Annotated in this window: 63 protein-coding genes; 45 read left to right on the forward strand and 18 right to left on the reverse strand. The window is 67.3% G+C overall.

The genetic code is table 11. From position 1 onward, the window contains the following. Positions 1-233 precede the first annotated feature (233 nt). The gene (locus tag OHA25_RS60140; RefSeq protein ID WP_327591307.1) at positions 234-710 is read right to left on the reverse strand and encodes a hypothetical protein; all 477 of its coding nucleotides are present in this window, start codon (positions 708-710) and stop codon (positions 234-236) included. A gap of 680 nt (positions 711-1390) precedes the next feature. Between OHA25_RS60140 and OHA25_RS60145 the strand changes: the two genes are divergently transcribed. The 3 genes from OHA25_RS60145 to OHA25_RS60155 all read left to right on the forward strand — a co-directional run bounded on the left by OHA25_RS60145 (position 1391) and on the right by OHA25_RS60155 (position 3852). Beyond that, positions 1391-1534 carry a hypothetical protein gene (locus OHA25_RS60145; protein ID WP_327591308.1) on the forward strand — a complete coding sequence of 48 codons (144 nt, stop codon included), beginning with the start codon at positions 1391-1393 and terminating at the stop codon, positions 1532-1534. 357 nt (positions 1535-1891) lie between these two features. Further along, positions 1892-3160, forward strand: a complete 1269-nt coding sequence (locus OHA25_RS60150) for a helix-turn-helix domain-containing protein (protein WP_327591309.1) — start codon at positions 1892-1894, stop codon at positions 3158-3160. Positions 3161-3333: 173 nt separating this feature from the next. After that, a complete protein-coding gene (locus tag OHA25_RS60155; protein WP_327591310.1) occupies positions 3334-3852 on the forward strand; it encodes a hypothetical protein in 519 nt (172 codons plus the stop codon). Between the two features lie 391 nt (positions 3853-4243). Here the strand turns inward: OHA25_RS60155 and OHA25_RS60160 are convergent, their stop codons facing one another. Next, on the reverse strand, positions 4244-5227 hold the full coding sequence (locus OHA25_RS60160; RefSeq protein WP_327591311.1) for a hypothetical protein: 984 nt from the start codon (positions 5225-5227) through the stop codon (positions 4244-4246). 287 nt (positions 5228-5514) lie between these two features. On the opposite strand from OHA25_RS60160, the gene OHA25_RS60165 reads away from it, so the two are divergent. Together OHA25_RS60165 and OHA25_RS60170 are read left to right on the forward strand one after the other, a co-directional pair. Continuing rightward, entirely contained in the window at positions 5515-5724 is a 210-nt protein-coding gene (locus OHA25_RS60165; protein ID WP_327591312.1) for a hypothetical protein, read from the forward strand. A gap of 318 nt (positions 5725-6042) precedes the next feature. Continuing rightward, positions 6043-6276, forward strand: a complete 234-nt coding sequence (locus OHA25_RS60170) for a hypothetical protein (protein WP_327591313.1) — start codon at positions 6043-6045, stop codon at positions 6274-6276. Positions 6277-6309: 33 nt separating this feature from the next. Here the strand turns inward: OHA25_RS60170 and OHA25_RS60175 are convergent, their stop codons facing one another. Further along, positions 6310-7164 (reverse strand): hypothetical protein, encoded by an 855-nt coding sequence (locus OHA25_RS60175; RefSeq protein ID WP_327591314.1) that lies wholly within the window; start codon positions 7162-7164, stop codon positions 6310-6312. Positions 7165-7692: 528 nt separating this feature from the next. Here OHA25_RS60175 and OHA25_RS60180 point away from each other — a divergent pair. From OHA25_RS60180 to OHA25_RS60235, 12 genes are all read left to right on the forward strand, one after another. Then, positions 7693-8286: a hypothetical protein gene (locus OHA25_RS60180; protein WP_327591315.1), complete on the forward strand. Its 594-nt coding sequence runs from the start codon at positions 7693-7695 to the stop codon at positions 8284-8286. A gap of 236 nt (positions 8287-8522) precedes the next feature. Continuing rightward, entirely contained in the window at positions 8523-9035 is a 513-nt protein-coding gene (locus OHA25_RS60185; RefSeq protein ID WP_327591316.1) for a hypothetical protein, read from the forward strand. 5 nt (positions 9036-9040) lie between these two features. Next, positions 9041-9730 carry an SAF domain-containing protein gene (locus OHA25_RS60190; RefSeq protein WP_327591317.1) on the forward strand — a complete coding sequence of 230 codons (690 nt, stop codon included), beginning with the start codon at positions 9041-9043 and terminating at the stop codon, positions 9728-9730. Next, the gene (locus OHA25_RS60195; protein WP_327591318.1) at positions 9731-10516 is read left to right on the forward strand and encodes a hypothetical protein; all 786 of its coding nucleotides are present in this window, start codon (positions 9731-9733) and stop codon (positions 10514-10516) included. A gap of 32 nt (positions 10517-10548) precedes the next feature. After that, positions 10549-11970 carry a CpaF family protein gene (locus OHA25_RS60200; protein WP_327591319.1) on the forward strand — a complete coding sequence of 474 codons (1422 nt, stop codon included), beginning with the start codon at positions 10549-10551 and terminating at the stop codon, positions 11968-11970. Further along, positions 11967-12866 (forward strand): type II secretion system F family protein, encoded by a 900-nt coding sequence (locus tag OHA25_RS60205; RefSeq protein WP_327591320.1) that lies wholly within the window; start codon positions 11967-11969, stop codon positions 12864-12866. Before OHA25_RS60200 ends, OHA25_RS60205 begins: the two co-directional genes overlap by 4 nt. 5 nt (positions 12867-12871) lie before the next feature. Continuing rightward, positions 12872-13744, forward strand: a complete 873-nt coding sequence (locus OHA25_RS60210; protein WP_327591321.1) for a type II secretion system F family protein — start codon at positions 12872-12874, stop codon at positions 13742-13744. A 14-nt stretch (positions 13745-13758) separates the two neighbouring features. After that, on the forward strand, positions 13759-13989 hold the full coding sequence (locus OHA25_RS60215) for a hypothetical protein (RefSeq protein WP_327591322.1): 231 nt from the start codon (positions 13759-13761) through the stop codon (positions 13987-13989). An 8-nt stretch (positions 13990-13997) separates the two neighbouring features. Further along, a complete protein-coding gene (locus tag OHA25_RS60220; protein WP_327591323.1) occupies positions 13998-14423 on the forward strand; it encodes a TadE/TadG family type IV pilus assembly protein in 426 nt (141 codons plus the stop codon). Further along, a complete protein-coding gene (locus tag OHA25_RS60225; protein ID WP_327591324.1) occupies positions 14420-14845 on the forward strand; it encodes a TadE/TadG family type IV pilus assembly protein in 426 nt (141 codons plus the stop codon). The genes OHA25_RS60220 and OHA25_RS60225 overlap by 4 nt, the downstream gene beginning before the upstream one ends. Further along, positions 14846-15307: a pilus assembly protein TadG-related protein gene (locus OHA25_RS60230; protein WP_442942258.1), complete on the forward strand. Its 462-nt coding sequence runs from the start codon at positions 14846-14848 to the stop codon at positions 15305-15307. After that, the gene (locus tag OHA25_RS60235) at positions 15304-18147 is read left to right on the forward strand and encodes a BTAD domain-containing putative transcriptional regulator (RefSeq protein ID WP_327591325.1); all 2844 of its coding nucleotides are present in this window, start codon (positions 15304-15306) and stop codon (positions 18145-18147) included. Before OHA25_RS60230 ends, OHA25_RS60235 begins: the two co-directional genes overlap by 4 nt. Positions 18148-18180: 33 nt before the next feature. Here the strand turns inward: OHA25_RS60235 and OHA25_RS60240 are convergent, their stop codons facing one another. Next, entirely contained in the window at positions 18181-19062 is an 882-nt protein-coding gene (locus tag OHA25_RS60240) for a hypothetical protein (protein WP_327591326.1), read from the reverse strand. Between the two features lie 1054 nt (positions 19063-20116). Between OHA25_RS60240 and OHA25_RS60245 the strand changes: the two genes are divergently transcribed. The 4 genes from OHA25_RS60245 to OHA25_RS60260 all read left to right on the forward strand — a co-directional run bounded on the left by OHA25_RS60245 (position 20117) and on the right by OHA25_RS60260 (position 23263). Further along, the gene (locus OHA25_RS60245; RefSeq protein ID WP_327591327.1) at positions 20117-20251 is read left to right on the forward strand and encodes a hypothetical protein; all 135 of its coding nucleotides are present in this window, start codon (positions 20117-20119) and stop codon (positions 20249-20251) included. Beyond that, positions 20248-22278 carry a DNA sulfur modification protein DndD gene (dndD, locus tag OHA25_RS60250; protein WP_327591328.1) on the forward strand — a complete coding sequence of 677 codons (2031 nt, stop codon included), beginning with the start codon at positions 20248-20250 and terminating at the stop codon, positions 22276-22278. Before OHA25_RS60245 ends, dndD begins: the two co-directional genes overlap by 4 nt. Beyond that, the gene (dndE, locus tag OHA25_RS60255) at positions 22268-22666 is read left to right on the forward strand and encodes a DNA sulfur modification protein DndE (RefSeq protein WP_327591329.1); all 399 of its coding nucleotides are present in this window, start codon (positions 22268-22270) and stop codon (positions 22664-22666) included. Before dndD ends, dndE begins: the two co-directional genes overlap by 11 nt. Before the next feature lie 63 nt (positions 22667-22729). Next, positions 22730-23263: a DUF1643 domain-containing protein gene (locus OHA25_RS60260; RefSeq protein WP_327591330.1), complete on the forward strand. Its 534-nt coding sequence runs from the start codon at positions 22730-22732 to the stop codon at positions 23261-23263. 89 nt (positions 23264-23352) lie between these two features. On the opposite strand, the gene OHA25_RS60265 is transcribed toward OHA25_RS60260, so the two are convergent. Then, entirely contained in the window at positions 23353-23562 is a 210-nt protein-coding gene (locus tag OHA25_RS60265) for a BldC family transcriptional regulator (RefSeq protein WP_327591331.1), read from the reverse strand. A 406-nt stretch (positions 23563-23968) separates the two neighbouring features. Here OHA25_RS60265 and OHA25_RS60270 point away from each other — a divergent pair, with 406 nt between their 5' ends. The 3 genes from OHA25_RS60270 to OHA25_RS60280 all read left to right on the forward strand — a co-directional run bounded on the left by OHA25_RS60270 (position 23969) and on the right by OHA25_RS60280 (position 26732). Continuing rightward, on the forward strand, positions 23969-25108 hold the full coding sequence (locus OHA25_RS60270) for a ParB/RepB/Spo0J family partition protein (RefSeq protein WP_327591332.1): 1140 nt from the start codon (positions 23969-23971) through the stop codon (positions 25106-25108). A gap of 227 nt (positions 25109-25335) precedes the next feature. Beyond that, the gene (locus OHA25_RS60275) at positions 25336-26202 is read left to right on the forward strand and encodes a DUF4417 domain-containing protein (protein WP_327591333.1); all 867 of its coding nucleotides are present in this window, start codon (positions 25336-25338) and stop codon (positions 26200-26202) included. Further along, positions 26199-26732 carry a hypothetical protein gene (locus tag OHA25_RS60280; RefSeq protein WP_327591334.1) on the forward strand — a complete coding sequence of 178 codons (534 nt, stop codon included), beginning with the start codon at positions 26199-26201 and terminating at the stop codon, positions 26730-26732. Before OHA25_RS60275 ends, OHA25_RS60280 begins: the two co-directional genes overlap by 4 nt. A 30-nt stretch (positions 26733-26762) precedes the next feature. On the opposite strand, the gene OHA25_RS60285 is transcribed toward OHA25_RS60280, so the two are convergent. After that, a complete protein-coding gene (locus OHA25_RS60285; RefSeq protein WP_327591335.1) occupies positions 26763-27038 on the reverse strand; it encodes a hypothetical protein in 276 nt (91 codons plus the stop codon). A gap of 6 nt (positions 27039-27044) precedes the next feature. Here OHA25_RS60285 and OHA25_RS60290 point away from each other — a divergent pair, with 6 nt between their 5' ends. Next, positions 27045-28049, forward strand: coding sequence for an amidoligase family protein (locus OHA25_RS60290; RefSeq protein ID WP_327591336.1), 1005 nt, complete (start codon positions 27045-27047; stop codon positions 28047-28049). Positions 28050-28110: 61 nt separating this feature from the next. On the opposite strand, the gene OHA25_RS60295 is transcribed toward OHA25_RS60290, so the two are convergent. Together OHA25_RS60295 and OHA25_RS60300 are read right to left on the reverse strand one after the other, a co-directional pair. Further along, a complete protein-coding gene (locus tag OHA25_RS60295) occupies positions 28111-28419 on the reverse strand; it encodes a hypothetical protein (RefSeq protein WP_327591337.1) in 309 nt (102 codons plus the stop codon). Positions 28420-28547: 128 nt separating this feature from the next. Next, positions 28548-29201: a hypothetical protein gene (locus OHA25_RS60300; protein WP_327591338.1), complete on the reverse strand. Its 654-nt coding sequence runs from the start codon at positions 29199-29201 to the stop codon at positions 28548-28550. 150 nt (positions 29202-29351) lie between these two features. On the opposite strand from OHA25_RS60300, the gene OHA25_RS61770 reads away from it, so the two are divergent. Beyond that, positions 29352-29648 (forward strand): endonuclease domain-containing protein, encoded by a 297-nt coding sequence (locus tag OHA25_RS61770; protein WP_442942259.1) that lies wholly within the window; start codon positions 29352-29354, stop codon positions 29646-29648. Positions 29649-29731: 83 nt separating this feature from the next. On the opposite strand, the gene OHA25_RS60305 is transcribed toward OHA25_RS61770, so the two are convergent. Both OHA25_RS60305 and OHA25_RS60310 read right to left on the reverse strand, forming a co-directional pair. Further along, the gene (locus tag OHA25_RS60305; RefSeq protein WP_327591434.1) at positions 29732-30106 is read right to left on the reverse strand and encodes a hypothetical protein; all 375 of its coding nucleotides are present in this window, start codon (positions 30104-30106) and stop codon (positions 29732-29734) included. Positions 30107-30117: 11 nt separating this feature from the next. After that, positions 30118-31416, reverse strand: a complete 1299-nt coding sequence (locus OHA25_RS60310; protein ID WP_327591339.1) for a transcriptional regulator — start codon at positions 31414-31416, stop codon at positions 30118-30120. Between the two features lie 462 nt (positions 31417-31878). Between OHA25_RS60310 and OHA25_RS60315 the strand changes: the two genes are divergently transcribed. Beyond that, on the forward strand, positions 31879-32307 hold the full coding sequence (locus OHA25_RS60315; RefSeq protein WP_327591340.1) for an SsgA family sporulation/cell division regulator: 429 nt from the start codon (positions 31879-31881) through the stop codon (positions 32305-32307). A gap of 102 nt (positions 32308-32409) precedes the next feature. Here the strand turns inward: OHA25_RS60315 and OHA25_RS60320 are convergent, their stop codons facing one another. Both OHA25_RS60320 and OHA25_RS60325 read right to left on the reverse strand, forming a co-directional pair. Beyond that, positions 32410-35676 carry a DEAD/DEAH box helicase gene (locus OHA25_RS60320; RefSeq protein ID WP_327591341.1) on the reverse strand — a complete coding sequence of 1089 codons (3267 nt, stop codon included), beginning with the start codon at positions 35674-35676 and terminating at the stop codon, positions 32410-32412. Positions 35677-35712: 36 nt separating this feature from the next. After that, the gene (locus OHA25_RS60325) at positions 35713-36246 is read right to left on the reverse strand and encodes a hypothetical protein (RefSeq protein WP_327591342.1); all 534 of its coding nucleotides are present in this window, start codon (positions 36244-36246) and stop codon (positions 35713-35715) included. A gap of 219 nt (positions 36247-36465) precedes the next feature. On the opposite strand from OHA25_RS60325, the gene OHA25_RS60330 reads away from it, so the two are divergent. Then, positions 36466-37110 (forward strand): ATP-binding protein, encoded by a 645-nt coding sequence (locus OHA25_RS60330; protein ID WP_327591343.1) that lies wholly within the window; start codon positions 36466-36468, stop codon positions 37108-37110. Between the two features lie 48 nt (positions 37111-37158). Here the strand turns inward: OHA25_RS60330 and OHA25_RS60335 are convergent, their stop codons facing one another. Further along, complete coding sequence (locus tag OHA25_RS60335) at positions 37159-37422, reverse strand: hypothetical protein (protein ID WP_327591344.1); 264 nt, start codon at positions 37420-37422, stop codon at positions 37159-37161. A gap of 98 nt (positions 37423-37520) precedes the next feature. On the opposite strand from OHA25_RS60335, the gene OHA25_RS60340 reads away from it, so the two are divergent. The 3 genes from OHA25_RS60340 to OHA25_RS60350 all read left to right on the forward strand — a co-directional run bounded on the left by OHA25_RS60340 (position 37521) and on the right by OHA25_RS60350 (position 39641). Beyond that, entirely contained in the window at positions 37521-37766 is a 246-nt protein-coding gene (locus OHA25_RS60340; RefSeq protein WP_327591345.1) for a hypothetical protein, read from the forward strand. After that, positions 37763-38947: an N-6 DNA methylase gene (locus OHA25_RS60345; protein WP_327591346.1), complete on the forward strand. Its 1185-nt coding sequence runs from the start codon at positions 37763-37765 to the stop codon at positions 38945-38947. Before OHA25_RS60340 ends, OHA25_RS60345 begins: the two co-directional genes overlap by 4 nt. A gap of 178 nt (positions 38948-39125) precedes the next feature. Further along, on the forward strand, positions 39126-39641 hold the full coding sequence (locus OHA25_RS60350) for a WDGH domain-containing protein (RefSeq protein ID WP_327591347.1): 516 nt from the start codon (positions 39126-39128) through the stop codon (positions 39639-39641). A gap of 163 nt (positions 39642-39804) precedes the next feature. Here OHA25_RS60350 and OHA25_RS60355 read toward each other — a convergent pair whose 3' ends face one another. Continuing rightward, positions 39805-40116, reverse strand: coding sequence for a hypothetical protein (locus OHA25_RS60355; protein ID WP_327591348.1), 312 nt, complete (start codon positions 40114-40116; stop codon positions 39805-39807). Positions 40117-40487: 371 nt separating this feature from the next. Between OHA25_RS60355 and OHA25_RS60360 the strand changes: the two genes are divergently transcribed. The 5 genes from OHA25_RS60360 (at position 40488) to OHA25_RS60380 (ending at position 42777) form a co-directional block, all read left to right on the forward strand. Further along, entirely contained in the window at positions 40488-41282 is a 795-nt protein-coding gene (locus tag OHA25_RS60360) for an NUDIX hydrolase (RefSeq protein ID WP_327591349.1), read from the forward strand. Then, complete coding sequence (locus tag OHA25_RS60365; RefSeq protein WP_327591350.1) at positions 41279-41635, forward strand: hypothetical protein; 357 nt, start codon at positions 41279-41281, stop codon at positions 41633-41635. The genes OHA25_RS60360 and OHA25_RS60365 overlap by 4 nt, the downstream gene beginning before the upstream one ends. After that, positions 41632-42084 carry a hypothetical protein gene (locus OHA25_RS60370; RefSeq protein WP_327591351.1) on the forward strand — a complete coding sequence of 151 codons (453 nt, stop codon included), beginning with the start codon at positions 41632-41634 and terminating at the stop codon, positions 42082-42084. The genes OHA25_RS60365 and OHA25_RS60370 overlap by 4 nt, the downstream gene beginning before the upstream one ends. Further along, positions 42081-42215: a hypothetical protein gene (locus OHA25_RS60375; protein ID WP_327591352.1), complete on the forward strand. Its 135-nt coding sequence runs from the start codon at positions 42081-42083 to the stop codon at positions 42213-42215. The genes OHA25_RS60370 and OHA25_RS60375 overlap by 4 nt, the downstream gene beginning before the upstream one ends. A gap of 274 nt (positions 42216-42489) precedes the next feature. Continuing rightward, positions 42490-42777 carry a hypothetical protein gene (locus OHA25_RS60380; protein WP_327591353.1) on the forward strand — a complete coding sequence of 96 codons (288 nt, stop codon included), beginning with the start codon at positions 42490-42492 and terminating at the stop codon, positions 42775-42777. A gap of 357 nt (positions 42778-43134) precedes the next feature. Here OHA25_RS60380 and OHA25_RS60385 read toward each other — a convergent pair whose 3' ends face one another. Continuing rightward, a complete protein-coding gene (locus OHA25_RS60385; RefSeq protein ID WP_327591435.1) occupies positions 43135-44028 on the reverse strand; it encodes a phosphotransferase family protein in 894 nt (297 codons plus the stop codon). 2 nt (positions 44029-44030) lie between these two features. Then, positions 44031-45395, reverse strand: a complete 1365-nt coding sequence (locus OHA25_RS60390) for a hypothetical protein (RefSeq protein WP_327591354.1) — start codon at positions 45393-45395, stop codon at positions 44031-44033. Between the two features lie 163 nt (positions 45396-45558). Between OHA25_RS60390 and OHA25_RS60395 the strand changes: the two genes are divergently transcribed. The 4 genes from OHA25_RS60395 (at position 45559) to OHA25_RS60410 (ending at position 47963) form a co-directional block, all read left to right on the forward strand. Beyond that, a complete protein-coding gene (locus tag OHA25_RS60395) occupies positions 45559-45918 on the forward strand; it encodes a hypothetical protein (RefSeq protein WP_327591355.1) in 360 nt (119 codons plus the stop codon). Positions 45919-45933: 15 nt separating this feature from the next. After that, positions 45934-46281, forward strand: a complete 348-nt coding sequence (locus tag OHA25_RS60400; protein WP_327591356.1) for a hypothetical protein — start codon at positions 45934-45936, stop codon at positions 46279-46281. A gap of 259 nt (positions 46282-46540) precedes the next feature. Continuing rightward, entirely contained in the window at positions 46541-46819 is a 279-nt protein-coding gene (locus OHA25_RS60405) for a hypothetical protein (RefSeq protein ID WP_327591357.1), read from the forward strand. Positions 46820-47261: 442 nt separating this feature from the next. Next, positions 47262-47963, forward strand: a complete 702-nt coding sequence (locus tag OHA25_RS60410; protein WP_327591358.1) for a GNAT family N-acetyltransferase — start codon at positions 47262-47264, stop codon at positions 47961-47963. A gap of 61 nt (positions 47964-48024) precedes the next feature. Here OHA25_RS60410 and OHA25_RS60415 read toward each other — a convergent pair whose 3' ends face one another. Beyond that, positions 48025-48846: a phosphotransferase family protein gene (locus tag OHA25_RS60415; RefSeq protein WP_327591359.1), complete on the reverse strand. Its 822-nt coding sequence runs from the start codon at positions 48844-48846 to the stop codon at positions 48025-48027. A 383-nt stretch (positions 48847-49229) separates the two neighbouring features. Further along, positions 49230-50558: a helix-turn-helix domain-containing protein gene (locus tag OHA25_RS60420; protein ID WP_327591360.1), complete on the reverse strand. Its 1329-nt coding sequence runs from the start codon at positions 50556-50558 to the stop codon at positions 49230-49232. 486 nt (positions 50559-51044) lie between these two features. On the opposite strand from OHA25_RS60420, the gene OHA25_RS60425 reads away from it, so the two are divergent. The 5 genes from OHA25_RS60425 to OHA25_RS60445 are packed head-to-tail and all read left to right on the forward strand — an operon-like array spanning position 51045 to position 54093. Then, positions 51045-51599, forward strand: coding sequence for an ATP-binding protein (locus tag OHA25_RS60425; protein ID WP_327591361.1), 555 nt, complete (start codon positions 51045-51047; stop codon positions 51597-51599). After that, a complete protein-coding gene (locus tag OHA25_RS60430) occupies positions 51596-52123 on the forward strand; it encodes a dCTP deaminase (RefSeq protein ID WP_327591362.1) in 528 nt (175 codons plus the stop codon). The genes OHA25_RS60425 and OHA25_RS60430 overlap by 4 nt, the downstream gene beginning before the upstream one ends. A gap of 29 nt (positions 52124-52152) precedes the next feature. Next, complete coding sequence (locus OHA25_RS60435) at positions 52153-52695, forward strand: dCTP deaminase (protein ID WP_327591363.1); 543 nt, start codon at positions 52153-52155, stop codon at positions 52693-52695. Continuing rightward, the gene (locus OHA25_RS60440) at positions 52692-53153 is read left to right on the forward strand and encodes a hypothetical protein (RefSeq protein WP_327591364.1); all 462 of its coding nucleotides are present in this window, start codon (positions 52692-52694) and stop codon (positions 53151-53153) included. Before OHA25_RS60435 ends, OHA25_RS60440 begins: the two co-directional genes overlap by 4 nt. Before the next feature lie 40 nt (positions 53154-53193). After that, entirely contained in the window at positions 53194-54093 is a 900-nt protein-coding gene (locus OHA25_RS60445; protein ID WP_327591365.1) for a class I SAM-dependent methyltransferase, read from the forward strand. The last annotated feature ends 15 nt before the right edge of the window (positions 54094-54108 follow it).

Here is a 54108-nt window from a genome sequence, read left to right on the forward strand (position 1 = left end):
CGGTTCGGGGACACCTTCCTTATGGGGACGCGTTCGTCCCCGCCGCTGTGTTCGGAGGTCGGGCGTCCAGGCCATCACGGGGGAGGGGCGCGGGACGCTGGTAAAGGCGTCGATTGGGTAGACCCGCCGCCCGCTCCGGCGCTGCTTCTCGGTGCGCCGGTACTCGCGGAAGTCGGTCTGCCAAGGAGCGTGGCTGGGATGCCTTGCCGGCCCCGCAACAGCCCATGAATTCGTCAGCAGTTTCTGCCGCTCACGGGATCGCCCTGGGTTGGATGGAAGTAGCGGACGCTCCCGTCCGGAAAAGCCACGGCCATATTCCTGGCTTGCTCAGCCTGTGTCACCTCCAGGGTCGCCTGCCACCAGAGGTAGGTCCCGCATCCATCCTGCCCGCCCCGCACCGGGCAGTGCGACGATTGACCGTCACATTTGGCCAGGCCTCCTGCGGTGCTGGAAATGGCCACGTTCATGGGAGCTGAACAGCCGGAGTAGACGGCGACCTGAGCGAAGACCGCGTTGCCGAATTTGCCGTAGAGGATCTTGTAGGGACAACCGCCGTACAGGAACTGCGGGCTGCGCGTCAGCGGCGGAAACTTGAAGGTCCGCACGTCTGCGGCGGCGGATGCGGATGACGATGGCAGTCCCGCGGTGAGAACCATTGCGGAAGTGAGCGCGATGAGGACGCGTAAAATGTGTCTGACCACGACGATCACTCGCCCTTCTCGTGAGACGTCAGCCCCGGTGCGGATTATCTCATCACGGGCTGGACCGTGGCTTAACAAATGCGCAGTGATGCCCCGGAGTTCCGCCATCCGCGACGAGCCTCGCGCCGCCGCCGAAGACGTCACCTGATCATGGGTTTCTCAACGGAGTTATGCATTGCCCGCGTGGAGGGGGAGTCGCCGGCGGTTAGCCTCGAGGGCTCCGGTACGGACTCGATCATGGGCGGCGTCTCCTGCCATGGTGTGCCTAGCTGGGCGGAGATGAGATCGGGGAAGCCGTCGTCCAGCAATTGGGGAGGGTGCTCGGCGAAGACGTCGGTGACAGGTGCGGCCAGCGGCATGGTCGATGATCCCGCACTCTCCTGGGGGACCCGGTGGGTCTTCGCGTTCGGCCCTTCACCGGTGTCCGCGCACTGCTTTCGACCTCGTTCGACCATGTTTGGACCGCTGGCGCCGCCGCACCGGGGGCGGGCATCGTGATCCTCTCCTTGCCTTCCCCCACCCGTTTTGAAGGGCACTCGATGCTGCGCTTGGCCGCCCCCGACGCTCCGCTCTGCCCGGCCACCGCCCGCCCTGCCGGTTCACCCGCCGCCGCGCGGGCCTCTCGGACGGGCGCCTGCGGGCGGCCCGGCGGTTGCCGACACCCTGATTGCCCCTGCACCTCGGAGGAGATGGCGTCCCTGCTGGTGACGATCTGGGCGCTGAAGAGCAGCCGAGTCCCGCTCACACCTCCGTTCGATCGGTTCACCACCGAGGAATTGATCACGTTCTGGGCCGATGACCTGACCGCCGCCGGCCCTCCCGTCTGCTTGTGAAGGATGAGGTCCTGGTGTTTTCTCTTCCCGCGCTGCTCACCCTGCTCGCCACCGTGGTGCTGGCCGCGATCACCTGTGCTCACTCTGGCCGCCCATGCCGACTGGCCCACCGCGCTGCTCAGCGCCGGCGCAGTCGGCGCAGCGACCTTGGGACTGGTGACCGACCAGAGGACGAATAGGGTGGCAGGCGGCCAGCTCGGCACGGGGCCTGCTCACGGGCGCCGGCAAGCTCGGCGTGGGCCCCGTTCGGCGCGCTCGTTGGCGGCTGCCACGTCGGTGAGGGCGGGCCCCCGTCGTTGACAAGGGGCCGCCCCGCGAATAACCCGGCGGGGCACCGCCTAACCGCATCGCCAACCGGTGAGCGCTGGCGATGTAGCCCTCCAGTTCCTCGGGCGGGAGGTCCTCGGCGTAGGTGTCGGCGACGATATCCGGGTCGTTGGCGCCGCAGATCTGGCAGCCGCGGATGTGCTGGGCCATCGTGGTGATCTGGTTGGCGGTGTAGGCCATGGTGTGACGTGCCACGGTAAACGTCGCTGTTTCTGCCGCGCTCTTGTCGTGCTGACTCGGCAGCTGGTTGATGGACTGGTGGGCGTCATGAAAGCCGATGCCGAGGGTCTTGATCGGGATCTTGGGTTGTCCGGTGTAAACGATCGCGCGGCCTGCGATGCTGATGGGGTAAGTGCCGGAACATGCCGAAAACGTCGCCTGGGAGGCGGCCGCATGCGCATACGGTATTCCTCCTGCCCGGCCGAAACATGGGAGTCGGCGCTCACCCTGCCGCATCCACGATTGCGGCCCGGAGTGCTCGCCTATCGGGGCATACGGATGGACCAGGGCCTGACGCAGCCTTGGCAGGGATTCCCGGGTGGCGCGGTGACGCTTCTGCTCGGGCTCGACGCCGAGCAGCAATTGCTGCGCCGCGGCCTGACAGACCGCGTCGGCGGGACGCCGCTCACGTCCTACGTCTCGGGACCGACCACACGGTCGTCCTGGATCGTGGAGCCCAGCGGCGGCGCGCATTGCGTCATCGTGGTCCTGGCGCCTTGGGCTGCGTTCGCGATATTCGGCGTTGATATGTATGAGCTCGCCGGAGCCATGGTGAAGCCGGAGGACCTGCTGGGGGACCGGGTACACCAGCTCGCCGCCGCCCTGGCCGCGTTGCCCGGCTGGGAGCAGCGGTTCCGGCTGCTGGATGATGTGCTGTCGATGTGGCTGGCCAGGGGCGGCGCATGGTCACCGCGCGTGCAATGGGCCCACACCGAAGTGATCCGCACCGGCGGCGGCATCCCCATAGCGAAACTGGCCGAAGAAGCCGGCTGGAGCCCGCGTCAACTGGAGTACCGCTTCCAGGAGCAGATCGGCCTGTCGCCGAAGGCTTTGGCGCGGGTGGTCCGGTTCCGGCGCGCCGCGCTCCTGCTCATGGAGGACCTGGCGCCGGCATTGGTCGCCGGGGCCTGCGGCTTCAGCGATCAGGCGCACCTGACCCGAGAGTTCAAAGCCATCACCGGCCTGACGCCTGATCGCTTCCGGGTGAACGCCCGCACCGCGGCCGCCACATCGGCGGCTCATGAGGTGTCGCACGCGGCGGCACGGCACACCGGAACCCCCACGCTGCCCGCAGCATGACCGCCCGGCGTGGTGTGTTACTTCGCATTCGTTCAAGACAACAGGCCGCCCTTCGTGAAGAGTTCGCTCTGGTGGTGGCTCTCCTCGGGGCCGGGCATATGCGCGCACGCGTCCACGGGCCAGCCCTGTAGGAACAGCTGATAGATCGACGGTCGCCGGGAGGCGAGTATCACATGGGAACTCTGACCAAGAAGCTTCTCAGGGCGGCTGCGGGCGTCGCAGCGCTTACGCCGGTAGGCCCCGCCATGCTCAGATGGGCCGCCCTGGTGGGGCTGTTTACAGCTCTCTTCGTCGCGACAGGTTCACCCGCGCATGCCGAGGACGACATTGAGATAAACGGGAAGTGTGTCGGGACGAAAATACGCCGGTGCGTCCACCTGCATTGGGACATTCCCAACAAGAGATACCGTGTCCACGCTGGCATGCTGGACGTGCCAGATGACTACACCTATCTCATTAACATATTGTCAACGAGCTGGACCAGCATCAACACCAGCCAGACTGTGGTGACCACTGACCCGGATGGTCCATTCGCGGGTGGAGACACCGCTGTTTCTGGGTATGGATTGTGCGCGGCCCCCACCCAGGTGTTCTTCAGAGCGGTATTCGAGTGGGCGGGTGAAGGCGAGCACAAACAGGAGAAGGTCGAATCCTGGGCTCGCATCTGCAGGACAAACGATATCGGCGGGTAGCCCGATGCGGGGGGCTACAGACCTCCTGCGTGCTGTACCGGACGGCCGTCTCATCCGCCGCTGGTCCCGACTTCGCACTTCTTCAAGACGCACCCCGACAGCGGCCACCAGATTCGTCGAAGCCGCCCGCAAGAACCTCGTCATCGGCTCGATGTGACCACCCCCGCCAAGCACACCCACCCAGAAATCGCGCACCACCACACAACATCACGCACAGGCCCGTTGCCCGGCCCCGAGTCCTCGGGGCCGGGCAACGGCCTTCATAACGCCCACCAGTCCATCACTCAGCTGCCAAGCCAGCACGACAAGAGCGCGGCAGAAACAGCGACATTGACCGCGGTGGCCGCCGCCTGCAGCTTCCCGACGCGCGGGCGGCGTGGGGAGCGTGAGGTCAGGGCGCGGAATCGCGGTAGCCGAGAGCGTCGCGGGCCGCGTTGTAGTTGGTGGCGGCGGCGGTGAACAGCAGGTCCACCTGCCCGCTGACCCAGGCGCGGATGCGTTGCCTGGCATCGTCGGTGGGTTCGGGGTGCAGATCGGTGACGTGGAGGTAGAGCGGTTCCACGTCCGGGTGAGTCGGGTCGACGACGATGAAGGACTGGTCGTTGTCGCGGTGGGTGGCGATGCCGGGGAGCATCCCGGCTACGGACCGGACGGTGAAGGGCTGGTTCATCGACAACATCAGCGTGAGCCCGAGCTGGTGGGTACGGAGTGGCTGGTAGGGGCGGCCGCCGTAGGTGGTGTCTGGCTTGCCGTCCATGAACTTCACCTCAACCAGGACATCCGCCGGCAGCTCGACGTCATCGATGATCGCGCGGGCGGCGTCCTGGAGCTCCGTGCACAGGCCTCTGGCGGCTTCCTCAGCGACGTACAGAGGCAGGCCGCCGTGGGCGCGCAGGCTGTCCTTGAGCAGTTCGAGCCCGCTGGCGGCCGGGCTGTGCGGGGGGCCTGCGACGGGAGCGGGCGCCTCCTGGACGCGTTGGGCGTCGTGTGGTTGAGCGGATGCCGGGCTGAGAGCCAGATCGGCTGAAGGCGTGGCCTGGGCTTCGGCGAAGGCCGCGTCATAGAGCCGCTTGAACCGCAGCTCCTGTTCGGCTCGGTCGAGTGCGGGCGTGTGGTGATCGACGAGGTAGCGGACAACGGAGAGGTAGCGCAGCCACTCGGGCATCCCTCCTTCGCCGCGCAGCAGCTGGCGGACCCGTTCATCACTGATCGTGGCCGGGTAGTCGGCAAGGTCGCCATTGTTGATGGTCGTGGAGATCCGGCCAGTACCTGGTCGCCCGGCCCCGACATACACCTCATGCAGAGCCGCGGTCATCGTCCGCAGCGCTCCAGGCGGCAGGACGTCCTCGCCCGGCAGGTCGATCGCTCTGCGCATGTCCCAACCCTCGCCAATAACTGCCAAGTTCCGCCAACCAGCCACGGTAGCGGTACAGCGATTCGCCCGCGGGCGTCTTGGACGAACGCACCGGGCCGGGCCGCGATGCGGGTCCAGGACCAATACAGGACGACTTCCGCCAAAGATCAACAAGCCTGTCCGGCGCGGTCTCATCGTGGAGGCAGCGGCTCAGTCGAAGAGCCGTCCCGGGGAAGCGCGGACGGGCGTCAGATCACCCGCGCACCGACGCCCCGGCAGCGGACGTGCGCATTGAGGAGACGCGGTAGATGACTGGGATCTTGGTGGAGCTGCTGGCGGGGGCCGGGCCGGCGTGGAGCATCGCCGGAGTGGCGCTCATCGTGTTCATGGCCGTGGTGCTGTCCTTCGTGGGCCTGGCCGTTGGGAGAGCCCTGTTCGCCGGCGATCCCGCGACCCGGACCGATGCCCGTCACGTGCTGCGCGACCTGCTCGGATCGTTCTTCCGCAGGCCCCGTTGAGAACCGCTCTGCGTCCGGACCGATCATCGGCGCCGCCGCTGGACCGAAGACCGCCGCACCGCCGACCCAGCCGCATGGCGTCGCAACCTCGACAACTACAACGAAACCGCCTGATCATCTCGCCATTCGGGCCAGATTCGCTGAGACGGCCATGAGAGAACAGCGATTCCGGCCAGCTCGACTGAGAATTGCCCGCTGTCCGCGTCTCAACCAACCAGGCCCGCCCAGGTCAGCAACTTCTACTTGGACGGGCTTCACTGAGAACGGACAGAACAGCGGCTTACCCTGAAGACCTTCCTCCAGCCGAAGGAGATCCTCATGGTCGACGGCCCTCTCTCCTCAACCGAGTTCGTCGTGATGGAGTTCAACCACAGCAATGGCCGCCTGTCCGTTCATGGCACCTACACCTACAGCGCCCACAACCTGGACGATGCTCTTTCGGATGCCCGGGAAGCGGCCACGGTTGCCTCCGTCCAGAAGCTTCCCGTCACTTTTGTTGTAGCGAGGGTCCAGGAAGAGGCGGTATTCCCGGCGTCGCAGGCACCGGGCTGAGCTGGGGATCGTCCGCGAGCACTACGACGCGGATCAGGTGAGGGACAGGTCCTTGCGGGCTTGTTCCAGGTCAGTGGCCCAGATCCACAGCCGCTGGGATGGCGGCACCTGGTGATAGCCGAACAGGCCGACCTCGGTCAGGGTGCGTAGGTCCACGCACACCCGCTGGTAGGCAGCTGCGATCGCGTCCGCGGGATTGTCCAGGTCGCGGACGCCGAGCTTGATGCAGGCCCGGTACTCGTAGCCGAGCAGCAGGTCGGAGCCGAACTGCGCCCACGCGCCGCGCTGCTCCTGCCAGGCCGTCTCCGCCTCCTGAATCAGCAGGTTCAGGTCGGCGGGGCGGGGGATCGACGGGTAGATCACGAAGGTGGCGGCCCAGCCGAGCGCCACCATGTCGAGGTTGAAGGTGCGCCGGTCGGGGTGGTCACGCGCCGGCAGCGGGTCGGAAGCCGAGCCAGAGAACCACGGCGCGGTGTACGCCAGGAGCCGGCCGTTCTTCTCCACCAGTTCGCCGGTGGCGATGACCGCCATCCGGCGCTGGGAGCCGTCCGGCCGCTTCAGCCGGGTGGTCACCATGCTCGTGTGCGCTTCGGCGGCCAACTTGCCGGCGCTCAGGTGCCGCTGCGCGGCGTCCGGCGAGATGCGCGCGATGAGGTACTCGCGCAGGTCCTCCGGCAGGGCGTCGTAGGTGCCGTCTTGCAGGCGTTCCTTGGCCCGGTCGAGCGTGGCCTGGGCGGTAGGCGGGCTGCCGCCGACTTTGCTCTCCGGGGTGTCGATGGACACCATCCGGATGGACATCTCGATCGTCGGGGTGTCGCCGTCGGTCACCTTGACGAAGCGGTAGTCCTGAGCCGGGCGGCTGGGGCCGACGAAACCGAGATCCACCATCGCTGCGCTCCTGCACGATCAAGACGAAGGGCTGCATGACCTGCCGTACCAACATCGCAGCCGATCAGCTTTCCGTTGCTGCTGACACGCCGACGTGAGCGGCCGATACACGGGTTTTCTGTCGCGGCGTTTCCGTTAGCGCTTGTCACAGTGAATTCCGCTCACACAGTGCGAATCTCCGCATATCGGGCGTACCTCGATAACAAGTCGGTATATCCCGGAGTGGATCCGAACTCCGCGAAAAGAGACTCCGTATAACCGATCAGTCACACGGCTGAGCTCGACCACCCGCCGCCTTCGGAAAACCCGGCCTCTGAAGGAAGGCACGTAAGTACACGCGGACACACGTGCGCAGACCAACTCTCGCCTGCCCTGACAACTCAACTGCGTGTCGGCTCCTTGATCCAGCACGCGGTCGACCGGTCACACCCAGCGCAACACCGGCTGTGACATGAAGGACGGCCAGAGGCGGAATGCGTAGTCCGCGTTCGTGCAGTCCATCAATTGGTGAGGAGTCAGACAGCGGCGATGAATTCCTTCAGCAAGCCCACATTTGGTGCGCATGCGCGGTGGTTCATCGGGACCATTTTGATCACGACCGTACTGGTCGGTTGCGCCTCAAACGACCGCGTCGTGCTTCCGTCTCAAGGCGCTACCCTGACGGTCCCGTCCCGATCACCTGAGCCACCACCGTCGACCACGCCCGGGCAACAGGCCGCGATCATCGAGGCGTACGAGGCGTACTGGAAGATCGGCATGCGATCGTCCCAAGTGCCGCTGGCACAAGCCCGGAAGATGCTGCGCCCGTACACCACCCCCGAGTTTCTGAAGCACGTCCTCGACGGCCTGCAACGCCAACACGAAAAGGGGCAGGTCGTGACTGGAGCGGTGAAAACCAACGTCATCGACGTCACGGTCAAGGGCGGCACGGCTCGCGTGACGGATTGCCAAGACACGACCGGTGTCATCGTCACCGACGCCGCCAGCGGGCGCGCCGTGTCAGGCTCACGTGGGGAACCTCGCGCCCACGTGCAGGCCGACCTCGCCCAAGGAACTGACCGGCGTTGGCGGATCTACCAGGTGATCGTGCTGGAGCGCCCATGCACCGTCTCGCCATCCTGATCGGAGGTGTGATCCTCCTAGGGGCGAGCGCCAGCACAACCGGGCCGTCGGCTGTGGCCGACCCATGTCGTGCTGGGCGCCATGCGGCCGGATTCCTCATTGGCTGCAGGGTGGACGGGGAGACACCGGGAACGCCCGGCCAAACCGCGCGCCCCAGCTCCCGGCCCTCCGGGCAGCAAGGGATCACCACGACTGGACCACCAGCCCCAGACCAGCAACCCATAGTCCGGGAAGCGGTGAACCCGGAGGCAGTCGCCCAGCAGGCGCTGCGCCAACTCAACCTTCCCCTCCCCGCGGTGCGCACGGCGCCGCCTCGCGGCTCGACGCCCCAGCAACCCGACGGCACAGTCGGACTGCGCCACTACTTCTGGGTGGACCAGACGCAGTGGGTGCCGCAACGTAGCCGCGTCACCGTGGCCGGAGTATCAGCGGAGGTCACCGCCATACCCACAACGTTGACCATCACCCCGGGGGATGGGCCCGCGCACTCATGCCAGGGGCCCGGAACCCCATATGACCCTGCAAAGGGCCCAGACCAGCAGGACACCCGGTGCAGCCATCTCTACACCACGTCCTCGGCACACCAACCCGGGGCGGCCTACCGCACTGCCGTCAGCGTGCAGTGGACCGCGACCTGGGTCGCCAGCGACGGCACGGGCGGCGCGCTGCCTCCGGTCACACGGACCACCGCCTTCGCCCTGCGAATCGCCGAGGGCCAAGCACTAACCCAACCGCAAAGGAGCAGGTGACGGTGATGGCATCCACGACCTCCCCCTCACGGCCCACCATTGACGACCCTGCGCCGGCCGGCATCAGGCGCTCTTCGCCACTGCCCCCGCTACCCCGGCAACGCCGGCGCGGGCTGCTGGCACTGGCGGTACTGCTGATCGTTCTTGGCGGGCTGGGCGCGCTGTACCTGGTGACCACCCTGACCGACAGGACGCCGGTGATCGTAATGGCACGGGACGTCCCCGTTGGCCAGATGTTCACCGAGCAAGACCTCACCACCGCGATGCTCGCTGCCGACGACACCGTCGCGCATATGCCCGGAAACCAGATGGGCCAGGTCGTCGGCAAGGTGGCGGCGGTCGACCTGGCGGCCGGGACGCTCCTGCCGCCCACGGCTGTCACCACCGCTCAATCGCCGACGGCAGGCCAGCATCTGGTCGCGCTGGCGGTCAAACCGAGCCAGGTTCCCGCACGCGGCCTGCGCCCGGGGGACCAAGTCGTGGTGGTGCTCACCCCGGCCGAAGAGCAACAACCCTCTGGCGCCAATGGCGCGGCACCGCGCAGCATCCCCGCCGTGGTATCCCAAGTGGCTGGTCCAAACACCGACGGCTTCATGGTGATTGACCTCGTTGTTCGTGAGGACGACGGCCCTCGTCTGGCGGTCGCCGCCGCCGGAGGCCACATCGCCCTCAACGTGACACCACGGGGGACGTGAATGACCATGATCGCTCTGGTCTCACCTGGGGGAGCTCCAGGCACGACCACGACCGCGCTCGCGGCCAGTCTCGCCTGGCCCGGCCAGGTCATCATGGCCGAATGTGACCCCCGCGGCGGGGCCCTCGCCGCCGGCTACCTGGCCGAGCACCGCGACCACGTCAGCGGGGGACTGTTGGAGGCGGGACTAGCGCTGGCGCACGACCCCTCCCCAGAGGCGATCCTGCCCTACCTTCTCACCCTGCCCAGTGCCCGCCATTGGCGGCTGCTGCCGGGATTGCGCGACCCGCGGCAGGCCGCGCAACTGGATGAGGTCTGGCCGCTGCTTGGTGACGCTCTACTGACGGCAGCGGGCCGCCACGCTGACGTGCTCGTCGACCTGGGCCACTTCGGTGACCGGGAGACGCCCTATGCGCTGCTGGACATGGCCGGACTTCTGGTGGCCGTGCTACGGCCCACGCTGCGGCAGGTGGCCGCGCTGAAACCGCGTCTGGAAGGCCTCGGCTGCGGCAGCGGCCCGGGGCCGGCTCTCCCGATCAGGCTGTGCGTGATCGGCGTCGGCCCGTACACGCCGCATGACGTTAGCCAAGCCCTGTGGAATCTTCCCGTGCTGGCCCACATCCCCTGGGATCCCCGTACCGCACAGCTGCTGTCCGACGGCGTTGGCAGGCCCCGCCGGGCCCGCACGTCCAGCCTGATACGCGCCGCCGCCACACTCGCGCAAACCATACGGAACTCGGCCGGGGCCAGTCTCGCGGCCGATCCAGCACACGGAGGCCGCCGGTGAGCGACCACGATCAACACTCAACTCGTCACCAGATGTGGCCACCAGACAACATCGCGGCCTGGACCGGACCACCTCCGCCCAGCCGGTCTAGCACCGCGGCGCTCGACTCGGACCGCCAGCACCTTCGGCACAGCCCCGGCGGAGACCTGGACACCGCGGCCTTCAGCACGGCGGTGGCCAGCATCATGCCGCTGGTTACCGACGCCTTGCAGGCTGCCCCTAACGTGGACGCCGACTCCGGGATGGATCTCGTTCGCGCGCAGGTGACCGCCTGGGCCCAGCATCAGATGAGGAGTGGACGCACCCTCAGCGCGGCCACTCAAGCCCGGCTGGCCCGCGCCGTGTACGAGGAGCTTTTCGGCCTGGGACCGCTGACCCGATACGTGGACGATCCCGCCGTGGAGAACATCGACATCAACGGCGCCGATCGGGTGTGGATCAGCTACCGCGACGGCCGCACCGAACAAGGCCCCGCCGTGGCGGCCTCCAACGACGAACTCATCGGCAAGATCCAACGCTGGAGTGCCTACAAGGCGTCCAACCCTCGCGAGTTCAGCTTCTCCCACCCGCTGATGAACGCCGCCTTGGGAGAACACGTCCGGCTGTCGGCCTCCATGTCCGTCACGCCCTATCCGTGCGTCAGCGTGCGCGTCCACCGGCACGTCAACGTCACGCTCGCCGACCTAGTGAAGGTCGGCACCGTGGATCCGGCCCTCGAGGCGTTCCTCCGTGCGGCCGTGCGCGCCCGCAAGGACATCATCGTGTCCGGCGGAACCGGCGCCGGCAAGACCACCCTCCTGCGGGCCCTGGCCGCGGAGATCGATCCCGACGAGCGGATCGCCACCCTGGAAACGGATCGAGAGCTCTTTTTGCACACCAACGGGCTCCACCACAACGTCATCGCCTTCGAGGCCCGCGCGGCCAACTCCGAAGGTGTTGGGGAGATAACCCTCCACCAGCTGATTCCCCAGACCCTCCGGCACAACCCCAAGAGGATCATCGTGGGAGAAGTGCGCGCAGATGAGGCCTGGCCGATGTTGGCGGCAATGAACAGTGGGCACGAGGGCAGTCTGTGTACCTTGCACGCCAACAGCGCCGAAGAGGTCTTCCCCCGCCTTCTCATCCTGAGTCGCTCCGGAGGCCTAGACCTGCAGGCGTCTGACCTTCACATGATGGTCGGCATGGCCGTCGACTTCGTCGTGCACCTGAGCCGCGACGCGGCCACCAACCACCGTTACATCAGCGAGGTGATCGAGGTACTGCCGCCCGCCGACGCTCCCGTCCCGGGCCGCAACTACATCTTCCGGCCCGGGCCAGACGGCCGGGCCGTGCCTACCACGGTGCGGCCGCAATGCGAAGACGACCTGGTCGCGGCCGGTTTCGACCCCGCAGCGATGAGAATGCCGCGGCGTCCCCTCAACGGTCACCGAGCTGGCACGGGAGGTGTGTGGTGAGCCCCGCGATGCTGGTGAGCATGGCCGCCGGCTCGGCATTCATGGCAGGGCTGGTCTGCCTGGCGGCGGGAGTACGGGGCCGCCCGATGGCTACCGCCGTGTCCCACGCACCGCCCTCGAGGTGGGTCCGTCTGAAGACGTCGGCCGCGCAGCCACGCCTGCGCCGTCGGGTACTGGTCGCGCTGGCGGCGGGATTGCTCGTCTTCGCGTTATCCCGATGGGTGGTGGCAGGGGTGGCTGCAGCCGCAGCCACCGCCATCTTGCCGCGCTTGCTGTCTGGTCGGCCCGCCGAGGCGCGTATCGCCCAGTTGGAGGCACTGGAGCAGTGGACCCGGAAGATGGCCGACACCCTGGGCGCCAGCCGCGGCCTGGAGCAGGCGCTGCACTACTCGATCCGCAGTTGCCCTGCCCCGCTGGAAGAGCCCGTGCGGCTACTGGCCACTCGCCTGGCAGTGGCGCGTCTTCCCACGGGCGAGGCCCTGCGCCTGTTCGCCGACGACCTGGACGATCCGGTGGCTGACGCGGTGGTCGGCGCGCTCCTGCTGGCCGCCGATGTGCGCGGTCCTGGCCTGCACGCGGTGCTCACCGCCGCCGCCGACAATGTGGCACGGGGCGTGGCCGCGCGGCGAGAAGCCGAGGCAGAGCGGGCCAAGCACCGGGCCGCGATGCGCTGGATCGCCATCATCGTGATCGGGTCGACCGCATGGCTCACCCTGCTACAGCGCCAATACTTCAGCATCTACTCCACCACCGTCGGCCAGCTCGTCCTGGCCGCTGTCTCCGGCGTCTTCGCTGCCGGCCTGTGGTGGATGGCCCGCCTGGGCAGGGTCCGAGTCGAGCATCGCTTCCTCACCGACGAGACCGACCATTCCGAGCGGCGGGACGGACGCAGATGAACCCCATGGCCTGGGCCGCTGTCAGCGGCGCGCTTGTCGGGCTCGGCGCATTCCTCCTCATCTCACCGCTGACCAGCACACCCCCAGACCTGCGCGCCGCGCTCGCCCGCCTTGACGGCGACGCGGCCATGACCTCGGGCACAGCCGCGGGCGGCCGGGTCGGCGCGTGGCTGGTCGCGTTCCTCGCTCGGCCTGGCCGCCTACCGATCCCGCATCGCGACCTCGACCTGCTTGGTCAATCGGTCGAGCGGTTCATGCTCGAACGGCTAGCCTGCCTGCTGCTTGGCCTGGCGCTGCCCAGCTTGCTGTCGGTGGTGCTCACGGTGGCCGGCATCGCGGTGGGCTGGCCGCTGCCCGTGGGGGTGGGACTCCTGCTGGGAGCAGTCTTGAGCCTGGCGCCTGACTGGGCGGTCAGGGAAGATGCTGCCCGCCGTCGTCGCGAGTTTCGCCAGGCGCTGACGAGCTTCCTGGATCTGGTCGTGCTGGCCCGCGCTGCAGGTGCCGGTCCAGGCGAGGCGTTGGAGCTGTCCGCTCACGTGGCACGCGGCTGGGTGTTCCAGCGGATCGCCGCCGTCCTCGATGCCGCACGGCAAGCGGGGGTGCCGCCCTGGGCCGGATTGGCGCGGCTAGGCGAGCAGGCCGGCGTCCCCGAACTCACCGATCTTGCCGATATCACCGAGCTGGCCGGTGCCGAGGGCGCCAAGGTCTTGAACACTCTCACCGCTCGCGCCGACGCGATGCGGGCAGCCGCGCTGGCCGACACCAAGGCGGCGGCCAACAGAGCCACCACCGCGATGGTCATGCCGCTGGCCGTCCTTGGGGCCGGCTACCTGCTTCTGCTCGGCTTCCCCGTCATGGCCGCCATCGTCCAACCGTGATCAGGAGAACTGTCATGCTGCGCATCACCCGCTGCCGCCAGGGCGCCCTGCGATGCTGGGTCGCCCTCTCCCATCAGATGAGTGCCCATATCGAGAAGGTTCGCTGCGAAGTGGCGGCGAACGGCGAACGGGGGTCGGAGTCCCTCGACAAGGTCATTTGGATCGCGGTCATCATCACCGCCGCCACCGGAGCCGCCGCGCTCCTGGCCACCTTTATTGACGCCAAACTGCAGGGCCTTAAGTAGGTGGTGGTATGGCCTTCTGGAGCCCGCGCCGCCGGGGCCTGGCATCCCGGGAACGCGGTTCTGAGACCGTCGGCGCCGTCATCATGCTCCCTGTCCTGTTCCTGGCCATCCTGGTTAGCCTGCAGACCGGGCTCTGGTTCCTCGCGCGCTCCACGGCGCTGGCCGCCGCGCAGGAAGGGGTGCGCGCCGCCCGAAGCCACAATGCCCCGCTCGTATCGGGCAAGAGCACGGCAGAGGCCTTCGCGGCCGAAGTAGGCGATGGCCTGCTCGACAACGTACGCGTCCGCGCACGAGCGGTCGGCAGTGACATCGACGTGCAGGTGTCCGCCACCGTGCCGTCGCTGATCCCCGGGCTCACGTTGTCGGTGAGTCAAGGAGCGCGTGGTCCGCGGGAACGCTTCACCACGCCACAGCGACTTGGGGAACAGCCATGATTGCGCCGCGCCGCGAGCAGGGTAACGCGGTTGTCGAGGCCGTCCTGATGTTCCCGGCACTGCTCCTCCTGATCCTCGCCATGATTGGGGCGGGCCGCATCGTGCTCGCGCACGCGGCCGTGGAGGCGGCCGCACGTGATGCGGCCCGCCAGGCATCCCTGGCCCGCACTCCGCAGGCCGCCCAGCAAGCGGCGAGGACCAGCGCCTCCGCTCTACTCACCAGTGAAAACCTCAAATGCTCACCAGAGGTGCACATCGACACCGCAGGCTTTGCCGCTCCAGTTGGCACGCCCGCCACCGTGTCCGCCCGCGTGACCTGCGCCGTTGCCTTAGGCGATGTGGCGATCCCCGGCCTGCCCGGGACCAAGACGATCATCGCCACGTTCACTAGCCCGCTCGATCCCTTCCGGGGGAGAAACTAGATGTCGAACCCAAGCTTGCCCCTTCTCCCGTCGCTTGGACCGAGGCGGCACGAGCGGGGGTCCGCCACGATCTTCGTTATCATCCTGGCGGCATCGGTGATGGTCGTCCTTGGCCTGCTGGTCGACGGCGGGCAGAAGCTCCGCGCCGGACGGGAAGCAACCGCCCTAGCCGAGGAAGCCGCCAGGGCCGGTGCCGGCAGCGTCGACCGCGCGGCCGCCTACCGCCGCGGCGTCACCGAACTGCGGATCGACCCCGCCCAAGCCGCCCGCGCGGCCCACGCCTACCTGGCCGCGCAGCGAAACACGGGAACGGTGACCGCGACTGGCACACGCTCGATCACCGTCACCGTCTCGGTCAGCCGACCCACACTCGTGCTGTCCATGGTGGGCATCTCCTCGGTGTCGGCGACCGGCACGGCCACCGCCGACCTGATCACTGGCGTGGAAGGGCCTTCTCGATGACCGTCAGAACCATCCGGCCCCGCCGCGGGCTAGCCGCAATGATGCGCGGGCTCGTCGCGCTCACCGTGCTCGTCGGCCTGATCATTGGCGCTCCAGTGGCGCTGTACGTACTTGCAGGCTCGCCGCTACCCAGCGGACTGCCGTCGCTGCAGCAGATTCTCGCAGCGCTGTCGCGGCCGGATGACGGCACCCTGCTGGTGGCCGCCCTCAAGATCACAGGTTGGGCGGCGTGGGCGGCATTCACCGCGGCGGTGCTCTTAGAGGTCGCCGCGCGGCTCCGTGGCCGCGCCAGCGCGACCCGGGTGCCCGGCCTGGGGGCGATGCAGCGCCTGGCCGCCCACCTGATCACGGCCGTGGCGGTGGGGCTGAGCTCACCGGCGGCCGCCTTCGCCGCAACGCCCGCGCCGCCCACGATCGTTGCCACCGCACTGGCCAACCCCGAGCCCACCGCGCCGCCGTCCGCCGTCGACCTGGACCCGCTGCACAACGAACACGTCGTCCAGGCGGGGGAGTGCCTGTGGCGCATCGCCGAGGAACGTCTGGGTGATGGCAACGCCTACCGAAAGATCGTCAACCTGAACCTGGGCCACACCATGACCGACGGCCGGGTGTTCAGCGACCCCGCCGAAATCTATCCCGGCTGGAAACTGCGCATGCCCCCCGGGCAGCAGCCTCGCATGGATCGGGCCGAGCCGCCGGCGCAAGAGCACGAGGGCCACGAGGAGGCCCGTCCACCGTTCGACCATCCTCACCGCACGGCCACCCCGACTCCCACCCCTACGCCGACCGATGTGCCCACAGCCGTGACCAACACGGCCACCACCACGCCAGAAGTCACCCCACTGGTGCTGTCACCCCACGCTGGAGAGCGCACCTACACCGATCTGGCCGTCGACGTGGGCGTGTTCGGCGCGGGCATGCTGGCGGGGGGCATCGTCACCCGCCTGGCCATGTTGCGCCATTCCCAACGTCAGTACCGGCGGCCCGGCCGTCGCATCAGGCTTCCCGACCAGCCCCGGGTGCAGGCTCGGGAACAGAGCTTGCGCCGAACCGCCACGCCCGATACCGCCAGCCAGCTTCGCGCCGCGATGCGGGTCCTCGGCGGCGTGATCCGCCGCGACGCGCTGCCCATGCCCGACATCGTGGGTGTGCACCTGACCTCTCACGGCCTCGAGGTCCTCCTGGGCTCCCGTCCTGCGCACGCACCTGAGCCGTTCCGGACCGCTCCGAACACCCAGGGCATGGTCTGGCACCTGGACGCCGCAGGGCATGCCGAGGTGGGAGAGCTTGCCGGGCTTTATGCTCACGGCGATCCGCTCCCCGGACTGTTCACCGCAGGCCGGACACACGGCGGCTACCTCCTCGTCGACCTCGAGAGGCTTGGCCTGTCCGCCTGCTACGGGCCGGCGGACCTCGTCGACCAGGTACTGTGCACCGCCGCAGCCGAAGCCGCGGCCAACCCCTGGTCCGGATGGTTCGACGCCATCCTGGTGGGGTGCCCCGACCTCGAGGCCCTCAACGACCGTATCCATACCTGCCCGGACCTGGACGAGGCTCTTACACTGCTCGAACGGCGCGCCGCCGACCTGCGGGCCAGCCTGGCCGCCCAGGCGGCGCGAACGACCGGGCCTGTGCGCGAACGTCGGCTGCGCAACCCCGACGCCGATGACTGGCGGCTGACCATAGTCGTCAGCCGTGTCCGGCCTACGTCGGTGCAGATGCGCCGCCTGGCCGAGCTGAGCGGGGAACACGGCGGCATCGCCGCCCTCGTCGCCGCCGACGAGTCGACCGCCCAACTCTGCCCGTCGCGGATCAAGCTGTCGGGGGGAGCGGCCCCGCAGATGACCCTGGAAGCGATCGGTCTCACGGTGCGGCCGGAAGCGATGACCCCCCAGGTCTACGCCGAGATCGCCGCCCTCGTCGCGACCGCGGCCGACCTCAACGATGTGCCCGCCGACGCCCCCCCGTACCCGGCAGATCGCCCCGTGTTCCCGCCAGCGCCGTCCACCTCTTCGGCGCCCGCCGGCGCCGAACCTTTTGTCGAGCGCCCTGCAGAGCCAAGTGAGTCCGAGTGCGCGCTGTACGTCCTCGGACCTGTCACCCTGACCGGGAGCCTCACTTCGCTGCAAGGTAAGCAGCTGGAACTTGTCGTCGCGCTCGCGTTGAACCAGGCAGGACTCAGCAACGTCCAGTTGGCCACATTGCTCGGCAGCGACCCGGACCATCCCAAGCCCCAAGACTCCCTGCGTCAGCTCATCACGCGCACCCGGCGAGCGCTCGGTCCCGCGCCCGATGACCTGGAACGCATCGTTTACGACAGTAGGAGCAAGGTTTATCACCTGCACGGCGTCACGCTGGACTGGACGCTGTTCGGCGACTTGATCTCCCGTGGCGCCGAGCACGGCCTCGACGGCATCGAGGACCTTCGCGCCGCCTTGGCGCTGGTGCGCGGCCGGCCACTGGACGGCGCGTATTTCTGGTGGATCGACACGCCGCTGCTGGAGTGCATGCGAGCCGAGATCGTGGACACGGCCGAACTGCTGGCCGGGCTTGAGTTACAGGCCGACCGGCCGCAGTGGGCCGCGCGCGCGGCTCGCACGGGTCTGGGGGCCGACCCCACGGCTGAACAACTCTGGCGCTGCCTGATGCGCGCCGAGCACGCGATGGAGAACCTGGCCGGGGTACACGAAACGTGGACCAAATGCCTGGACGCCATCCGCGACGTCAGCCTGGATGGAGAGCCCCACCCGTCCACGGCCCGTCTGTATCGTGAGTTGACAGGACGCGCGGAGGTGCCCGACCACTGGCCCGGCGACGAATTAGCACGAACCCGGCGCTGAAGGGGGTCCCAAACCGCGTGAACACCGGTTGCCCTACTTGCGGGGCCCATCGACAGGGTTGTGGCGCCAGTCATCCCATGCCACAACATCTCCCCACCGGCAGGTCCCCGACTGGTCCAGGATTGGGAAGGGCACAGGGGCGGACTCGTACTTCCGGCGCCACACCGCTACCGTGGCGGGCTGAACCCCGAACCGGTCAGCGATCACGGCGTCGGTCACCTGCTCGTCCGCGTCATGCCCCTCCGGACAGCGCGCTCGCCGCTGCGCCGGCGAGCGCGTGTCCTTGGCTCCCGTGTCGGTGTGCGGGGCCCGTCGACCCGACCCAAGGCGTCTCGCGTTCCACTCGACCACGTCACCCCAGCGGTGCTTCCCATCGTCCCCTTTGGGCGGAAAGGGGTTGTCGGTGTCCTTGTACAGGGCGGGAAAGGTTCGCACGGTGTTGTAGTTCACCTTCAACCGCGACGCTATCGACTTCCAGTCCACACGTTCTTCAGGGTCTCCCACATGGGAGATACGATCGGCACCTGCCACCGCCCGCCCTGCACTGCTCCGCGCCTTGTTCCGGTAAAACTGCGTGATCGCCGCCGCATCATAGACCTCTTGCGGCCGGCCACGCCCCTCTGCCGGCCGCTGGCCTGCGGAGGGAGGAAACTTGGCGTCGTTTCCGCGATGAAAAGCGATGGTGTGCCAGCTCACTCCCCGCGCCTCCGCTATCTCCCGCAGCGTCATATTGCGACGGTCCACCCATTCCAGGACTTCACCCCAGCGGTACGTGCCCTCGTCCGGCCGGGGGAACGGCCGAGGTGTGGACTCGTAGCGGGCCGGCCAGGTCCTGACCTCGGCCATGGGCAACCGCAATCGTTTCGCGACGGTAGCCAAAACCACACGATCGTGCTCGTGCTCGTGCTCGTTCACAAGAAATCTCGCCTTCATTTGCCGCGTCCGCCGTCAGGCAGATCCGCGCGTTGTTAAACGTCTTTGGCCGGCTCTCGAGGGGCACGAGCCGCAAGATCACCGGCTGCGTCAGCAGTGAGCCCCGACGTGCCGTCGCGATGCCGCCGTGTCGTAGGCCGCCTCCTTCCGCCCAGAGGACATACGGGACGGCGGCGATGCCGGTGACGTCCCGCAAGAGGACGCTACCGTATATAAGTAGTAGAGTTCATCTTTTGCCCGAAAGTCAACCTTCGCGCGCGTCTCTCACCGGCGAGCCATCCCGGACGACACACGCGGCCGGCCACAAGGGGAAATGACGCTGAACGCGTGGCCCCCGGCGCCGAAGCGGCCCCGCCAGCCGGACTGGTCACACACGGGACATCATAAGATCGTTGCCACCGTGCGACCCCTTCTTGCGAGGGACATTCCATCCACGGTTTCAGTTTTCGACCTCGCGTGGCACCATGGCGAATTGAGCGCCGCATCTCCAATGAGGTGAAGCCGTGAAGGGGTTTGCGAGTGGCTGCGCGGTATTGCTGCTAGGTTTCGTGTTTTTGCCCTTGCTGGTGATGCCTCTTCAGCTTCCGGCGATACCCCAAATGTTGATCACGGTGCTGGGGCTTCCAATTGTGGCGATTGTCGCCGGTGTGATCGTGCAGAGAGCGGCCAACCGCCGGCGGTGGCAAGGTCCTGCTGCATCGTGGGTGGTCGACCTGCCGTGCCCGGACTGCCGAGCTACCGGCTTTGCGCCGGCACTGACACAGAGCACGCCTGTCGCCTGGCGGAATGTGTGCCGTACATGCAAGGGGACGAAGCGGTACACAGGGTGGATCTACACCTAAGGGAAACACGTCGTCCGACCCCATTGGTGAACGCGCAGGCTGCCGGATCCATTGAGCGTGGCACGAGAATGCGCTCCTTATTGCATGCAATAGACTTGTTAAGTGAATTACATATAATTACGATGGGGAGATGGGAGCGGCACCTCGATGTCGTCGTTCCTCAGCGATGCCCATCCCGCCTCCAGGGAGGAAAGATGACCTGCACCCCGGCCGCTTCGTCTCCTGATGCCCTGCTCATGGGGTCCCTGCTCGCCGAAACACAGAAGAATCTCCCCGACGGTCCCCTCGACATCCGGCTGCATCCCCACGACACCGGGACAACGAAGTGATCTTCGATGAGTTGGTCGTCAGTAACCTCGGTGTCTTCGGCGGGCGCCAGAGTGTCCGCCTCACCCCGCCAGCGCCGGATCGGCCCGTGACCCTGATCGGCGGCCTCAATGGGTGCGGCAAGACCACGATGCTGGATGCGATCCAGCTCGCCTTGTACGGCGGCCGCGCCCGCTTGGCCGGCCGCCGGGGCGGCTACGAGGCGTACCTCGCCGGCCTTGTTCACCGGCATGCTCCCCCCGGCGAGAGGGCCACGGTCGAGCTGGAGCTCCACACCGAACGCGAAGCCCGCATGCTGCAGATCCGGGTGTGTCGATCCTGGCGTATCACCAAGACCGGCCTGACCGAGACGGTGCGTGTCCTGTCCAACGACAACCTCGCCGGTGTCCTTGCCTTCGATGAGGCCATGACCGCCGACTGGGCCGACCATGCCGAGACCCTGATCCCGAGCAGGCTCGCTTCGTTGTTCTTCTTCGACGGAGAGAAGATCGAAGCGTTGGCGGAACCCGACACCGCCCGCGAGGTCCTGAAGACCGCGATCTATGGGCTGCTCGGCGTGGACCTGGTCGACCGCACAGCCCAGGATCTAAAAGTGCTGGAACGGCGCCACAAAGGCGTGAAGCAGCCGGTGGAGTTGCTGGCCGTTCGGAATGCCCGTCTGCGTGACCTGGCCGCGGCCACCCGCGAGCATCAGTCCGCCACCCAAGCGGCACGACAGGCTCGAGACGTTCAGGCCCAAGCGCAGAAGCGGGTGGACGACCTGGAGGAGGCATACCGGCTAGCTGGGGGAGAGGCGTTTGAGCAGCGTCATGAACTGGAACATCGGCTGACCGCCGCGCAGGCGGACCTGCGACAGGCGCAGGAGGAGATGCGCGACGTGATCAACGGCTGCGCTCCCCTGCTGCTAGCACGCGACCTGCTCGCCGACGTTGCAGCGCTGGCCGAATGTGAGAGTGACACATTCCGCCAACGTGATCTGGTCGAAGCGCTCCCCGACCGCGACAATGCAGTCCTGTCCGACCTGGCCAGCCGTGGCGTGGCGCCGGAGGCGCTCGCCCAAATGCGGACGGTGCTGGAGGCAGACGTCACAGCGCGCCGCGCGACAGCCGCCCGACAGGTAGTGGTCGGCCTGCCCGCGCACGCCGCCGCGCAGACGCGTCTCCTGCTGGACATCGAACTCCCCGCGGCGAGCCGCGCTCTTACCGACCTGACCGACACGCACTCCAGGCTTGCCGCGGAGGGCGACACCATCGAGCGCCGTCTCGCGGGAGTTCCCGACCGGGAGGTGATTGCCGACCTTGGTGCGGAGCGTGACACAGCACGGGCCGCGCTGACGTCCGCCATCGAGGCCGTAGCCCTGGCCGATGAGACCGCCCGCCGGGCGGAGCGGCACGCCGAACAGGCTCGCCGCCAGCTGGACGAGGCGCACACCAGTTACGCCGAAGCCGCGGTCGGGGTCGAACAGTCCCAGCGGATCGTCAGGTTCAGCGAGAAATACCGCGACACCCTTGCCCGGTACCGCACAGCGATCATCCAACGTCACGTGGGCCGTATCCAAGCCGAGGTCCTCGCCTGCCTACGCACCGTGCTCCGCAAGACCGACCTGGTCACCGACCTCACGATCAGCACCGACACGTTCGATGTCACCCTGCTCACCCCGGCCGCCGACGGGCCGGCAACGCTGCTATCCCATCAGCTGTCGGCGGGGGAGCGGCAGATGCTGGCCATCAGCCTGCTATGGGGCCTGGCCCGCGCCTCCGGCCGGAGACTCCCCGTCATCATCGACACCCCACTCGGGAGGCTCGACTCCGAACACCGCCGGCACCTCGTGCAGCGCTATTTCCCGAACGCCGGTCACCAGGTCGTGCTGCTGTCCACCGACACCGAGGTCGCCGACAGCGCCGTCTCGCGGCTCGAGCCCTGCCTCGGCCGTACATACCGCCTGGACTTCGATCGGGTGAAGGCCTGCACCCAGATCCGCGAAGGCTATTTCGCTGAGCAGCCACAGGAGGTGGCCCATGCCGGTTGACCGTCTGAGACTCAACGAGACGGGCCGCAGCCAACTCGTCACGTTGAGGCGGCGAACAGGCCTGCCGACCTGGGCCGTCATCTGCCGGCTTGCACTGTGCCGATCCCTCGCCGAGCCCACTATCCCGCCACAGGTCCCACTCCGCTGCGATTCCAACGTGGAAATCGACTGGAGAACCTTCGCAGGAGCGCACGGCGACGTGCTGTGGGGGATGCTCACGCTGCGCTGCCACCGCGACGGTCTCCCGCTGGACGAGGAGGCCATCGCCACCCAACTCGGCCTCCACGTACACCGCGGCCTGGGTTACCTCGTCGGAGACCCCACCCTGAAGACCATCGCCGATCTTGCCGCACTCGCCTCATGCGCGTTGGAAGGACAAGCCACGTGAGTCGGCCACACGCTCCGGTCGAAACCGTCCGTTTGTGGGGCGACCTCGCGGAGTGTAACCGGCATGCCTGAGCAGGAAGTCCTCTTCGAGGACGACAGCCGTGGGACCTTCATCGAAGGACCATATCGATACAGCTTGTGGCGCACGTGGAAAGGCCACGGTGACCGGGCGCTGTGCGGCTGGGTGATGTTGAACCCCTCGACAGCCAACAACCGCGACGACGATCCCACCATCCGCCGCTGTATGGCGTACGCCAAAGCGTGGAGATATGCGGGCATCGTGGTCAGGAACCTGTTCGCATTACGCGCCACCCGTCCCCGTGACCTCCTGACGGCGAGCGACACGGCGAGCGACCCGGTCGGCCCGGACAACGATAACTGGCTGCGCCAGTGGGAGGGGATGGACCGGATCGTGGTCGCTTGGGGAACTGGCCGTTACCCCCGGCTGAAGGGCCGGTGGGAAGGGGTGGCCGCGTTGCTCGAGCCGCTCCACCCGGTGTGCCTGAGCACCGCACGCGACGGGCAACTCGTCCATCCGTTGTATCAACCCGCCGGACTCGTTCCGCGTCCGTGGCGGGTGCCGATAAGACGGTGGTGAACCCGGTCCGACGTCCGCAACCTGCGACCCCAGTGGCTGGCCGCACACGTCTCCGGGCGCAGCGGAGAGGTGCACGGCCGATGCAGCGACTACAGTGTCCGGGCCGTCTGGCTGCCCGCGATCAACGCGTGCACCTCTGTCTCCCGGTAGCGGCGATGACCGCCGAGAGTGCGAATACTGGACAGGCGTCCGGCTTTGGCCCAGCGCGTGACGGTCTTCGGATCGACGCGGAAGAGGGATGCGACTTCGGCAGGCGTGAGAAGTCGCTCGGTGTCGGGGGACGTGATCTCAGTGGTCATTCCGTGGCTCCTCTGAGCTGATCGGCGAGGGGGCAGAAAGAGCCGGTCCAGCCGCGGGGGAGACGGGCCAATCAAGGGGACGTTCGACCGGCAGGCCACAGATCATGTCCTTCCGGCACCCTCGGGCCTTTCCGTCCTCTCTGGACAAGCTCTTTTTAATATTATAAACCATCAATCCCGAGCTGATGACGTAGCCCTCGAAGTCACATGCAATAGACTCGATTTACTAATTACAGCACTCGCGGCCAGGCATCGCCGGTTCGTCAGCATCTGGCCCCGACACCCCAAATCGCCGCACAGCCTGTGCCGTGGCCAGGCACGGGTCGGCTGTCACACCACGCGCAACACCATCACGACAGGGTGCGGGACGCCGGTGAAACACCCTGTCGAACAGAAGGGAGCAGGCATGGTGAGAGCCGACCAGCGATCCCATATCGGCCGGAGACAGCCCTCCATCAACAGCCGCAGCCTCGAGCTCCTACCCCTGACCGGGCCTGGCGCGGTCTACACCGAGACACAGGGCCGGATGCCCGGCCCCGCCTACACGCGTGAGGGACTGGCAGACCTGATCAGCTCGATCGCCGAACTCGGCCTGCTGCACCCCGTGGGCGTCGAACGGTTGCCCGGCCCGCAGCAGGGGGAGTCACGCCATCGGCTCGTCGTCGGTGAACGACGTCTGAGTGCGCTCCGGCTAGGCGCAACCCTGTATCACGACCACCCAAATTTCGCCGCGGTCCCAGCCCTCGTCTGCCCTGGCCCGCTGAGCGAGACCGAGCGTCGACGATGGCAACTTGCGGAGAACCTCGCCCGGGAAAAGCTGCAGCCCGGAGAATTGGCCGCGGCGCTGCTCCTCCAGCGATGCGCCATGCTGACCGACGCTCTCACGGCAGCCGGCCTCCCTGTAGCGGACGACATCGCCCGCAATCCCGACCCGGCCAGCCGGCTACACGCTCTGGAAGAGCTGCGCAGCGACGCGGGCCGCACTGACTTGGCCGTCTCCTGGCGCGACGTCCTGCACTGCCTCGGACTCGAAATCCCGCCACGCAAGGCCTCCGCACTGGTGGCCGCCTTCAAGGCTCTGCCGCGTGAGCTGTCCGCCGACCTGGACACCCACCAGATCGCGTTGGCCACGCGGACCGCTCTCGCCCGCGGAACAGGCGGACAGACCGAGCTCGCCATGGACCTGTGGCGCGCCGTCAGAGATACAGGCCGACCCGGACTAATCACCGCCGTAGTCAGAGAGCAAGCACGCAATCCCGGCATGGCAGTCGACCAGCTGCTCGCGATAGCCGAACAGCCACGAGGTCGAACACCCCTCCGCCCACCGGTCGCCGGCGACGCTCCAGGGCAACCGGCCGTCGAAGCCGAGCCTGCGGCCACACTCGAGCATGCCCTCGTGGAGGACACCATCGCGGGGATGCGCCGCCTGGTGGCCCAGCTGCGCCGCGGCGCCATCCCCTCAGACCGGTTCTCGACCGGCTCCCTGCGCATGCTGGCCGCCGAGATCACACGGCTCCTGCCACAAGCGGCGGAGGCGACACCGTGATCACACAGACCGTCCAGCCGCTGACCCCCGCCGCGGGGTGCAACTGCGCCGTCTGTCCCTTCTACCGCGGCAACCCTGACGCGCCACAGCCGGTGTGCTCAGGCTGTTCGTCCGACTGCGAGTACTGCGCCTGCAGCCGCGCCGCCGACCAGCGCGCCGGCGGACCGGGCGGAGGCTGCAGCCGGTGTCCGGTCAGGTGTGGCAGCCGGTCCGACATCAACGCCTGGATGGCCGACGTCGGACCGCTGACCTTCGACGACCTTCACGTCCCGGGAACCCCGCCAGTCGGTCTCCCGAACCTGATCCCCCAAGTTGACAGCACGGCCATCAGCGCCCTGGACGCAGCGCTCGGCTGGCCGGGATACGCGTTGGGCTTGCGACGGATCCTCAGCCCCGAAACGAGAAAGATCTACGCGAGGTGGCAGGGTGCCGACGCGCGCACCATGCTCGGCCTGTCCGCCGACCAACAGGCCATCTTGGTCGGCCACGCCGATGACGACATGGTGGAAACCCTGTGGACCCGCCGCCGCGCGGACCACCTGGCAGAAACGATCGCCGATCAGGGCTGGGACCTGGTGATTGGTCCCGACTTTTCCGTCTACGGCAATCAGCCACGAGCCGAGCACCTCATCGCCATGCGCCGCAGCCTCCTGGTGGCCGCCGAGCTGGCGGCCGCCGGCGCGCCGGTGGCGCCCACCCTCCACTGGTTCCGGCACGAAGACCTCCAGCGCTACCTCGACTGGATCGTCGACCGCCATCCGGCTGGGCCGGCCGCGGTGGCCTGCAATCTGCAGACGCTCCGCACAGACCGAGCCTGGAACGAGCTCGCCCTGCCCGGCTTGGCACTGATCGCAGCAACCCTTCCGCCCGACCTGCCGGTGATGCTCTGCGGCACCAGCCGCGCCTCCCGCATCGCCGAACTCGTCACCCTATTCGGCACCCGAACCCATGTGATCACTCAAAGCCCGCTGCACTACGCACGGCATGGCGCCGTGATGACCGCGACAGGCCGCCAGCACACCGACTGGCAGGTCCCTGAACTCTTCGCGGCCAACGTCCTCTACTACCACAACCTTCTGGAGGCCCACCGATGAGTACCCGCATCCCCAATCCGACCGACGACACCCCGGTGAGCGCGCCGCAACGCCCCGAGGGCGGCTACTACGACCTGGAGCTCATCTACGACGCCGGCCGATGGCGCGCCTACGGCGACACCCCAGCCGAGCTTCTCGAGCTGCTGCTGCCCGGCTATCAACAGCAGGACGCCCAGCAGCAGTATCAAGCCCGCATCCGGGCCGCCGTCGACGTGCAGGTCGCATTGCAGGCGCAGCTGAATTCGGCCAACCCGGAACTGGTGACCCGGTGTACGGACGAGCAACGCGCCATCTTGGTGGGTGACCGCGACCGGCCTCCGGCTCCTGAGGCGTGGACCGCACCGATGCCGCTCGTGCTCGTCACGAGCTTCTACGAACCTGACGGAGAGCTGGGACGGCCGACGGCCGCCGGTGACGCGATCATTTGGCTCGACCCGAGCAACGACTGGAGCCTCCTGGAGTCCCTGCACCGGGCGGGCTGGATCCATCTTGCCCGCCGGGCGCCGTCAGCACCGGACACCGACATCTAAGCCCAGGGAGTCGGACCCATGGGCCGAGGATCACGATCGTCGCACGTCCACCGCGAGGTCGCTCCCACCGCGCCAGCACCGTCGCCAGCGCCAGGCCCTGCGGCCGGCGGAGGGGCCGGTGCGGTCATCACCGAGTTTGGCGGCCGCGCCGGTGCCTCCGCCGGCCGCGTAGGCCCGGTCGGTGAGCCATATGCCGACGTCCAGCCAACCTCCGCGGCACAGGAGGTTCTCGTCGACCTGGCCGAGGTTCGCCAGCGAGCCGGGCAGGCCCAGCAACGTCTGCGTGAGCAATGGGCCGACCCCCACGGCGAGGTGAGCTACCTCAATAATCCCGAGGCCTTCCAGCAGGCCTACGACGAGGCCAGAGCCCGGAGAGAGCGTGGCGAGCCACCCATCTCGTACATGTATGAGGACGCCACAGACGGGCTGGGGGCCCGCGAGGGCGGCCGCGCCTTCGGCGTGGAGATCGAATTCGACCTCTCAGGAGCAGACGACGATGATGCCCTGGAGGCCATCGCTCGAGACTTGTACGACGCGGGTCTAAGCCGGTATGCGTATCAGGGCGGCTACCACTCCAACATGCGCGAGGGCTACAGCGACGCTCCCAACGGTTGGCGCCTCGAGTCAGACGCGACCGTGGCTGGCGAGATCGTCTCCCCGATCATGTATGACGAGCCGCAAACCTGGCGAAATCTGGAAAAGGTTTGCGAAATCGTGCGCCGGCACGGGGGAGTGGCCACGTACAACACGGGAGGCCATGTCCACGTGAGCCTCCACGATTACGACCACACCATCGACAATCACAACCGGCTACTGCAGCTCAACGCCGCCTACGAGGATGTGCTCTTCAGGATGGCGCAAAACCCCGCTGCTCGACAGCACAGGGGGACGAGCTGGTGCAGGCCCAACCAAGTCCCCGCCGGCGGCTACCGAAGCGTTCAGGAGGTCAGCTGGAGGAACGCTGGCCACGGCCTTGGGCTGAATCTTCAGGCCGTTAACGGCGGTCGCCAGGACCACGCCGAAATGCGCATGTGGGACGGGTCCCTCGATCCGTCCGTCATCCAAACACAGATCAAGACCAGTCTGGCCCTGGTGGCAGCGGCATCACGCGGCGCTGAGGCGGATCAGCCTGAACGCCTGGGAACGCACCGACAGCGCAATGCCCACCTTCCCCGCGGTGAGCGCCTGCGGGGGCAAGCCTGGTTGGACGACACCAGGAGCTTCCGCCAGCTGATGGACACCATCTATCGACGGGCGCGAGACAAGGCCCAAGCCACAGCGTTATTTGCATCGACGCGCTGGCAGCGGCCTCGTTAAGCGCGAGGAGAGTTGAGAAACCGATAGTGGGCCTCGCGCTTGACCCGCAGCGCTCACGGCGTCAGTCAAGGCCGTGGGCCGCCTCCGCGTTCCTTTGCTCGATCATGGTGGCGGCGGTGAACTGGATCAGTACCAAAGCGCGCGCTGACTCCGAGGACAACCCGCGCTCGATGGCGTCGGTGCAGTCCCTGACCAGGCCCGCATGTTCCTCGGCCCGCTTGGATCGTGTATGGATCTGCACTTCGAGGTACAGCCGGTTCATCAGCGTCACGCCGGAGGCTGCGGCGCGATCAAGTTCTTCCGTCATGGCACGAACTGCTGCCCGGTCCTCGTCAATGAGTTGCTGGAGCGTGACAATCGATTCGTGCATGCGTGACACTTTCTGGGCGCTTCAGGACGGAGAGGCATCTTCTCCACACCGTGTCCAAATGTCACTGGCAACACCTGTCGTGAAGGTTTCTCGGCTTTCGGTCAGGCTTGTTCAGCGCGTCTGAGGGGTCACAACGCGATGAAGACCTGGGGAAGCTCGCAGACCTCGTCCCACCGGGTCTGCGCTCGCTCCAGCCACGTGTCGGCCCACGAAAGCCGCTGGCTGAGACTCTTCGCGACACGGGCGCATCCGTCGCCGCCGCTGGGGTGCAGGCGGTCGTGCTCGCGGTGCAGCTCAGGATGGGGCTGCTGTCCGTAGCCCTGCACAACGCGGGCCACTCGCACCGACGACAGGTGAAGTTTGGCCTCCGACTGATGACCAGTGTCGAATTTCGCCGCAACATACGCCGCTGGCAACGGTGGCGGCGTCTTGGAGTCGTAGTCGTAGCTGTCAGCCCCTTGGACGGAGACGATCCGGGCATTGCCGATACTTTCGGCGGCCACGCAGACCGCAAGCTCGTCTTCAGGCCGGTCGTCGAACCGGGGAACTGCGTCCACCGTGCCCAACGGCCGATCAACACGGGCGCGGCGAAGCTCGTCGTCTTTCTGCCACACCACGTGCTCGTGGACCACGGAATCGCGATCCCGGTCGCACTTATCGGGGTGGTAGTTGACCCGGCACCATGGCGTCCCGAACGCCTTCCACGTCCGGGAGTCGTACAGGGGTTCTTCGTAGAGCTGCCGGAAGACGGCGAGGGTGACCTGCTTGCCGTTGACGGTCATTGCCTTGATCTCGACGGTAGCGGTGGTGATCTCGGCGGATTGGGGCGTCAGCGGAGGACGGCGGGTAGCCACGGATCTCCCTTCGCACGAGGGGAATGCCTCCACGGTAGACCGCGAGAGTGGCGTCGGACAGCGCGGACAAGGCGGAGCATGTCCCGACGGCGGCGGCGAGCTGGCTGTCCGCTTCAGGGCGGCCGGTGCGCCACTGCCGGCCGCGTCATTCACCGTGAGATCGACCACGACCATGCCATCGGCCTGGTGCGCGGCCCGCTGTGCGGGCCTTGCAATACCGCGAATCCAACGCCGCCTGCGGCATCGCATCATGGCCGCACACCCCGGCCTGCTCGCCACTCGCCGCCTACCGGGCGAGCTCACCGGCTGCGTCGTACGGCTAGGAGACCTACAGACAAACGACTCTCATCCCAGCCCCTGATGGCACCGTGTTAACGCGCTTGATCTGGACCGGCATCGCTCACGCCTCTCCCGCAAGACGCCGGGGAGGGGCTGCCGTCTGGATCGATGGTGTCTCGTCAGGTAGTTGCCGTGATGCTCTGCTCAATGTGGTCGAAGATGTCCGCGTCGGTTTCCTTCTGCCACGCAGGAAGATCGTCCCAGTCGGCGACGTACGAGGGTTTCGGGTCGACGAAGTGCTTGTAGATTTGCCCGGTCCAGCAGATGGCGATGAACCGACCGCGCTGCTCGCGGGTCAGCTTGGCCGTGGTGCCGTTCGTGGACTTGATGAACGCGTGCACCTGCTCGGCCACCGCCGTGGCGGCGTCTTGCTCCCACTGGGGCGTCTCCTCCCACGGTGTGACGTAGCCGGCCTTCGGCTCGCCGGGATAGTGCTTGCGGACGCCGTTGATCCACGCTGCTCGGAAGACCCGCCCAGCCTCACTCATGGTCATATCCTTTTCGCTCATGCTGCCGATGTGATCAGGCTATTGATGTCTTGATTCAAGGTATCCATTCGCTGATCATGCAGGAGCGGCTTCATCTGATCTTGCAAGCCGCGCAGACGCCGAGCGATGAACATCGACCCCGTGTGCCGAGCGAGTTCCACCGCGGATTCTCCGTAAGACACCACCTGGTCCCGATCGCCGCGTTGCAGACCGAGAACCGCCAAGTCGATCAGAACGCCGCCGCGTCGGCGAGCCGAGAGGCTTTGCGCCAGCGCCTGGGAAAGAACTTGCTCGGCCAAGTCTGGACGACGCAGTGCGACGTAGCAGGTACCCCGCTCCTCGGCAAGCCGGTCGCCATCGAAGCGGAGCCAACCTCCGGTGTGCACCTCTCCATTCAGGTCCCGGACCAGGGCAGCTTGATCCAATGCACGTTCGCAAGCACCTAGGTCACCGAGCCCGGCCCACGTTTCCGCCTGGACGGCCGCCACCCAATGGCGGGTGGACAGGCTGCTGTCTCCTCGGCGAGCAAGGCGAAGCGCGAGGTCCAGCATCGGTTCGGCCTTGTCGTATTGACGCTCGTAAACACCGATGTAGGCGTGGCGGGTCATCGCACAGGCCCAGAGGTCGAAGGCTTCGGCCTCCTTGCCGGCAGTGGCTGCCAGCGTGTAGCAGTGGGCGGCGTCGGTGTACCGGTCTCCGTCGAAGAAGATTTCGCCCGCGAGCTGGAACAGGTCAGCGGTCAAGGAACACAGTCGCCGCCGTACTGCTGGTCCGTTGGGATGTTGCAGACTCCGAACAAGGACCGCCAGATGGTCCTGGACGAGCGGGTACACCTTGGCCTTGGACGGCGCCAAGACGAAGACTCGCCATAGATGAGAATTCAGGGCCTCGAACTGGTCCAGGTTGGCCTGATCCACACGTCCGGAACGGCTGGCGTGGGCAACCCACTGAAGGTCAATTTCGTCGTCCAGCGGCGGCGCCGCGACAACCACCCCCGCCATGCTGAACAAGCGGAGCAACTCTCGTCGGTTCATCTCGTCGATCTCCTGATCGCACAGCAGTGCCAGCTCGGGCGGCGGGGTGTCGGTGGCGGAGGTCAGAAGAAAGAACCTGGCCCGGACGTCTTCGGGAGCCATCCGCAAAGCGGTGTCGAGGATGCGTTGCTGAGTGGTGCCTGGCTTGAGGCTTGGCCTGGTGTCCCAGTTGGCCACCGTTCGCGGGGACACCCCCAGGCGCTGAGCGAATTCAAGCTGGGAAAGCCGGTATGCCTGCCTGAGCGCGGCGGCTGAGGCGCCGGTCCATTTGACGACGTTCACTGCCCGACCTCCACAGGGGGGTGCGTGCCCTGAGGTTACTCTGCGATGAGGCGGATGTGCGGTCAACGTGCAGTGCCGTTGCAGTGTAAGTGCGGTGCCGCGACATTGGCGGCTCGACGTCGGCGATGCGACCGTCAAATTGTGACCGACAGAGCTGATGTGGCCGGGCTCCTCGCACGGAGAATCTAAGCCGCTACCTAGGCGATCGTGCAGGACTGGCAGCCAGGAAGCTTGGATCGCGAGGGGACGGCAGCAACAGTAAAAGCAACACCCCAGCTGGAGATTCGATGACGACTGGGCACGGTACCTCAGTTCCGGCTCTGCTCGCCGGTTAACCAACACGCGGAGGCCTGCTATGCGCAACGCAAACTCAACAATGAGTGAACGGCAGGAACTACCGACGCCTCCCCAGCGGGCATGCGGGGCTGGCCTCCACTTCAGCTGCGATGAGGCGCATTCATCATGACAATCACCATGTCGGAAGTCTCGATCACCTGTCGGCTCTATCTCAGGGTCAACGGCCTGGTCCTTTGGCGGATGCCGCTCAGGGCTCAGCTCTCTTACGTACCTCGAGAGAATCCGTATGCGGTATGTCTCACGTTCCTGAGTTACCCGGATCAAGATTCGTGGTGGATCGATCGTGACGCTTTCAGCGCTGCTTTCACACGGCACGTTGGCAAGGGCAGCGTACGTCTGGGTCCGTTGCCCGGCGGGAGGAGTCCGCACCTGGTGATCTCGCTCCGTTGCGCCGATGGGGAAGTCAACGATCTCGTGGTCGGTGCCGGGCGGGCCCTAGAGTTCTTGGCCGAGACCTTCGAGCTGGTCCCCAGCGGTACCGAGTCCTCCGCGCTCGAGGCTGGTCTTGACGACTTCCTCGGCCGCGCATCTTGACCATGCGTTCGCTCTGCCAGCGGAACTCAGGCGCAGCTGCATGACACTGCGCTGCGGTGCTGGAAAGGATCGAGGCTCCGCTCGTCGAACGGGAGCCCTCGATCACACGACAGGACGAAAGCCGATCTCGTTATGGCAGGGCTTGCACCAAGGGCTGAGCAGGTCAACCGTGTCCGGATTGCGGTAGAAGTTGGTGCGAGGACAGGTGGTGCCGCACCGTGGGCAGTGCTTGTCGCCCGTCATAAGAACTGCCTTGTAGGGGCGAGGGCGCCGACGCGAGGGCGCCATTGTGGCGGTGCGATCGTCGGACGCATGAGCAGAGTGCTGATCCAGAAGTTCCGCTAGAGGCGGGATCCGGTGGTTGCGTCGAGGGCCGGGAACCCGAAGGTCGCCGACGCGGGTGTGCAAGGCCGCGATCGCATTGGCAAGCCGTCTGGTGATGACGTGCTTGTTGAGTTGAAGGCCGCCAGCGTAGCCGAGCTCTCGGGCTACCCACATGCGATTGAATCCACGGGATGCGAGATCATCCAGCAGCGTGAGCGTGGGCTGGATGTCAATGCGCTCGTTGTCGGGGTTGGTGGTGCGTCCGCGGCTGCCAGCCTGCGACATGCGAGCGGTGCACATGTCGAGTGTGGTGGCCAGCAATGAGTCGGCGTACGAGCGCTCCAATTCCTCGCATTCGCCCTTGAGTAGGGTCCGAATCACGCCGAGAGGGACGCTGGAGGCGACCTGGATCGCGGTTCGCTTGGCACCGGACGTTTCAAGGTGTTGCACGTGGCGCTGAGCAGGGCCGGCCGGGACGGGATCGACCAGTTGTCGTTGCTGCGCAAGGCGCTCGCGATCTCGGGTGCGCCTGGCGTCGAGACATAGCTCGCAGGGACAGTGGGCGGCGATTCCTTTCGCTGTGCCGTGTGGGTGGCCGCCCAGGTCCAGAGGCTCTCCGTATTCCACTCGGGTCAACGGCACTTCCCATTTCCAGCCGGGTACGGCGTTCAGCCAGGTCGCAAGCTGAGGGTCCAGGCGCCCCTTCCGGTAGAGGTGTCGTTGCCGGGTTGTCCAGCGTCCCAGGTGTATAGCGCCGTCGGGCAGCTCCTCGATCTGGCTGCTGGGCGGGGTGGCGTGCCCTTCCCGTCGGGCGTAGCGCTGGAGCGCGGAGTACGCGAGGCGCCACCGTGTTTCGCTCACTTGCCAGCGGAAGCTGGGCTCCCCGTTGGCCGTGTACGGGGTGGCAGCGATGATCTCCTCTTCGAGGGCGGGATGAAGTCGGCCGGTCAGCTTCCGCCGTCGCACGGCCCACACCCAGCGGCCCAGGGGCAGGCCATTCTCCATATGAGCTTCGCCCACGTCGGCATGGTGCTCGAACTCGCAGAATAGCCGCAGAGCCTGGATCATGGCCACGTCGTCGGCGGGCAGCCCTCCGTCCCAGCGCCATCCCGGAAGTGCAGCCAGTTGACGGGTACGATCACGGCTGAGCATCTCGTCGCGGTACAACTGCCGTTGTCGTGCGACCCATGGGCCAAGGTGACGGTTCTCGGCGGCCTTCAGCCCGTCATAGATCGAAGGCTCGGCCGGATCCTGGAGCAACGTTCCCCGCTCGCGCGCCAGAGCGGTAAGAATCTTCAGAGTCTGCTGCCAGTACCCGTCCTCGCGTTCCCAGGTCCAGCCGGGCACCTGCTCCAGCAGGCGAGCCCGGTCCGCAGGGAGTCGTTTCTCCCGGTAGGCCACACGCTGCTGCTCACACCAGTTGCCCAGCGGAGCGCCCCGCCAGCTCGCCTGCCATGGCACGACACGGCCCTCGTGCCGGTCGGCGTAGTCCTGCAGCAGCCCGTAGAAGGCCGCCCATTGAGAACCCACCTCCTGGACCAGCCGCAGGCGAAGGGAGGCTTCGTCCATGTTGCCGGGAAGCACGAAGCTGACGCGGCTGAGCCGAGCTGGAGCGGTGCCACGCCTGGAGTGAGCGCTCTTGGCGCGGTCCATGTCGGCCGCCAGGCGCTCGTCGTGCGCTCGAAGCGCACGCAGCACCGACCAGACGTGCGCGAAAGGACCAGTCAACAGGGTGCTGTCGTCGTCGCCATCGGCCGACAGAGCGACAGGAACCACGATTGTGCCGATCTGTTTGCCCGGTGCAGGCCGCATGACCCTCCCGACGGCCTGGATGATCCGGGTCATGCTGCTCAGGGGATCGGCGAAGACCACCCCGTCGACGGCGGGCACGTCGACGCCCTCCGCCAGGCAATGGGCGTTGGACACGACCCGGACTTCTTCCGGGTCGTCGTTGGCCAACCAGGAAAGAGCGTGGGCACGTTGCTCGGCGAGCATGTCCCCGCTGAGGTGCCGGGCTCGAAGGAGGCGCCCGTCTGGCAAGCGCTTGCCGACGAGCGCTGTAGCGAAGGCCGCGGCCTTGTCGACGCGGCCGTGGAAGGAGATGATGCGGCGCAATCCGTGCTGCTGGACGGCGGCCATGACGGCGGAGAGCAGCTGCGAACCCTCTGATAGACCAGCGCGATTGTCGTGAGACCGATCGGCGATCACGGCGACCTGGTAGTCGGTCAGTAGTCGCTGGGCTATGGCGGCGCTGAAAGTGAGGCGGGCCGCGATAGGGCCGAAGATGCGTTCGTCGCTCATCGACAGCGATTCTGGGCGGGAGGTGATGTAGGGAGTGGCGGTCATGAAGAGCCGCTTGCGCGCGAGGATCGCGTGGGGGTTCAGCGCCAGGCGGAAGTCCTCGCGGGGGCGGCCTCCCAGGTGGTGCGCCTCGTCGGCGACAAGGAGGTCAAATCCGGCGTCACGGTGCTGGTTGGCAGCGATGCGCTGCGCGTCCCGGATCACCGGCAGCGAGTGGTATGTGCAGAACACCACCTGAGGTCGTGCCGAGGAGGTGGTCGTCAGGAAATGCGAGACCTTTTGGGCGGAAGTGGTGACCGGAGCGCGCTGAGTCGCGCCGAGCAGGTCTAGTCCATCGGCAACGTCGTCAGCACCACTCTTGTCCGCGCCGGCTGCGGTGGACGGGTCGGAACAGACCACGAGAGCGTCGAAGGGCCAATTGCCGGCACGGCGCCACTCGCGCAGGAATTGCGTGATGAGGGAGAGCGACGGCAGCAGGACAAGCGTGCAGTGCGCCTGGGAACGCTCGGCGTGCCAGCGAGAAATAAAGGTCTTGCCACTGCCACAAGCCATGACCGCCTGAGCACGGTCGTGATCGCGAAAGACGCGCTCGAGCTTGGCCAGCACCTCGGCTTGGTCGGGTCGCGGTGTGGGGAAGCCACGTCGCGGCCGGACCGGCGGGTGGCGAATCAGGAGATCAGTCACCGCGTGATTGCCCTTCGGGGGTCGGAGTGAACGCCCGTGCGGCCCGGAGGAGGGCCGCACGGAGGCGGTGAGGCGAAAACCGTAAGCCGCAGTGGGTCACGTAGAGGTGGCGACGACACCGCGCCGCTCGAGTGCTCTTGCCTGGATCGCGATCTTGGAGGGGTGGTCCGCCGGATAGGCCGGATCGAGCCAGTGCACCAGGGGATGGCGCTTGCGGCCGGCGGTCCATCCCACGAACTCGGGATGGACGAAGCCGTTCTGGTGGGCCAGGGTCTGGAGGTCATCCACAGGCAACGTGGACAAGTAGTCAGCAGTGGCGCTGGCGAGGTGCCGCCACATCGGCGAGGTATCGATGTCGGACGTTGTCTGTGCGATGGTCAGGTACGCCCGTGCCGTGGTGGCCAGTTCACGGATCGCGCCGTAGATCGCGGCCGTCGCAGGGCAGCGTGTTCGGAGAACGTCGATCGCGTCGATCAGGTGCTCGGCACCGCCGACGGCTTCGTCGGCGGGCAGCTGAGTGGTGAGGGCGCCGCCCGAGGAACCGATCCGGTCGGCGACGGCGGTCAGAGAACTGGCGATGGCGCGCAGAGCGTGGACCGGGTCAAGCTGGTGTGTCTGGTTGGGAGGCATCTGAGGTCCTCTCGTCATTTTTAGTAGTAGAATACATCTACAGTCGGGGCATTGCCATGCGTCCGAGCTCCGCACGCGACCCAGCGCACGACCCCCTCCGAACCGCGGAAGATCAAGAAGCGAGCACATACAACTATCATGTTAGATATATTGCATCTGTTTAGTGCAATCTATCGTAGAACCGTAGAGCACCTCTGATCAGGGGAGGGAGGCTACGGGATGCCCAGCGCAACAGCTCTCACGGGCACGCTCCCGGGTGACAGCCGGCTGGCCGTGGAGGACTGCGAGTCGCTGCTGGCCTACGTTCGGGCCACAGTCGCGGCCGATCAGCGGCACGAGGCCAGGCCCGCGGAGTACCTGGTCGAGTTCCTGGAAGCCCGCGGCCTATCGATTCCGGACGATGCCAGCCCCGACGAGGTCCTTGCAGACCTGTCGATGACGACTCGGCGTAGAACGCGCGAGAAGAGCTTTCCCGGACTCCCATCACAAGTTCACCGCGTCCGCACCTTCCTGGCAGACGTCCTCGCCGACTGTCCCTGCGCAGAATGGGCGGTCTTGCTCGGTTCTGAGCTCGCTGGCAACGCCGTACGCCACAGCGCTTCCGCTTTGGAGGGCGGCACGTTCACGGTTCGCTGCGAATACGTCCCCAGCCGATGGGTTCAGGTGTCGGTGATCGACCAGGGCGAGCTGCCTGAGGGTCACTCGGCCCTCACGGGGTGGGCGCCGGCCGAGCACGGCCGGGGGCTCTCCATTGTCCGCGCCGTGGCCACCGTGAGCGGCACCGAATACACCGAGGGCGCCACACGGTCATGGTTCCGCCTGGTTCTGCCTGTGGCCGTGCCTGGGCAGAGCGGCGATCCCTGACTGACGGCTCAACTGCCCTTCACCCCCGCAAGATCCACGAGTCTCTCATCAGGGCCGGTCATGCAATCTGATCAAACATTCATCCTCAAACTGACACTGCAACTGGCCGTACCCCTCCAGATCGACGCACTGAAGTCGTTGACGGACGATCAGCGCCAACGCGCGGCCGAAGAGGCCGCGGAGATCATCGCGACCCATGGTGATGATCTTCAGTTCGGCGGTCGTCACTGCGCCGAGGCGTTCAACGCTCTGGCCCGTGGTCTCGCTCTGGGCGCGGCCGCACCCGGCGGGATCACCTTCGCCGGGCTGCACTGGTGTACGACACCTCACCCAGAATGCCCCCACGCCACGCCTGCGACGTCGAAGGCTTGCCTCTCGCCAGGTCGAGCCTGGGCGACAGGGAGGGCGTGATGGATCGCTTGGCCGCACACATCACCATCGACCGGATGAGCGGCACGCTGGTCCTGCTGGAGTTGGCCCGCCTGGCGCGTCAGGCGCCGCCCGAGCACCAGGCCGCCATCGAGCAGCGTCTGCAGATAGAGATCACTCTGGGCGCCGAGATGCCGAAGATCACGACGGTGGTTTCGAAGTGCGGCGGTCCTCCTCCGAGCCGGACCACGTGCTCGGCAGATCGCAAGGGGTCACCGGCGAGATGACGGACAGACGGACGCTGAGCGAGCTCCTGCAGCGTACGGGAGACCCTGGGGCAGCGATGCGGCAGTTGGTCAACGCGTGCGCGGCCGCGCGCGGTCTCGTTCCTCCGTTCGACGTGCCGGCGGTGGTACTGGATCTAGGCCCGCTCGGTGACCTGTCCGTTTGGGGGCCGGCCGAGCTTGGTGCCGCCTACGAGGCGGTGCTGGACGATGAGCACCGCGCTCATCATGGCACGTTCTTCACCCCGGAGGATGTGGCGCTGTTTCTGGCTCGCTTCACCTTGGAGGGGCTCGAGCCTCGCCTACGCGGCCAACTGGTCGTCGTGCCCGACAACGCGCTCGACACCTTGGTCCTAGATCCGACCTGTGGAGCCGGGATTCTCCTGGAATGGGCCGCCGCGCGGTTGGCTGTGGTGTGTTCGGCATTGGTCACCGGACGTCCCGACCCCTCGCCTGGCGACATCCTGGCCGTACTTCCCGAGGTCTACAGCCGCTCCGTGTTCGGCGTCGACCTCGACCCAGTCGCCGTGGAGGTCGCCAAGGCGGGCTGCTGGCTCGACATCGACGGCCGCCGTCCCTTCGACTGGCTCGACGACAACATCATCGTCGGCGACGCGCTCGCCGGTGACATGCCGCCCGCGTTGGCCAAGAGGCTGGACGAGCCCGTACCACTGATCATCATCGGCAACCCGCCCTACAGCGAGCACGCCAAGGGACGAGCGCCCTGGCTGGAACAGCGCCGCACCGCAGGTATGCCGGAACTGCTGCCCCGGCCGTGCATGGACGATTTCCGCACCAACGGCCGCACGGACGGCAAGCTGTCAAACCTGTGGACGTTCTTCTGGCGGTGGGCGGTCTGGCAAGCGCTGGAGGCCCGTGACCCGGGCGGCGCGGTAGCGCTGCTCACCCCCCACGCATACCTGATCGGCGGCGCCTTCGCCGGAATGCGGGAGCACCTGCGGCGCGTGGCCGACGAGGGCTGGATCGTGGAGTTGTCACCTGAGGGCCACCAGGCGCCTGTGCCCTCCCGCATCTTCCCTGGGATCCGCACGCCGGTGACGATCGGCATCTTCGCCCGCTATGGCCCGCCGGACACTAGCACGCCCGCCTGCGTCCGGCATACAGCCGTCAAGGGCAGTCGCCAGGAGAAGTTCGCTCAGCTGCGAAAGCTGGTGGCCTCGTGACCAGAGACCGCCTGGTGGAGGTGCAAGGAAGACCGTGAGTGCCACGGCGACATCCTGCTCGAGTTCCTCGGAAGACCGGCGCAGCTCGCGCACCGCAACCAGATCGCATAGCCGCCCTCCTTCACCGCGGCGCCAAACCTCGCCTGTTCTGATCCGACACATTGACAAGGAGCACCTGGTGAAGACCCCGCAGAGTTGCGCACCCGCCTCGGCCGAGATCGCCGCAGACGACCGACCGGTTTATCAGGAACGAGCCGCCCTGCTCGCATTTCTCACCGGCCACCACCCCGCCTGCATCGTTCACGGCGACCCGAGTCAGCCGGGGATGGCCCTGCTCTACGTGCACACCCCACAGGGACAAATGTCCTGGCATCTCCACTCGGAGGACCTGGTCTTGTTTCCCCACGTGCCGAGGATGACGTACCCGGATGGGCCGCTGTGGGATGGCCACAGCACCACCCAGAAGTACCGGCGCCTGGACAGGCTGGTGCGCAAGTGCACCCCTTTGGGGGCAGCGCCTGATGACCTCGATGCCGCTGATGTTCAAGCCGGCCAGTTTCTGTTCATCAAGAAGGAAGATCGCGTGCAGGTGCTGGAAGTCCGGGAGGGCGGAGCACTGCTCAAGGTCCGGCGCCTGCGCGACCATGGCATTCGCTTCGCGCACCGCCGCGGCGACCGTTGGCACTACCTGTAGCGGGCCGCCGCGGCCTCGCCTGGCTCGCCTCGTCGCCGAGCTCGTCGTGGCCCGCTCGCACCCACAGGGAGCGGCGCAAGGCCAGACAGGACGGCCTGTTCCACTAAGCCAGCAATCAGCCACCCCGCGCAGCGACTGCCCGGCGTGCACCACCACCACAGGTTCACAACTGATCAAGGAAGAGAAGGTCTCCGTCATGACCGCTGCGACAATCCCGTCCCCCATGCTCGTCGCCGCCCGGCAGCACCTGGCGGCGACCGCCGAGCGGGCCTGCCAGGACAACGATCTGCTGACTCACCCGGTCGATCGAGCCGTCGTCGACGCCGTGCTCGGCTCGGCCGGTGCCCTGCTGGGCGACCGGCGTGCGGGTGAGCGTCTGGCAATGGCCAGTGACCAGCTGCGCCACCACGTCCAGCAGGGCCAGGCAGATCCCCAGGAAGCGGCCATCGCACACACCCTGCTGGCCATCCTGCACGCCCTCCACCCCATCTGGACCGGCAGGTCTTCCGCCACCTGGAGGCGGCTAACGCGCTGGTCAAGAGTCAGGGAGACGGCCCGACGGGCGGCGAGGCACTGGTGCAGTCGGCGCTGACCGGCCTCGCCTGCGCCCTGCTCGCCGCCCGAAACGCCTGACTCTGCTCGGTCCACGACCGGTAGGAGACGACGATGATCAACGACGGCGAGGCATTCGCGACGCGCGCCGCCCTGCACGGCGCGAAGATCGCCGCCGACTGATCAACCCAGACGGGCGCGCGCCACCGCGGCCGATCCGCCAAGACCTCCACGGCGGGCGCGCCCGCACACCCCACTTCCGATCCCAGAAAGATCAGGGAGGCAGATCTCATCATGACGCAGCCCAACCCGGGCTTCGACCCGACCACTCTGCATGCGCGTCGGGACCCCAACGACCCGATGGACGCGACCCAGCATCCGGCCGATGATCGCTACTACCCGAGCGTGCCGCCGCCGGAGATGCCCGCCTGCGAGCTCGAAGCGCTGGTGATCTACCACGATTCCGTCACAGCTGGCGCCTGCACGTGCGGCTGGTGTGCGTTCTACAACGAACAGGACCGGCGCGCCCAGGCGGAACACGGCGGTGAGACGGTCAGGCGCTGCGACAACACCCGCGTCGGTGTGCTCGTCCGAGACTCCAGCAGCCGCCTGCTGGTCATCGACCGTGCTACCCCGCCGGGGGGCGTGACCGGGCTCGCCGGCCACCTCGACGAGCACGCTGTTCCCGAGAAGGCTGCCAGGGACGCGGTGCTGAAGGAGGTCGGACTGCAGGCCGTCCACCTGGACCTGCTGGTGTGCCGCTGGCGCGAGGACCGCTGCCGTCGCCAGACCGGTCCCGAAGGCATCGGTCATGAGTGGCACGTCTACCAGGCCCGGGCGGACGGCGCGCCTTCCGCCCGGGCCTGTCAGGCGTTCCGCGCCCGCTGGCTGACCCGGGGCCAGTTGCAGGCGCTGGTCGTCCGAACCGCGGCTTACGCCCGCGGCGAGCTCCCCGACGCGGAATGGTGGGCCAGCCCTGGCATCGCGCCGGTCTGGGTGTTCTGGCTCAGCCTGGCCGGGCTGGTCACCGCCACGCGCGAGGACCTCGCCGCCATTGAGCAAGCCAGCAGCTGGCAGGTGCGCACATGACCGGCACGACGATGACGGCGGCGCCGGTCCGCGGAATCCCGGTCGACCCGCCGCCCGCCGTGGTGAGCCCGGTGGTGTACCTGCTGCACTTCGATCAGGCTTACCGGCACGCCGGCCACTACACCGGCTGGACCAGCGACCTGCGGGCCCGCCTGGCCGACCACGCCGCCGGACGGGGCTCGCGGTTGCTGGCTGTGGTGCGCGCGGCAGGGATCGGCTGGCGCCTGGCCCGCACCTGGCCGGGCGGCCGAGACCGGGAGCGAGCGCTCAAGCGGCAGGGCGGTGCCTCACGCCGTTGCCCGCTATGCGGGGTGCGCCCCCGCCTCACCGTGGGCGGGGAGGACCGCCGGTGACCGTCACCGACTCCGCCGCCTTCCCCGGCGCGCCGGCCCGCCTGCTGCGCGAGCTGGGGGTCGTCCGCGCCGAACTGGCCCGCGTCAAACGGCCAGCCCGCTCGTGCTGGCTGGCCGTGTCCTGCCCTGCCATGCCGGACGAGGAGCGGCGGCTGCTGCACGTACGGCTGGAGCCTGGTCGGCGGGACCGTCGCCGTCCAGCGGTTGCAGAACGTCGAACCCGAGAGTCTGACGCTGACCTACTTCGAGGAGAGCGTGCTGCCACGTCGGACCAGCTCGTCGAGGCGGTCGATGGCTGGCTACACACGCGACCGCAGCCGCAGGCGACCTACCCGCCGAACCGGCCCCGCCCGGCGAAGATCCTCTACAGGTCCGTCGAGAACCAAAGCGATGGCTTCGCCGCCGAGCTGGCCGCGTACGCCCAACCGGGAGGCACGGAACGCCGATGAGCGTACCCGCCAGCCGGCCTCGTCGCGCCCACCCCGCTGCCCGGTCGGACCTCGTTGACGACGGCGGGGGTGGGCACGAGGAGCGGCGCCCCCTGGTCGTCGCCGAGAAGCGGCTGGGCTCGCGCCGCTAGAGGAAGGTGTGTGACGTCACAGTGAACGGCATGCCAGGTCACAGCTGTTGGTAGGGGAACCGGGTACGCCACTGGTCACCGTACGTGTCACAGCGAGCGCAACTAGCACCTGGATAACTCAAGTGGTCACAATTCGCTGTCCACGAGAGGGAATGTCATGTCCAGGCCGTTCATATCGCGATCCCGCACGTGTCGTGCGATCGCAATCGCCGCTCTGACCGGGGCGGCCCTCCTCGCTGGAGGCCCCCTGTCCGCTCAGGCCGCCACTCACACGATGGCACCGGGTGCGGCCTGGGTCGACGGGAACAGCCAGGAGGGCGAGGCCATCGTCTATGCCGGCCTAAAGCGGGTCACCGTCTGCGACTTCAATGCGAACGATGGAACGGCGGTTGGCATCAAGTACGCCACCAGCTTCCTGAGGGTCATCCAGGTGCAGGCCCCGCAAGGTGGCTGTGCGGACGACAGCGTCTTCTTCGGCTCGATCACGATGGCCCGCTTCTGCTCGGGCTTCGCCGGAGGCTCGTTCCCGAGCAGGTGCGCAGCGACGGCCAGGTTTAGCTGACCGCTCGCTACGAAGCAGGGGGCGCGATACCGCGCCTATCCGTCCCCTCTCGGCGTCGTGGTGAGCAAGCAGTGCGTTAGACCTCGCGCCGAAGGCGTCAGGCGCCGCGGCCCAACTGGTTAAACAGCGTATCTACCTGTGCGACGTAGGCACGGAGTTTGTCTCGTTCAGCCGTCGCGCTGCGCAGCTGTCCCCGCAACCTGTCTTGCTCCTTGACTGCCCGGTCGCGTTCAGCCCGGGCCTTGTCGCGCTCGCTGAGGGCGCGGTCGCGCTGCTCCGTGAGCGAGTCAAACCGTCCCTTGAGCCACTCAAGAGCGGTTGTCGGGATGCCCGTGGGAGACTCATGCGCGCAGCCTCTCAAGGCACAGGTGTCCACCGCCACGGGCGCGGCCCGCGCTCGCCACGCAGGCACGCCAACCGCAGCTTCACCTCGTCGCGCCGCGCCGGGTTCTCCGCGGCGACCTGCGCGGCCATGCACGTCATGCGGAACTCGCGAATGTCCCGCAGCGTCTCGAACCCGGCCCACGCGGTGACATCGTGCCCGTACGCCTTGACGAAGGTTCCGTAGTCCTCGGCCGTGATGCCGGCGATGCTGAACGCCTTCACGGCTGTGGAGGTCAGGTCCCATTCGGGCGGGCCGATCGAGCAGCGCTCCAAGTCGAGCAGCACCACCTGGCCGTCGTCGGTGGAGACGACGTTGCCGATCCAGGCGTCGCCGTGCACGACGCTCTCGGGTAGCCCTTCGGGCAGTTCCGCGTACCGTGCTTCGAGCTCGGCTAGGTGGCGGCGCATCCAATGCCGGTCCGCCTTGCGGAGCGTGGTGGCCCGGTCGATCCGCTCGCCCAGCCGCACGAACGGGTCCAGGCGGCCGACGTCGCATTCGACCGGCGGCGGCAGGTCATGCAGGCGGCGCAGCGCGGTGGCCACCTGCAGCGCGGTTCCATGCTTGTGCGGCGCCAGCTCCCGCCACCAGGTGACCGCGCGCCCGTCCACCTCGACGGGCTGGTCGACGCCGGGCCACAACTGGACCGCGGGCACGTCGTGGGTCTCCAGCCATCTGGCCACCGCCACCTCGCGCGCCACGGCGGCGGCCTGGCCGGCGCGGGCGATGCGGGCGATGATGCCGCCCGGGAGTCGGAACAGGGCGTTCTCGCCGAGCCGGATCAGCTCGGCCCCAGCCGGGTCGAGCTCGGCGCGGCGGCTGGCCGCGCCGAGCACGTCCCGAGCTGCCACCTCGGCGCTGCTGGTCATGCTCACGGCTGGACCGCCGCCCGGATGCGGTGCCGCAGCTCGGCCACCGGTGTTCGTTTCTCGTGCGGGCGGGCGAACTGGGCGAGTTCGCGCATGTCGTCCTGGGCGCGACGGGATCGGACCGTGCCCGCGTCTGCGACCGCACGCCCGCCAATGGCTGCGGCCTCCTCCGGGTCTCCGGCCGCCATGGTCAGGGAGGCGAGCTTGATGCCGCTGATCGCTCGGGACCGCACGTAGGCGGCGGTGTGCCCTTCCACCGCGCCGGCCAGCCTGGCGGATGCCTCGGCGACGTACTCGGCGTTGACCGCCTCATCGATGACCTTCCCATCGATCACCTTGCCCAGAGGCCGGCCGTCGATCGCCAGGTCGAACACCGCATGACCGGTGTCCCCCTGGTGCTGGGCGGCGTCGTAGTAGCGCATCCACGGTTTCTCCTCGCCGGGGTGGATACGGTTAAACTCCTTGTCTGCCTCCTTGACGGCCTCCCATGTTTCCGACACGCGGCCGAGTTTGGCGAACGCCCGCGCCTGGGCGGACCGCAGCATGGCGCGCTCGCCGGCGGTGAGCCGGTCGGCTCGGACGAGAGCGAACTCCACGAGCGTGAGCCCGTTGTCGGCGTCTCCGACCCAGATGGCTTGCCTCGCCATGCTGGAAAGCACCTTCGCCCGTAGGTGCCAGTCGTTCGCCTCCTCGGCGCAGGTGAGGGCGACAGCGAACATCTTGCGGGCGTCGTCGTGGGCGTAGGCGTCGAACGCCATAAACGCGGCCGCGTGGCTGAGCCAGCCGACCGCCGAGTACAACGGATCGTGAAGCTTGGTTGGGCAGCACGACTGCTTGAGCAGCCCAAGCGCGAAGCGCAGTTGCGCGTTGACCGCCTCGCGGACCAGACAGCCGCCGTAGGTGTGATCCCAGGTGGTGAACACGTGGGCGATGTTCCGTAGCTCGGCGATGTCGGAGGGCTGGACGGCTGCGGGCGGACTGAGGGTCTGGCCAGGCATGGTCAGATCGGCGAGGGGAACGGCGGCGGCTGCCCCCATCGCGGTGCGGATGAACTGCTTGCGATCCACATCTGCAACGGTAGTTGGCGGATTGCGGCGCCCTGGGCGGGCGAATCCGAGGTCCTTGTCCTCGTCTATCCCACAGATGGCGCGCAGGGCGGCCCGGTAATCAGAGTTGGGCCAGCGCACCAGACCGCGTTCCAGCTTGCCGATGTAGTTGGCTGTCAGGCCCACATCGCGCTTGCGCTCGTTCAGGATCCAGGCGTTGACCAGATCCGCGAGGTCCTGCCGTGACGCGGACTCCCCAGGCGCTGACGGCGACGGCACCCGTTCACGCGCCCGCTGCAGCAGCACGTTGGGATCCGCCATGGCGCACCTCCTCGCGGGCATCGTCGCACAGGAGGGCATCGGCAGGCCCGCGAATCTGCCCCCGATCTGCCCCTTGACTGCCCTACTGGATGGCGTTCCCAAGCACTCGACGCGACTCCAGGGTGGATGGGACCCCTTCACCGCATGTGAGGAGCGGCACACGATGCAGGCTCTTGACGCGGATCGTCACGAGGTCCGCGCGCGCTCGGCCGGCGTCCCGGTGCTTCCCGGTGGGTCGACCTGGCTCACCCTTCTCGTGTCGATCGACCGGGGCGAGACGTGGCAGGCGAGCGGCACGCTCAACTTGCCCACCGCGCGGTACGACGCTGCCGCGCGCCTGTTCCTCATGACCGCGATGAGCACGGCGGCCGAGGATCACGCCGTGGGCGTGGTGTGGCAGGCGCTCGCCTGGCCCGCCCGGGAGGGCGAGGACTGCCCGCCCGCCACGCCGCCCATTGTGTCGCTCCGCAGCGACGGTGAACCGGCCACCTCGAACGTTCCTTGTCACCTTCCACCCTCCTGACACCCAAGGTCCTTGATGACGACCGACGTACCTACTGACCCGTCCCCAAACGACAAGCCCGCCGCGGGCAACGCCGAGGTCCTGAGTGACGAGACAGCTCAGTTCCTGGCCGCGCAGTTGCAGGCGTCGTGGGGCGGCCGCTGGCAGGTGATGTGGGAGCCCTGGGGCCGCAAGTTCCGGGCGTTCCCGGCGTACGCCATGGACGTCAACACACCGGTAGTGGGTCGCAGCCTCCGCGAGCTGTGGCGCAACGTCCTCGACGTTGACCAGGCGTTGCTGCTCGCGTTGGCCGAGGCCGTCCCGGCGCACCCGCCCACTGTCGTCCACATACCCCCCGGCTTCCTTCAGGAGGTGTTCGGGTGATCAAGCGAGACGTGGCCGGGCAGGCGGCCCCGCGCGCGGGCGGGGAAGCTACGCCACGTCTTGGCGCGGACCGGCACGCGGATAGGGGAGTTGCCCCTTGCCGGCCGCGCACTACGGCGCGGGCCGACTATCCCCGTTCCATTCCCTCGGGCCCGCGCCGCCTCGACTCGCAGCCCACGACGGGAACCAGCACGGCCGTGGGCTGCGAGATCCAACTTCCGGCCGCCTTCTTCCCCACAGCGCAACACGGTGATCACCCATGAACCCCACAACAGTCGCCCACCTGCGACTTTCCGCTCTCCGCAGGCGCCACCCTGCTTATGAGTTCGTCCGCGGCAGAGATGAGTCTGGTCAGGAGTGCTGGCAGGCGCGCCTGTGCGTGGAGATCACCCCGCCCATGCGGGCTGCCGGTGTTGTGGAGGTCATCCAGCGGCCCAACCACGACTTGCTTGTCTACGAGCTCTACCGCCAGGAGGTTGCCCTTCGCCCCTTCCACGCCACCCACTTGAATCCGCTGCCCCGGGCCTACGCGATATGAGAGGAACCCGGATGGATCTCATCATCCTCGTGTACGGCGACCCGTGGAGCCCCGACCTGCCCCACGACGCGGCGCTCCGCCCTGGACTTGTCCGGGCATTCACCCTCGCGTGCCGAGCCGCGCACCGACTGATCTGCAAACGCATCGGCCCCAGCGGAGGAGAGCCCTCTCCGCCGCAGTCCGTCAAGGCGAGATCAGCCTGCGCGCCCTGCTCGGCACGACCACGCTCCAGTGCGACCCTGCGTGACTCCGCACCGCGCGCCGGGCGTCTCAGTTGAGGGGATCGCCCCGGCCCGCCTGGAGCTGTTCGGCGCCGGTCCCGTGATCAGCGGACAGTGCTCGACCCGTGACCGAATGAGACGCGGGAGAGGAGAGTCCTGGGCTAGGCTCCGGCGCATGGTGTGACTGCCTGGACGGGCAGCCGCCATGGAGGGACTGAGCCATGAGCGAGGACCTGGCCGGCGTCTGGCCACTGCTCGGCATGCGCCTGAAGACGGCGCGCCTGGAGCTGGCGATAGCCGACACCCGCGACCTGATGAATCTCGCCCGCGCCTCCGGTGACATCCAACCCGCGGACGAACCCCGCTACCACAAGTCGTACCTGTACGAGCCGTCACCCGACCGGGAGCGGCACCTGCTGCAGAAGCACTGGCGGGCCCTGGCCCACTGGAAGCCGACGAGCTGGGACCTGCACCTGGCCATCCGCCTGGGCGGCGTCGCGATCGGCGTACAGAACATGTGGGCGAACAACTTCGCGGTCGTCCGCGACGTCGAGACCGGTTCGTGGATCACCCGTAGCCACCAAGGGCAGGGTTACGGCACCGAGGCCCGCGCCGCCATCCTCGAGTTCGCGTTCGCCCACCTGGGCGCGCTCGAAGCTCACACGTCGTACGTCAAAGGCAATATTGCCTCCGAGACCGTGTCGCGCAAGCTCGGCTACGTCTACAACGGCCGCCGCGCCTACGACCGCGACGGGGTCCGCACGATCGAGCACTGCATGCTGCTGGACGCGGCGGCCTGGGAGACGCACCGCGTGGCCGGTGTGTCAGTAGAGGGGGGTCACTCCCGCCTGTCTGGAGTTGTTCGGCGCCGCCTGACCCTGCGGCCTCTTGGACGACGCGGCGGGCGGGCACCGACAGCTTGACCTCGATGGACTCCCACGGTGCCCCGAGCTCCACCTTCTCCGTCAGGACCTCTTCGGGTTGTCAGCTGAGCAGATGCAGAACCCGTTCGGCCTGGAGCTCCAAGGTGCCTGGCGGGTTGTGGGGCGTTGCTGGCCCATCGGGGCCAAGCATCAGGAACCATCCCATAGCGGACAGGCGGCGAAAGTCCCGTACCCGCTCGGCTTCCGGCTGACTCAGGTCGATACAGGCCAGAAGTCGCTCTACGTCCAGGATACCGTCGACACGGGAGATATGCTCGGCCACCTCGCCAAGCTCGAAGGCTCGATCACTGCGACCCGAGTCTTCCCAGTCGACGAGCCGTACTCGGCGCTCCTGGTCATCCCACAGGTAATTGGCGTGGTTTCCGTCAGCCAACCCGAGAACAGGAGGCAACGGGTTGGTGGTGAGCCTGTCAGGGGCGGATGAGGCCAGCCAGGCGACGCCTGCTCGGAACGCCTGCCGTACCAGAGAGTCGTCGCCCAGGTCAGGTTGCTTGTCAGCCCAGGCGCGGACCTTGTCCACGGCTGCGGCAGGCCGCCACGCGGCAGGCTCGAGCGCTGCAACCGCTTGAGCGGGGATCGCGTGGTGCAATTGGTCCAGAGCGGCGGCCATCGCGCGGACTTGCTCGTCCATAGCGTGCTCGCCACGCAGAACGCGGCCGGGCAGCCTGGTCATCACGACCGTGGGGGGACAGGCGTCGAGCGCGGCTCGGACAGGCGTGGCCGCAAGGCCAGGCGCGTGTTCGGCGAGGAGCTTCAGCGCCGCCCATTCCCGCTGGGGCTCTCCTCGACCCCACGACCTGAATCGCTTGATCACGAGGTCGTCGCCGAGTTCGATGTCGTGCGTGCTGAATCGATCCACCATGCGCCCGCTCTACCCTCTCTGTCCCTCCCTCCGTTGAGGGGAAGGAAGAGATTACCGCAGCGCAGAGCTCTGTCATCGCACGAAGGACGATCTATCCAGCGTGTATTCAGCGTCGGCATCGAGCGGGACTGGCCGTAGAGGCGAACCGCCGGACCGCTGCGCAGGCAAGCATGCAATCCCAATCACCGTGAGGGTATACACCCATCGTTGGCCAGCCCTTGGAACGGCCACAGCGGGTAGGCGCGCTTCTGAGATGCACATACAGCACCGCTCACGTCCCCACGTGCGTATTCAAAGAATGGCGGCGCCCGGTCGCCTTTGGTTAGGCTCGCCGGTTGCGTTGGGGATGTCGGAAAGAGCGTTGTCCGCACTGGGCCTGTCTGTCAGCCTGCAAAGGCGATGCGCTCGCGGAGGTCGTGCACGGCAGGAAGTTCTTGGTGCGCGCGCATCGCCGCAGCCAGTTCACGAAGCGGGCCGATCGTGCGCTGCGAGCTGATTTCCATGGTGAGGTCGAGGGCCGCGTGAGCCGTGTCGCATGCCTGTTCAAGATGCCCCTGCCGTCGTTGGGCGTCAGCCTGCCGGACGAGGTATAGGGCGTGGGTGCGCACGGCGTTTCCGTTGAACATCCGAGCGGCGGCTGCGAAGGTGTTCTCGGCTTCCTCGGCGTGCCCCATAGCGAGCTCGGTGGAAGCTCGCGAGCCTTGGAACTCGCTCTCATCAAACCAGTACGCCCACTCTGGTTCGTCGCCGGCGTTGCGGTTGGCGATGTGCAGAAGCTGCTCGGCCCGGTCAAGATCTTCCCAGCAGCCGTCGTCGCCTATGTGAGATCGTGCGCGGGCTCGGCGTGCGTAGACGAGGGCTTCAACGCGTGCCGCGGCCTTGCCTCGAACCTCGGCCAATGCGGTACAGGCGAGGGACTCTGCCTCTGCGGGCCGGTCGCAGTTGTATGCGGCCGCTGCCCAGAAGGTGAGGATGTGAGCGCCCAGGAGCCGATCGTCTGCCGCGTGCGCGGCTTGCAGGGCGGTCCTGAACGTCCGATCATCGCAGCGATCATGGACGTCGAAGACGCCCCAGGCGCGCATCCTGGCGAGGTCCGCGGCGGCGGCGTACAGGCGTTGGCCATGCGCCAGCGTGTAACTGCGGTTCGATAACAGGTCAGCCACCATGGTAAGGGTGGCATCCGCTCGTGTGATCAGCGTCCCCCCGCCGTCGACGTCATCGGCGCGGCGAAGTTCACGCACCTGGCGTTCGATCAGGCTGATGGCTCCCTCGCCGAGGCGCCGGCCTGAGAGTTGTTCGGCGACCGCGGGGTCTGCGGTGACCCAACCGAAGAGGGTGGAGACGAGGGCTGCCGAGCTGTAGACGAAGGTCCGGCGGTGCATGTCACTCCCGACGGTTTCGATGATGGCCTCTCGGGCGCCGAGGCAGGTCCAGGGGTGATCGGGATTCTGTTGAAGGGGGTCGAAGGTGAGCCACTGCGGCCACGGATGCACGTCGATGAGTGCGGGATCAATGCCGAACAGTTCCGCCATCACCGTCTGAGCCAGCCGATCTGGCCTGCGCCCGTTTTCCCATCGTAGGACACCGTCTGGGCTTGTTCCCAGGGCTGCACCGCCGCGCGCGATGCTCAAGGTCACCAACTCTCGTGCGAGGTCGCGTCTGTTCATGTTGCGGACTTCCCGGGCGCACACCAGGTGAGGAACCTTCGCCATGTTGGCTGATCCTTTCTCCGGGCTATAGCCGCGACCTAGGTGACGCCAGCGCACCGCGCCGGAAAGGGCTGGATGGCCACGGTTCAATCACATGCAATGAGTATATTACATGTGATTGAACGGTTGTTCCTGCTAGCAGTGCGGGTACTACGACGACCGGCCCACCGGTGAACCCAGACTCCCGCCAACGTCTACCGTCCTCGACGGCGCCCAGCTCCTTGCCACGTGGCGGTGCTGTAAGGCGGGCTCTCCGCGTCCGTGGTGACCCTCGAATTGGGGGCGATGAGCCGCGCATGGTGGCCCGCCGCAAGGGTGTTTGCAGTGCTCCTTGAGTGCTCTTCAGCGCACAGGGCCAGCATCCCGCCAGAGGCTTCCGCGCCGGTTCGGCAGGCGGCAGCGTTGAACGCATACCGCCGAGGCCGTGGCGGTGATCCCTCGCCTGTCCTGCACCGATGTCCAGTACCTCTTTGTACCTGGAGCGCCCCGATGCGACTAGCACTGCATGGACCGCCCGGATCGGGCAAGTCCACTCTGGCCCGGCTTCTCGTAGAAGAGTTCAGCCGGCTCAATCGACCGACTGTGGTAGTGAAGCTGGCCGCACCGCTCTACCAGCTCCAGTCGCTGGTCTACACCGTGGCCGGCGAGCCGATGCTCGACCCCACCATGCAAGACGGCCAACTCCTTAACGACCTAGCCGCTCATCTGCGCCGCATCAACCCCGACGCCCTAACCGACAACTTCGCTCGTCGCGTGCGGCAGGCCGCCACGCGCTACCCCGAAGCGGTCCTGCTGTGTGACGACATGCGAGCCCCGGACGCCGCCACCCTGGTGGACCTCGGCTTCCATCTCGTTCGTGTCCACGCCGCCCAGGAGCTGCGCCTCGGCCGCAAGAACCTGCGTGGAGACCTGACAGCCGGACAAGACGACCATCCCACCGAGGCCTCGGTCGCCCTTGACTCCCACCACGACGTCCGCAACGACGGCGGACTCGAGGACCTGCGCCAGGCCGCTAGAACGTTGGCACGGCAGGTGGCCTCATGATCCTGACCGGGCCGGAGATCGCCCGCCGACGGGAACTGGGCGAAATCACCCTGGAGCCGTTCCGCGACGACTTCGTCAACCCGTGCAGCTTCAACTACCGGCTCGGGCCGACACTGCGCACCCACGACAGCACGGTGATTGACCCTCGCGAGCCGCACCCGCTGCGTGAGCTCGTCATTCCCGAGGACGGCATCGTCCTGCAACCCCGCCGCATCTATCTGGGCACCACCGTCGAGCGCATCGGTGGGACGGACACCGTTCCCACCTTGATCGGACGGTCCTCCGTCGGCCGGCTCGGCGTCTTTGTGCAATTCGCCGCAGACCTCGGCAACACGGGCGCCGCCCACCACTGGACGTTGGAGATCGAGGTGGTTCAACCGGTCCGGGTCTATGCCGGGATGGTCATCGGCCAGATCAGCTTCTGGACCACCACCGGTGACATCAGCCTCTACCGCGGCCATTTCGGCCGCTTTGACCAGGCCACCACACCCCCGCCCAGCCACCTGGCCAAGTGCTGCCACTGACCCGTCGTTCCCCCGATCGGAGTTGTATCGTGTCGATCCTCACCGGGCCGGAGATCGTTCGCCGTCGCGAAACTGGCGAGCTGACCCTCGAACCCTTCAACCCTGACCACGTCAACCCCAACAGCTACAACCTGACGCTCGGCCCCACCCTGGTCTGTTACACCAGCGACGTCCTGGACACGCGTCGGCCCAACCCGACCACCGAGATCACGATCCCGGACGACGGGATGATGCTGCGCCCCGACCGCGTCTATCTGGGCTCCAGCGTGGAGGTGATCGGCAGCGACTGCCTGGCGCCGATCGTCAAGGCACGCTCGGGCACCGCACGCTTGGGCATGTACGTGCACATGACCGCCGACCTGATCGACATCGGCTCGTGCGGACAGACCACCTTCCAGATCCACGTCGTGGAACCGTTGCGCATCTACGCCGGAATGGTGCTCGCCCAAGTCACCTTCTGGGAACCGGTAGGACGCATCCAGCTTTACAACGGCAAGTACCAGAACTCGCGAGGCCCTCAACCATCGAAGATCCACTATGACCACGGCACGTTGGCGGGAGTGGGCGCATGACGTCGACCGCCGTCACCGATCCCGCGTCTCGCTGCCCCGACCCCGTAGCGCGCCGCCTGGTCACCGAGGCATTTACCGCGATCCGGCGCGTCTATGTGCCTGAGCGGCACCAGATTGCCGCCGCGGTGCTTGCGGATGGCCAGGTCTACCTCGGGCTCCACCTGGACGCCATGGTCGGGCGGGCCGCCATGTGCGCCGAACCCGCCGCGGTCGCGGCTGCCCGCCTCGTTACCAACGCCCCGCTGACGGCGATTGCCGCCGTTCGCTACCCAAAGCCAAGCGAGAGCGTCGGGCCGCGCATCGTCCCGCCCTGCGGGCTGTGCCGCGAACTGCTCATCGACCACGGCGGCCCATCGATGACCACGGTGCTCGACCACGGCGGGACCGGCGTGCTAGTCCCGCTCAGCGACCTGCTGCCGCACAAGTACATCGGCACCAAGTGGGCCGCCGCCCGCTGACATCGCGCCATCTCACCCCGACCACGAGGCCACCACTGCCATGGACTTTCGCACGCCGCTCCTCGATCGGCTCGCCACCGCGGTGATCCCCGATCAGCACTTCGAGCTGTCGGCCGACGACGCCCGCGACGTCTACTTCACCGACACCCGCATGCTGGATGCCACCCAACTGGCCCACCACCGCTACCGCACCAACCCGCTGGCTCTGCACGACCATCTGCTTCAGGCGCTCGACTTGCGCGGCACCGAAGAGTTGCTGGACCTCGGCTGCGGCAACGGCTTCCTTATCGAGCAGATCCGCCCTCACCTGGCGGCCGGTCATGTGGTGGGCCTGGACATCGCTCCCGGCGTGCTGGCGGCCGCCCGCCAGCGTCTGACTGGCGTCGCTACCCCGTGCGACTGGGTCGAGGGCAGCGCCGATGATCTGTCGATGTTCACCGACCGCAGCTTCGACCGCGTCATGGCGGTTTACATGGCCCACTACGTACCTGACCTTCAGCGATGCTTCGCCGAAGTTCGGCGCGTGTTGCGCCCCGGTGGCCGTTTCCTCCTCGCGACCGACCACCCCGAGTCCATGGTGGAGATGTACGCCGTGCACTTTTCCGCGCTGCGGGAAATGAACGCCCCCCGCCACCTGTTCCGCGCCACGCCCAAGGCCCGCATTTCGCTGGACAACGGCGCCGAGCAGCTCACCCCGCACTTCGCTCACGTCGAGCGGCGCACGTGGCAAGACCAACTCCAATTCGCCGATCCCGAACCTTTTCTGGCCTTCTACCGCGGCCACAACTACTGCTGCGCCGCGAGCAGGCCAGGGCGGGACCTGCCCGCAGAGTTCTTCACCGAATTGGAAGACCGCGTGCGCCGCAAGGTTCAGTCCGTGATCCGCACTAGCGACTACTTCGCCCTCACCAAGTTCACCGGCACCTTCGTCTGCTGGTGACCTATCGAAACGGAG

The sequence above is a fragment of the Nonomuraea sp. NBC_00507 genome (assembly GCF_036013525.1).
Taxonomy (GTDB): domain Bacteria; phylum Actinomycetota; class Actinomycetes; order Streptosporangiales; family Streptosporangiaceae; genus Nonomuraea.

What these genes read in the sequence shown, in the direction of transcription:
- OHA25_RS60145 (WP_327591308.1), top strand. Translation starts at nt 1,391, where the DNA reads ATGGCGTCCCTGCTGGTGACGATCTGGGCGCTGAAGAGCAGCCGAGTC.
- OHA25_RS60155 (WP_327591310.1), top strand. Translation starts at nt 3,334, where the DNA reads ATGGGAACTCTGACCAAGAAGCTTCTCAGGGCGGCTGCGGGCGTCGCA.
- OHA25_RS60160 (WP_327591311.1), bottom strand. Translation starts at nt 5,227, where the DNA reads ATGCGCAGAGCGATCGACCTGCCGGGCGAGGACGTCCTGCCGCCTGGA.
- OHA25_RS60165 (WP_327591312.1), top strand. Translation starts at nt 5,515, where the DNA reads ATGACTGGGATCTTGGTGGAGCTGCTGGCGGGGGCCGGGCCGGCGTGG.
- OHA25_RS60170 (WP_327591313.1), top strand. Translation starts at nt 6,043, where the DNA reads ATGGTCGACGGCCCTCTCTCCTCAACCGAGTTCGTCGTGATGGAGTTC.
- OHA25_RS60175 (WP_327591314.1), bottom strand. Translation starts at nt 7,164, where the DNA reads ATGGTGGATCTCGGTTTCGTCGGCCCCAGCCGCCCGGCTCAGGACTAC.
- OHA25_RS60180 (WP_327591315.1), top strand. Translation starts at nt 7,693, where the DNA reads ATGAATTCCTTCAGCAAGCCCACATTTGGTGCGCATGCGCGGTGGTTC.
- OHA25_RS60190 (WP_327591317.1), top strand. Translation starts at nt 9,041, where the DNA reads ATGGCATCCACGACCTCCCCCTCACGGCCCACCATTGACGACCCTGCG.
- OHA25_RS60195 (WP_327591318.1), top strand. Translation starts at nt 9,731, where the DNA reads ATGACCATGATCGCTCTGGTCTCACCTGGGGGAGCTCCAGGCACGACC.
- OHA25_RS60200 (WP_327591319.1), top strand. Translation starts at nt 10,549, where the DNA reads ATGTGGCCACCAGACAACATCGCGGCCTGGACCGGACCACCTCCGCCC.
- OHA25_RS60210 (WP_327591321.1), top strand. Translation starts at nt 12,872, where the DNA reads ATGGCCTGGGCCGCTGTCAGCGGCGCGCTTGTCGGGCTCGGCGCATTC.
- OHA25_RS60215 (WP_327591322.1), top strand. Translation starts at nt 13,759, where the DNA reads ATGCTGCGCATCACCCGCTGCCGCCAGGGCGCCCTGCGATGCTGGGTC.
- OHA25_RS60220 (WP_327591323.1), top strand. Translation starts at nt 13,998, where the DNA reads ATGGCCTTCTGGAGCCCGCGCCGCCGGGGCCTGGCATCCCGGGAACGC.
- OHA25_RS60225 (WP_327591324.1), top strand. Translation starts at nt 14,420, where the DNA reads ATGATTGCGCCGCGCCGCGAGCAGGGTAACGCGGTTGTCGAGGCCGTC.
- OHA25_RS60230 (WP_442942258.1), top strand. Translation starts at nt 14,846, where the DNA reads ATGTCGAACCCAAGCTTGCCCCTTCTCCCGTCGCTTGGACCGAGGCGG.
- OHA25_RS60235 (WP_327591325.1), top strand. Translation starts at nt 15,304, where the DNA reads ATGACCGTCAGAACCATCCGGCCCCGCCGCGGGCTAGCCGCAATGATG.
- OHA25_RS60245 (WP_327591327.1), top strand. Translation starts at nt 20,117, where the DNA reads ATGACCTGCACCCCGGCCGCTTCGTCTCCTGATGCCCTGCTCATGGGG.
- dndE (WP_327591329.1), top strand. Translation starts at nt 22,268, where the DNA reads ATGCCGGTTGACCGTCTGAGACTCAACGAGACGGGCCGCAGCCAACTC.
- OHA25_RS60260 (WP_327591330.1), top strand. Translation starts at nt 22,730, where the DNA reads ATGCCTGAGCAGGAAGTCCTCTTCGAGGACGACAGCCGTGGGACCTTC.
- OHA25_RS60265 (WP_327591331.1), bottom strand. Translation starts at nt 23,562, where the DNA reads ATGACCACTGAGATCACGTCCCCCGACACCGAGCGACTTCTCACGCCT.
- OHA25_RS60270 (WP_327591332.1), top strand. Translation starts at nt 23,969, where the DNA reads ATGGTGAGAGCCGACCAGCGATCCCATATCGGCCGGAGACAGCCCTCC.
- OHA25_RS60275 (WP_327591333.1), top strand. Translation starts at nt 25,336, where the DNA reads ATGGCCGACGTCGGACCGCTGACCTTCGACGACCTTCACGTCCCGGGA.
- OHA25_RS60280 (WP_327591334.1), top strand. Translation starts at nt 26,199, where the DNA reads ATGAGTACCCGCATCCCCAATCCGACCGACGACACCCCGGTGAGCGCG.
- OHA25_RS60295 (WP_327591337.1), bottom strand. Translation starts at nt 28,419, where the DNA reads ATGCACGAATCGATTGTCACGCTCCAGCAACTCATTGACGAGGACCGG.
- OHA25_RS60300 (WP_327591338.1), bottom strand. Translation starts at nt 29,201, where the DNA reads ATGACCGTCAACGGCAAGCAGGTCACCCTCGCCGTCTTCCGGCAGCTC.
- OHA25_RS61770 (WP_442942259.1), top strand. Translation starts at nt 29,352, where the DNA reads ATGTCCCGACGGCGGCGGCGAGCTGGCTGTCCGCTTCAGGGCGGCCGG.
- OHA25_RS60305 (WP_327591434.1), bottom strand. Translation starts at nt 30,106, where the DNA reads ATGACCATGAGTGAGGCTGGGCGGGTCTTCCGAGCAGCGTGGATCAAC.
- OHA25_RS60315 (WP_327591340.1), top strand. Translation starts at nt 31,879, where the DNA reads ATGACAATCACCATGTCGGAAGTCTCGATCACCTGTCGGCTCTATCTC.
- OHA25_RS60325 (WP_327591342.1), bottom strand. Translation starts at nt 36,246, where the DNA reads ATGCCTCCCAACCAGACACACCAGCTTGACCCGGTCCACGCTCTGCGC.
- OHA25_RS60330 (WP_327591343.1), top strand. Translation starts at nt 36,466, where the DNA reads ATGCCCAGCGCAACAGCTCTCACGGGCACGCTCCCGGGTGACAGCCGG.
- OHA25_RS60340 (WP_327591345.1), top strand. Translation starts at nt 37,521, where the DNA reads ATGGATCGCTTGGCCGCACACATCACCATCGACCGGATGAGCGGCACG.
- OHA25_RS60345 (WP_327591346.1), top strand. Translation starts at nt 37,763, where the DNA reads ATGACGGACAGACGGACGCTGAGCGAGCTCCTGCAGCGTACGGGAGAC.
- OHA25_RS60360 (WP_327591349.1), top strand. Translation starts at nt 40,488, where the DNA reads ATGACGCAGCCCAACCCGGGCTTCGACCCGACCACTCTGCATGCGCGT.
- OHA25_RS60365 (WP_327591350.1), top strand. Translation starts at nt 41,279, where the DNA reads ATGACCGGCACGACGATGACGGCGGCGCCGGTCCGCGGAATCCCGGTC.
- OHA25_RS60375 (WP_327591352.1), top strand. Translation starts at nt 42,081, where the DNA reads ATGAGCGTACCCGCCAGCCGGCCTCGTCGCGCCCACCCCGCTGCCCGG.
- OHA25_RS60380 (WP_327591353.1), top strand. Translation starts at nt 42,490, where the DNA reads ATGGCACCGGGTGCGGCCTGGGTCGACGGGAACAGCCAGGAGGGCGAG.
- OHA25_RS60385 (WP_327591435.1), bottom strand. Translation starts at nt 44,028, where the DNA reads ATGACCAGCAGCGCCGAGGTGGCAGCTCGGGACGTGCTCGGCGCGGCC.
- OHA25_RS60390 (WP_327591354.1), bottom strand. Translation starts at nt 45,395, where the DNA reads ATGGCGGATCCCAACGTGCTGCTGCAGCGGGCGCGTGAACGGGTGCCG.
- OHA25_RS60395 (WP_327591355.1), top strand. Translation starts at nt 45,559, where the DNA reads ATGCAGGCTCTTGACGCGGATCGTCACGAGGTCCGCGCGCGCTCGGCC.
- OHA25_RS60400 (WP_327591356.1), top strand. Translation starts at nt 45,934, where the DNA reads ATGACGACCGACGTACCTACTGACCCGTCCCCAAACGACAAGCCCGCC.
- OHA25_RS60405 (WP_327591357.1), top strand. Translation starts at nt 46,541, where the DNA reads ATGAACCCCACAACAGTCGCCCACCTGCGACTTTCCGCTCTCCGCAGG.
- OHA25_RS60410 (WP_327591358.1), top strand. Translation starts at nt 47,262, where the DNA reads ATGAGCGAGGACCTGGCCGGCGTCTGGCCACTGCTCGGCATGCGCCTG.
- OHA25_RS60415 (WP_327591359.1), bottom strand. Translation starts at nt 48,846, where the DNA reads ATGGTGGATCGATTCAGCACGCACGACATCGAACTCGGCGACGACCTC.
- OHA25_RS60420 (WP_327591360.1), bottom strand. Translation starts at nt 50,558, where the DNA reads ATGGCGAAGGTTCCTCACCTGGTGTGCGCCCGGGAAGTCCGCAACATG.
- OHA25_RS60425 (WP_327591361.1), top strand. Translation starts at nt 51,045, where the DNA reads ATGCGACTAGCACTGCATGGACCGCCCGGATCGGGCAAGTCCACTCTG.
- OHA25_RS60430 (WP_327591362.1), top strand. Translation starts at nt 51,596, where the DNA reads ATGATCCTGACCGGGCCGGAGATCGCCCGCCGACGGGAACTGGGCGAA.
- OHA25_RS60440 (WP_327591364.1), top strand. Translation starts at nt 52,692, where the DNA reads ATGACGTCGACCGCCGTCACCGATCCCGCGTCTCGCTGCCCCGACCCC.
- OHA25_RS60445 (WP_327591365.1), top strand. Translation starts at nt 53,194, where the DNA reads ATGGACTTTCGCACGCCGCTCCTCGATCGGCTCGCCACCGCGGTGATC.